This is a genomic window from Pseudomonas sp. CFBP 13602, from assembly GCF_014842725.1.
Classification (GTDB): Bacteria; Pseudomonadota; Gammaproteobacteria; order Pseudomonadales; family Pseudomonadaceae; genus Aquipseudomonas; species Aquipseudomonas baltica.
Window position 1 is genome coordinate 1 of the sequence record NZ_JACYVT010000004.1, and the last position, 57,671, is coordinate 57,671.

Annotated in this window: 41 protein-coding genes and 1 tRNA gene (1 of these 42 running past the window's edge); 21 read left to right on the forward strand and 21 right to left on the reverse strand. The window is 58.9% G+C overall.

The window, feature by feature from the left end; translation table 11 throughout:
* Positions 1-229: 229 nt before the first annotated feature.
* Positions 230-922 (reverse strand): FCD domain-containing protein, encoded by a 693-nt coding sequence (locus IFU31_RS08935; RefSeq protein WP_192056555.1) that lies wholly within the window; start codon positions 920-922, stop codon positions 230-232.
* A gap of 260 nt (positions 923-1,182) precedes the next feature.
* On the opposite strand from IFU31_RS08935, the gene lapG reads away from it, so the two are divergent.
* A complete protein-coding gene (gene lapG, locus IFU31_RS08940; RefSeq protein WP_240998858.1) occupies positions 1,183-1,845 on the forward strand; it encodes a cysteine protease LapG in 663 nt (220 codons plus the stop codon).
* A gap of 11 nt (positions 1,846-1,856) precedes the next feature.
* Positions 1,857-3,809 (forward strand): cyclic di-GMP receptor LapD, encoded by a 1,953-nt coding sequence (gene lapD, locus IFU31_RS08945; protein WP_192102742.1) that lies wholly within the window; start codon positions 1,857-1,859, stop codon positions 3,807-3,809.
* Positions 3,810-3,881: 72 nt separating this feature from the next.
* Here the strand turns inward: lapD and IFU31_RS08950 are convergent, their stop codons facing one another.
* Together IFU31_RS08950 and IFU31_RS08955 are read right to left on the reverse strand one after the other, a co-directional pair.
* Positions 3,882-4,220 carry a tryptophan synthase subunit beta gene (locus IFU31_RS08950; protein ID WP_122480651.1) on the reverse strand — a complete coding sequence of 113 codons (339 nt, stop codon included), beginning with the start codon at positions 4,218-4,220 and terminating at the stop codon, positions 3,882-3,884.
* A 121-nt stretch (positions 4,221-4,341) separates the two neighbouring features.
* Positions 4,342-17,340, reverse strand: coding sequence for a retention module-containing protein (locus IFU31_RS08955; protein WP_192102743.1), 12,999 nt, complete (start codon positions 17,338-17,340; stop codon positions 4,342-4,344).
* 847 nt (positions 17,341-18,187) lie between these two features.
* On the opposite strand from IFU31_RS08955, the gene IFU31_RS08960 reads away from it, so the two are divergent.
* The 7 genes from IFU31_RS08960 to IFU31_RS08990 all read left to right on the forward strand — a co-directional run bounded on the left by IFU31_RS08960 (position 18,188) and on the right by IFU31_RS08990 (position 26,988).
* Positions 18,188-20,341, forward strand: coding sequence for a type I secretion system permease/ATPase (locus IFU31_RS08960; RefSeq protein WP_192102744.1), 2,154 nt, complete (start codon positions 18,188-18,190; stop codon positions 20,339-20,341).
* Complete coding sequence (locus IFU31_RS08965) at positions 20,331-21,707, forward strand: HlyD family type I secretion periplasmic adaptor subunit (RefSeq protein WP_192102745.1); 1,377 nt, start codon at positions 20,331-20,333, stop codon at positions 21,705-21,707. The genes IFU31_RS08960 and IFU31_RS08965 overlap by 11 nt, the downstream gene beginning before the upstream one ends.
* A 212-nt stretch (positions 21,708-21,919) precedes the next feature.
* The gene (locus IFU31_RS08970; RefSeq protein WP_122480647.1) at positions 21,920-22,372 is read left to right on the forward strand and encodes a MarR family winged helix-turn-helix transcriptional regulator; all 453 of its coding nucleotides are present in this window, start codon (positions 21,920-21,922) and stop codon (positions 22,370-22,372) included.
* Positions 22,369-24,459 carry an FUSC family protein gene (locus tag IFU31_RS08975; RefSeq protein ID WP_192058792.1) on the forward strand — a complete coding sequence of 697 codons (2,091 nt, stop codon included), beginning with the start codon at positions 22,369-22,371 and terminating at the stop codon, positions 24,457-24,459. The genes IFU31_RS08970 and IFU31_RS08975 overlap by 4 nt, the downstream gene beginning before the upstream one ends.
* Entirely contained in the window at positions 24,456-24,665 is a 210-nt protein-coding gene (locus IFU31_RS08980; protein ID WP_043191852.1) for a DUF1656 domain-containing protein, read from the forward strand. The genes IFU31_RS08975 and IFU31_RS08980 overlap by 4 nt, the downstream gene beginning before the upstream one ends.
* Positions 24,581-25,552 (forward strand): efflux RND transporter periplasmic adaptor subunit, encoded by a 972-nt coding sequence (locus IFU31_RS08985; protein WP_446731028.1) that lies wholly within the window; start codon positions 24,581-24,583, stop codon positions 25,550-25,552. The genes IFU31_RS08980 and IFU31_RS08985 overlap by 85 nt, the downstream gene beginning before the upstream one ends.
* Positions 25,549-26,988 (forward strand): efflux transporter outer membrane subunit, encoded by a 1,440-nt coding sequence (locus tag IFU31_RS08990; RefSeq protein ID WP_192102746.1) that lies wholly within the window; start codon positions 25,549-25,551, stop codon positions 26,986-26,988. Before IFU31_RS08985 ends, IFU31_RS08990 begins: the two co-directional genes overlap by 4 nt.
* A gap of 46 nt (positions 26,989-27,034) precedes the next feature.
* On the opposite strand, the gene IFU31_RS08995 is transcribed toward IFU31_RS08990, so the two are convergent.
* The 7 genes from IFU31_RS08995 to IFU31_RS09025 form a co-directional block, all read right to left on the reverse strand.
* Positions 27,035-28,030: a zinc-binding alcohol dehydrogenase family protein gene (locus IFU31_RS08995; RefSeq protein ID WP_185794809.1), complete on the reverse strand. Its 996-nt coding sequence runs from the start codon at positions 28,028-28,030 to the stop codon at positions 27,035-27,037.
* Between the two features lie 78 nt (positions 28,031-28,108).
* Positions 28,109-28,996 (reverse strand): bestrophin family protein, encoded by an 888-nt coding sequence (locus tag IFU31_RS09000; RefSeq protein WP_122480642.1) that lies wholly within the window; start codon positions 28,994-28,996, stop codon positions 28,109-28,111.
* A gap of 111 nt (positions 28,997-29,107) precedes the next feature.
* Positions 29,108-29,737, reverse strand: a complete 630-nt coding sequence (locus tag IFU31_RS09005) for a LysE family translocator (protein ID WP_192102747.1) — start codon at positions 29,735-29,737, stop codon at positions 29,108-29,110.
* Between the two features lie 221 nt (positions 29,738-29,958).
* Entirely contained in the window at positions 29,959-31,863 is a 1,905-nt protein-coding gene (locus IFU31_RS09010; RefSeq protein WP_192102748.1) for a HAMP domain-containing methyl-accepting chemotaxis protein, read from the reverse strand.
* Between the two features lie 795 nt (positions 31,864-32,658).
* A complete protein-coding gene (locus IFU31_RS09015; protein WP_192102749.1) occupies positions 32,659-33,684 on the reverse strand; it encodes a hypothetical protein in 1,026 nt (341 codons plus the stop codon).
* Position 33,685: 1 nt separating this feature from the next.
* Complete coding sequence (locus IFU31_RS09020) at positions 33,686-34,843, reverse strand: hypothetical protein (protein WP_192102750.1); 1,158 nt, start codon at positions 34,841-34,843, stop codon at positions 33,686-33,688.
* A 469-nt stretch (positions 34,844-35,312) separates the two neighbouring features.
* The gene (locus tag IFU31_RS09025) at positions 35,313-35,564 is read right to left on the reverse strand and encodes a helix-turn-helix domain-containing protein (protein ID WP_192102751.1); all 252 of its coding nucleotides are present in this window, start codon (positions 35,562-35,564) and stop codon (positions 35,313-35,315) included.
* Between the two features lie 100 nt (positions 35,565-35,664).
* Between IFU31_RS09025 and IFU31_RS09030 the strand changes: the two genes are divergently transcribed.
* The 3 genes from IFU31_RS09030 to IFU31_RS09040 are packed head-to-tail and all read left to right on the forward strand — an operon-like array spanning position 35,665 to position 36,792.
* A complete protein-coding gene (locus IFU31_RS09030; RefSeq protein WP_192102752.1) occupies positions 35,665-36,204 on the forward strand; it encodes a hypothetical protein in 540 nt (179 codons plus the stop codon).
* Positions 36,205-36,245: 41 nt separating this feature from the next.
* Positions 36,246-36,494, forward strand: a complete 249-nt coding sequence (locus tag IFU31_RS09035) for a hypothetical protein (protein ID WP_197979610.1) — start codon at positions 36,246-36,248, stop codon at positions 36,492-36,494.
* Complete coding sequence (locus tag IFU31_RS09040) at positions 36,484-36,792, forward strand: hypothetical protein (RefSeq protein ID WP_192102753.1); 309 nt, start codon at positions 36,484-36,486, stop codon at positions 36,790-36,792. The genes IFU31_RS09035 and IFU31_RS09040 overlap by 11 nt, the downstream gene beginning before the upstream one ends.
* 881 nt (positions 36,793-37,673) lie before the next feature.
* Here IFU31_RS09040 and IFU31_RS09045 read toward each other — a convergent pair.
* Both IFU31_RS09045 and IFU31_RS09050 read right to left on the reverse strand, forming a co-directional pair.
* The gene (locus IFU31_RS09045) at positions 37,674-37,946 is read right to left on the reverse strand and encodes a hypothetical protein (protein ID WP_192102754.1); all 273 of its coding nucleotides are present in this window, start codon (positions 37,944-37,946) and stop codon (positions 37,674-37,676) included.
* Between the two features lie 214 nt (positions 37,947-38,160).
* Positions 38,161-38,781, reverse strand: coding sequence for a helix-turn-helix domain-containing protein (locus IFU31_RS09050; protein ID WP_192102755.1), 621 nt, complete (start codon positions 38,779-38,781; stop codon positions 38,161-38,163).
* A gap of 405 nt (positions 38,782-39,186) precedes the next feature.
* Here IFU31_RS09050 and IFU31_RS09055 point away from each other — a divergent pair, with 405 nt between their 5' ends.
* Positions 39,187-39,759 (forward strand): hypothetical protein, encoded by a 573-nt coding sequence (locus tag IFU31_RS09055; RefSeq protein ID WP_192102756.1) that lies wholly within the window; start codon positions 39,187-39,189, stop codon positions 39,757-39,759.
* A 205-nt stretch (positions 39,760-39,964) separates the two neighbouring features.
* Here the strand turns inward: IFU31_RS09055 and IFU31_RS09060 are convergent, their stop codons facing one another.
* From IFU31_RS09060 to IFU31_RS09085, 6 genes are all read right to left on the reverse strand, one after another.
* Entirely contained in the window at positions 39,965-41,053 is a 1,089-nt protein-coding gene (locus IFU31_RS09060; RefSeq protein ID WP_192102757.1) for a hypothetical protein, read from the reverse strand.
* A gap of 138 nt (positions 41,054-41,191) precedes the next feature.
* Positions 41,192-42,181, reverse strand: a complete 990-nt coding sequence (locus IFU31_RS09065) for a reverse transcriptase family protein (RefSeq protein ID WP_192102758.1) — start codon at positions 42,179-42,181, stop codon at positions 41,192-41,194.
* A complete protein-coding gene (locus IFU31_RS09070; protein ID WP_192102759.1) occupies positions 42,138-42,464 on the reverse strand; it encodes a helix-turn-helix transcriptional regulator in 327 nt (108 codons plus the stop codon). Before IFU31_RS09070 ends, IFU31_RS09065 begins: the two co-directional genes overlap by 44 nt.
* Positions 42,465-42,503: 39 nt before the next feature.
* Positions 42,504-42,671, reverse strand: coding sequence for a hypothetical protein (locus IFU31_RS09075; protein WP_192102760.1), 168 nt, complete (start codon positions 42,669-42,671; stop codon positions 42,504-42,506).
* Between the two features lie 1,164 nt (positions 42,672-43,835).
* On the reverse strand, positions 43,836-44,909 hold the full coding sequence (locus IFU31_RS09080) for a site-specific integrase (protein ID WP_192102761.1): 1,074 nt from the start codon (positions 44,907-44,909) through the stop codon (positions 43,836-43,838).
* Positions 44,910-45,023: 114 nt separating this feature from the next.
* Positions 45,024-45,100: transfer RNA gene (locus IFU31_RS09085), tRNA-Arg, on the reverse strand.
* 308 nt (positions 45,101-45,408) lie between these two features.
* Here IFU31_RS09085 and gabD point away from each other — a divergent pair.
* From gabD to IFU31_RS09100, 3 genes are all read left to right on the forward strand, one after another.
* Positions 45,409-46,851: an NADP-dependent succinate-semialdehyde dehydrogenase gene (gabD, locus tag IFU31_RS09090; RefSeq protein WP_122480676.1), complete on the forward strand. Its 1,443-nt coding sequence runs from the start codon at positions 45,409-45,411 to the stop codon at positions 46,849-46,851.
* Between the two features lie 124 nt (positions 46,852-46,975).
* Positions 46,976-48,256 (forward strand): 4-aminobutyrate--2-oxoglutarate transaminase, encoded by a 1,281-nt coding sequence (gene gabT, locus IFU31_RS09095; protein WP_122714248.1) that lies wholly within the window; start codon positions 46,976-46,978, stop codon positions 48,254-48,256.
* 188 nt (positions 48,257-48,444) lie between these two features.
* On the forward strand, positions 48,445-49,662 hold the full coding sequence (locus tag IFU31_RS09100; RefSeq protein ID WP_192102762.1) for an HDOD domain-containing protein: 1,218 nt from the start codon (positions 48,445-48,447) through the stop codon (positions 49,660-49,662).
* 78 nt (positions 49,663-49,740) lie between these two features.
* On the opposite strand, the gene IFU31_RS09105 is transcribed toward IFU31_RS09100, so the two are convergent.
* The 3 genes from IFU31_RS09105 to desA form a co-directional block, all read right to left on the reverse strand.
* Positions 49,741-50,136 carry a hypothetical protein gene (locus IFU31_RS09105; RefSeq protein WP_192102763.1) on the reverse strand — a complete coding sequence of 132 codons (396 nt, stop codon included), beginning with the start codon at positions 50,134-50,136 and terminating at the stop codon, positions 49,741-49,743.
* Between the two features lie 279 nt (positions 50,137-50,415).
* Positions 50,416-51,405 carry a GGDEF domain-containing protein gene (locus IFU31_RS09110; protein ID WP_244657663.1) on the reverse strand — a complete coding sequence of 330 codons (990 nt, stop codon included), beginning with the start codon at positions 51,403-51,405 and terminating at the stop codon, positions 50,416-50,418.
* Between the two features lie 161 nt (positions 51,406-51,566).
* Positions 51,567-52,751 carry a delta-9 fatty acid desaturase DesA gene (gene desA, locus IFU31_RS09115; protein ID WP_122480636.1) on the reverse strand — a complete coding sequence of 395 codons (1,185 nt, stop codon included), beginning with the start codon at positions 52,749-52,751 and terminating at the stop codon, positions 51,567-51,569.
* 146 nt (positions 52,752-52,897) lie between these two features.
* Here desA and dibA point away from each other — a divergent pair, with 146 nt between their 5' ends.
* The 5 genes from dibA to cysW form a co-directional block, all read left to right on the forward strand.
* Positions 52,898-54,763: a phosphodiesterase DibA gene (gene dibA / locus IFU31_RS09120; protein WP_192102765.1), complete on the forward strand. Its 1,866-nt coding sequence runs from the start codon at positions 52,898-52,900 to the stop codon at positions 54,761-54,763.
* Between the two features lie 117 nt (positions 54,764-54,880).
* A complete protein-coding gene (oscA, locus tag IFU31_RS09125) occupies positions 54,881-55,063 on the forward strand; it encodes a sulfur starvation response protein OscA (RefSeq protein WP_043191814.1) in 183 nt (60 codons plus the stop codon).
* Positions 55,064-55,121: 58 nt separating this feature from the next.
* On the forward strand, positions 55,122-56,132 hold the full coding sequence (locus IFU31_RS09130) for a sulfate ABC transporter substrate-binding protein (RefSeq protein ID WP_185794828.1): 1,011 nt from the start codon (positions 55,122-55,124) through the stop codon (positions 56,130-56,132).
* A 149-nt stretch (positions 56,133-56,281) separates the two neighbouring features.
* Entirely contained in the window at positions 56,282-57,100 is an 819-nt protein-coding gene (cysT, locus tag IFU31_RS09135) for a sulfate ABC transporter permease subunit CysT (RefSeq protein ID WP_192102766.1), read from the forward strand.
* Between the two features lie 14 nt (positions 57,101-57,114).
* Positions 57,115-57,671, forward strand: the 5' portion of a protein-coding gene (gene cysW / locus IFU31_RS09140) for a sulfate ABC transporter permease subunit CysW (RefSeq protein ID WP_122480633.1). 310 nt of this gene lie beyond the right edge of the window; 557 of the gene's 867 nt are visible here — the first part of the coding sequence; it begins with the start codon at positions 57,115-57,117; its stop codon lies off the right edge, out of view.

Below are 57,671 nucleotides of genomic sequence, written 5' to 3' on the forward strand. Positions count from 1 at the left end.
TGCATCGCCGATGGTAGTGTGGGGTTTCCCCATGTGAGAGTAGGTCATCGTCAAGATTCAATTCCGAAACCCCTATCTGCGTGAGCAGGTAGGGGTTTTGTCTATAAGTAGAAGTCCTAATATTTCGCTGAGGTTGGCTAAGCCAACCCGGCACACGGAATTTCTTGACGACCATAGAGCATTGGAACCACCTGATCCCANGCTTCACAACCTTAGTGCAGCCTGTATCTCAAGTTGTCGCGCGTTGGTTCAGGTAGCGCTGGATGGCGTCCACGCCGCGCTGTAGATGCTCTCGCAGCAACTCGACAGCCCGTACTGCATCGCGCTGTCTTGCAGCCTGCAACAGGTTGCGGTGATCGTCCTGAGCCATGTTGCGCAACCCCATGGCTTCCAGATTGAAGCGCAGGAACCGCTCTTCCTCGATCAGCCCTTCATCTATCAGGTTCAACAACCGGCGGTTACCGGCCTGTGCGTATAGCGTCCAGTGGAAGGCCCGGTTGAGACGACTGATCTCGACGTAGTCCGAGGTCCGTTCCAGGCGCTCGATGCAGTCCTGGGCGAAGGCGAAATCAGGCTCTTCCAGCAGGGGCACCGACAAGCGCAAGGCCTCGCACTCCAGAAGCATACGCAGGGCGTAGGTTTCCACGGAATCGTGATTGATCAGTGGGGCTACCACTGCGCCCTTGTGATGCACGACTTTCAGCAGGCCTTGTGCTTCGAGTTGACGCAGGGCTTCGCGCACGGGCATTCGACTGACGCCGAACAATGTAGCGAGTTCTTGCTGCCGGATGGCCATGCCACAGGGCAGGCGCCCGTCGTAGATCGCTGCGCGAATCCTTTCTTCGATCACCGAGCGTGCCAAGTGCGCGGGCACCTGTTCACTGCCCAGGATACTGGCCAGCACAGTGGATTTTTCAGTCACGCCAAACAGCCTCAGTCAATTTGCGCCATCCTGACGTAAGCAGTTACACATTGAAAGATGGCAGGTTTGAATAACGTCCCAGCCAAGCCGATAGCCAGACGAAGTGCAGTGCCGAAGCGACGAACAGGCTGCACAGGGTCATGAGAAAGTGATTTCATCGTGCCATTGTTTTTTGTCATGCGCCCCCGCACCATGGTGGGCTGAATTGCCTCCCTGGCGGATCGAACACGTTGGTTACACGGCTGAAGTACCTACAGACGGTGCGCTGTCTCGCGATCGCCTTTGCCTTGGCAGGCACGTTGCTGGGCGGGCTTCGCGCCGACTGGGACTTCAATCAGATCAGTCGCCGTGCCGAGGCGCTGTATGGGCCTCTAGGTGAAGGTGCGCAGCGCATTGATGCGTGGCAACGGTTGTTGGCAACCCAGAAGCCGCTCAGCGAGGGCGAGCAGCTGGAAGTGGTGAATCAGTTCTTCAATCATCAACTGCGGTATCGAGAAGATCTCGATCTGTGGCGCGAAGTCGACTATTGGGCCACGCCGGTGCAGTCGCTGCTCAAGGGTGCCGGCGACTGCGAGGACTACGCGATCGCCAAGTACTTCAGCCTGCGCCATTTGGGCGTCGCGGCGGACAAGTTGCGCATCACTTACGTCAAGGCGTTGCGACAGAACCGTGCGCACATGGTACTTACCTATTACGCCACACCGACGGCCATGCCCCTGGTGCTGGACAGTCTGATGGACCCAATTCTGCCTGCCAGCCAGCGCCAGGACCTGCTGCCGGTCTACGCCTTCAACGGTGAGGGCTTGTGGCTCACCGGCGCTGGTGGCAACAAGAAGGTAGGGGATACCAAGCGCCTGTCGCGTTGGCAGGACGTACTGAAGAAAATGACCGCAGAAGGCTTTCCGGCGAGTCTGGATAATTAAGTGGAGCAACGATGTCTCTGTTCAAACAACTGTTGATCGCGATATGCCTGTTTCTGGTGGTGGCTTTCACTGGCAGCTTCATGGTCAGCCTGGAAAGTTCGCGCACTCAGTACGTCAACCAGCTGCGCTCCCATGCCCAGGATGCGGCCACGGCGCTGGCGTTGTCGCTCACGCCCAATATCGACGACCCGGCAATGGTCGAACTGATGGTCAGCTCGATCTTCGACAGCGGCTATTACGCCAGTATTCGCGTGGTCAACCTGGCGGACGACAGTGTCATCGTCGAACGTGCGGCCGAGCCGGACGGCAGCGGCGTGCCGGCCTGGTTCGTCAAGATGATCAACCTGGCGCCGGCCGGCGGTGACGCGATCGTCAGCCGCGGTTGGGAGCAGGCAGCCCGGGTCGAGGTGGTCAGCCACCCGATGTTTGCCGTGGCCAAGCTGTGGCAGGGCGCGTTGGGCAGCCTGGGCTGGTTGTTGCTGTGCGGCGCGGTCAGTGCCGCGCTGGGTGCGCTGCTGTTGCGGCGCCAGCTGAAGCCGCTGGACTACATGGTCGAGCAGTCGCACGCCATTGCGCGCAGGGAATTTCTCAGCCTGCCGGATCTGCCGCGCACTCCCGAGCTGCGCCGGGTGGTGCAGGCGATGAACCAGATGGTGGAAAAACTCAAGGCACTGTTCCACGAGCAGACCGTGCGCAGCGAACGGCTGCGTATCGAGTCGTACCAGGACAGTCTGACGGGCCTGGCCAACCGACGCTATTTCGAGATGCAGCTGCACACCCGTGTCAGCAATCTTGAGGAAGCCAGTGCAGGCTATCTGGTGCTGTTGCGCATCAACGACCTTGCGGGCCTCAACCAGCGCCTGGGCGGACAGAGAACCGATCAGTTGCTGCAGGCGGTGGGGCAGCAGTTGCTGCGCACCTGTGCGCGCCACCCTGAGACGCACAACCTGATCACCCGCAGCCGGGGTGGGGAGTTTTCCATACTGGCACCGGGCATGGTGCGCGAAGAGGCGCAGCAGCTCGCTCAGGAGCTCGACACGAACCTGCGCAGTCTGGCGCAGACCGGCGCTACCGATCTGCTGCCGGTGGCTCACCTGGGACTGGCGCCGTACACCCCCGGTGACGACCCGCAGGCATTGCTCAAGCTGGCGGACGAGGCCCTGGCGCAAGCCGAGGGTGCCGGCGAGTGCAATTGGGTGTGTCTGGAGCACATGGCGCTGGCCACCGTGGAGAATGACCACCACGCCTGGCACATGCTGCTCGACGAGGCCTTGGCCAAAGGCCGCTTCCAGCTGTACTTCCAGCCGGTAGTGAGCAGCGTGGATACCACGCATGTGCTGCATCACAAGGTGCTGTCGCGGCTGATCGACGAGCAGGGCCAGGCGGTCGCTGCTGGGCGATTCCTGCCTTGGCTGGAACGCTTCGGCTGGTCGGCGCGACTGGATCGGCTGATGCTGGAGCTGGTCCTGGAGCATCTGCGCAAGCACGATGCCACACTCGCCTTGAACCTGTCGGCGGCCACGTTGAACGATCCCCAGGCGCTGGAGGGTTTGTTCGACAGACTGGCGCAGCATCCTGCCCTGGGCCCGCGCCTTACCCTGGAGATAGGCGAGGAGCAGATTCCCGAGCAGAACGTGCTCGAGCAGCTCACGCGGCGTTTGCGCAGCCTGGGCTACAGCCTGAGCCTGCAGCGTTTTGGCGGGCGTTTCAGCATGATCGGCAACCTGGCCCACCTGGGCCTTGGCTACCTGAAGATCGACGGCAGCTACATTCGCGCGATCAACGAGGAAAGCCACAAGCGTCTGTTCATCGAAGCCATTCAGCGGGCAGCGCACAGTATCGACTTGCCGCTGATTGCCGAGCGGGTCGAGACGGAAGGGGAGTTGCAGGTGATTCGCGAGATGGGCATTGCGGGCGTGCAAGGGCAGCTCGTGGGCGAGCCGCAGCCCTGGAAGCTTGGCTAGGGCTGTTGCGCGTGCCTTCGCCTGCCTTCGGACCGTGCCGTTTCGGGCGCGGTGGTGAAGGGGGCGCAGGCTTCAGATCAAGCCGGTTTCGTCGTCGTTGATCAACTGATTCAGGCCACCAAGCGCTACCCGTGCGCTGGAACGATCCTTGAGCTTGGCCTGGGCCGCTGCCGGTAGATCGGTCACACGGATGATGCCTTTGCTGGTCAGTACCTGGATCAGGTCATCGAGTACCCGAATCATGTCCAGATCGCTCTGCTTGAGCTGTTTCAGGCTGGTTTCGACCACATCGTTGGCGTACCACGCCTGTATCTCATGATGATCGGCAGGCAGGGTTTCTGTGGCCTCGGCAAAGGCTGCCGCTTCCACGCGGACCAATGCACCTTGTCGATCGCGTTGCACGTAGAACATCGAAGCGCTCCCATCGAAAAAAACCTGCCGAGACTGCAGGGCAGCCTCGGCAGAGATTACACGGATTCAGAACCAGTGGATGACATTGGCGGCCAACCCGATGGGCTGACCGCCGACTGCATCAGTCGTGGTGCTTGACCAGCAGGTCGCCACCGGAGATCAGCGACTTGATGGCATCGGTGCCGCTGCCCCAATGCGCATTGTCGACCTTGATGGTGACGTCTGGCGTGACCGTGGCCGAAGCCGAGGTCATACCGCCCTTGGTGCTGATTTGCAGAGTCGAGTTGCCGGCCGTGTCGGTGCTCAGCTTCAGGTAGTTCGCCAGGTTGGTCTCGGCGTCCGATGGCAACAGGTCGGACAGATCAAGCTTGTCGCCCTCGGCATGGCTGAAGTCCTTGATGGTGTCGGTACCTACGTCACCGGTCTTCCACACGAACGTATCTTTGCCGGCACCGCCGAAGAGCACGTCGTTGCCGGCGCCGCCGCGAATGGTGTCATCGCCGCGCTGGCCATAGATGATGTCGTTGCCATCACCACCGTTGAGGAAGTCGTTGCCCCCCTTGGCGACGGTGAACAGGCCGGCCTGGCCGTCTGAGCTGGCAGCGCCGACGTTGAACTCGCTGGCGTGCTTGGTGATGTAGTCATGCACCTGCTCGGAGGTGACGGAGCTGGTGTTGGTGACCGACTTCACGTACTCGCTCAGCGCCGTCGTGCCCTCGGTGGTGACGCCTGCCTTGGTGAAGGAGATGGTGTCGCCGAACAGGATGTCGTGACCCTCGCCGCCGTTGATGGTGTCGCCACCGGCAGTGATGAGGCTGTTTTTCAGTGCCGCAGCGATATTGGTGACGTCGATCTTGCTTTGTACTTCGCCATCGCTGTCGAATTTCTGCAAGGTTGCCACGGTGGCGCTGTTGGCGTTGTTGCCAACACCGATGGCTTCCACGGTCGACACCTTGGCCAAGGCTGCGAAGCCTTCGGCGGAGCCATCGATGACGGCACTGGTGGTGGTAGAGCCGTTGCCCTGGCGATTGCCGGCAGCGTCGAGGTAGTAGTTCGGTTCGCCGTCGGTGATCAGGTAGCTGAGCTTCACCGCGCCAGTGTTGCTGGTGGCCTCGGTACCGTTGAACCAGGTCGCCGCCTTGAAGAACGCCGACTCGTAGTTGGTGCCACCGGTTGCCGTGATCGCATTGAGGCCCAGGCCTGCCTTGATGGCATCCACCGACATGTTCGGCGTCAGCGTCAGCGTGGCGCCTTGCTTGGAGTCGGTGCCAAAGTCGACGATGGTCACCTTGACCGTGCCGCCGCCCAGGTTCTGCGAGAGCTGCTGGATTGCGGTGGCGACCGAGTCCTTCGCACTGGCCAGGGTGTCCTTCATGCTGCCCGAGCGATCCAGGATGTAGGCGATGTTGTAGCTGGCGCCGTTCTGGGTCTGGGTCGGGGTCACGTCGCCGACGATGATGTCGCGGCCGGTGGTGCCGTCCAGCGTTTCGGTGCCGGCGTTGCCGGTGATCACACTGTAGCTCTGCTGGGTCGCCACGACGTGCACGGTCAGCGTTTGCTCGGCCGCCGATGCGGCCTCGGCATTGCCGTCCTTGGCAGTGGCATTGACCTTCAGGTTGATGTCGCCGACCGGGGCGTTGGCTGCGGTGGTAAGCGTCAGGGCAGACAGGTTCCAGGTGCTGACATCCGCCGTCTGGGCAGTGCTGCTGGCCGTGAAGCTGTGCGTACCGTCGCTGAGGGTCGCACCGGCCTGGATGTTGGAGATCGTCGTGGTCAGGGTTTCGGAGCCGTCACGGTCGACCAGTTCCGAAGAGATCGCTGACAGCGCGATTGCCTTGCCGGCCACGCCGGTGTTGCTGGTGGTGGCCAGCGTAATGTTGTCCAGCAGGCCGCCGAACGAGTTCTTGTCCACCGAAGCGAAAGTCAAGGTCTTGCTCGCCGTGCTGTCCACCGGCAATTGCAGGCTGTAATGCACCATGCCCGGTGTGGTGCCGTTGATCACGGCCACAACCTTGTCGCCCCACATGACCTTGATGTCGGAATCGCCTTCATGGCCTTTACGCGGCGAGTAGTCGAAGTCCAGCGTGTACAGGGAACCGGCCTTGGCGTTGGACACGACGGTGTAGAGGTCGCTGGCATCGCTTTCGCGGCCTTCCAGTTCGATGACCTTGGTGGTGCTGGCCGTGCCGTTGTAGACGCTGTAGGGATTGACCTCGATGTAGTTGCCGGCGTTGTCGGTTTTCCATGCCTCGCCCAGTTGGCTGACCTGAGCGCTGGTAACGGTGTTGGCATCGGCTGCCAGCGACCAGGTGGTCGGGCTGGCAACGCTGAGCAGCGGGGTGTCGCTGACGGGCGCCACGGTGACGTTCAAGGTGCTCACGGCACCGGTATCAGTGGTGTAGGTGACCGTCGGCAGGCTGCCGCTCCAGTTTTCGTAGGCCTTGATCGGGGTGTAGGTGTAGCTGCCATCGCTGGCGATGGTCAGGTTGCCGACCGTTACCGACTGGTTGCCGACGGTTGCGGTGACCGGCGCCGAGGCATGGCCGCTGGCGTCCATCGCGTAGTTGGTGCCGCCGATGCTGAACTTGGCCACGGTCAGGCTGTTGTCGCCGTCGCGATCATTGGTCAGCACGTTGCCGTTCAGCGTGGCGCCTTCATCGACCGTGGCGGTATCGACCACCAGGTTGTTGTCGATGATGTTGATGGCGACACTGGCGTGGGCCGGATCTGTGGTCAGGCTCTGGAAGTTGCCACCGGTGACCGAGTCGATGGTCACCACCAGCTGTTCGGTGCCTTCGCGCAGTTGATCGCTCAGGGCGCTGATGGGGAAGGTCGCGGAGGACTTGTCGGCGTCGATGACCACGGTGGTCTGACCCTGGAAGTCGGCGCCGTTGGCGGCCTTGCCCGAGTAGTTCAGGGTGACGGTGACCTGGCTCTTGGTTTCGTTGCTCAGGGTCAGGGTGTAGATCGCCGACTGACCTTCGATGATCCGCTCGGCACCCGTGATACCAATGGTGGTCTGTGGACCGGTCACGGTAGTGGTGGCCGAGACGGCCTGGTACTGCAGGTTTTCGAAGTTGCCGTCGATCAGCTTGCCGTCGGCAGCGCTGGCGATGCCGGCAATGGCAACGGTCAGGATACCGGCGCGCGATGCATCGTTGCCCACCGTGTAGTTGACGAAGCCTTGCTTGGCATTGGCAGCGATATCGATGGTCTGGCCGTTCGACAGTACCAGTTTCAATGCCTTGTCGGCGGCATGGTCGAGCGTGGCGGTGTACGTGATCACGCCGCCGTCGTTGACCGCCGAGGTGGCGTTCAAGGTGACCTTGGTGGCGTCGATGGTGTCGTTTACCAGCACATTGACCGGCGTGGTGCCTGGGACCAGCGTGACGTCGCCGCCACCGGTCACATTTTGGATAGTGCGGCTGACCGAGTCGGCATCCTTGTAGACGTCATCCAGCGGCGCAGCGACCGTGATGGCGCTTGCCGAGGCACCTTTGGCAATGCTGATGCTGTCGCCATTGCCGATGTCGACCCGGACGGTTTCCAAGGCGTTGACGGTATTGCCGTGCAGATCGGTCAGGGTCGCGGTGTATTTGATCACACCGCCTTCGACTGCCTGCGGTTCGGCGGACAGGGTCACGACCACCGCTGGCTTGACTGCCAGCATGCTGTTGGCGACCACCGAAGTTGCGCCGTTCACGCCATTGCTCTGCACGCCAGTATCGGTCACTTCGACCGACACCTGGCGCACGGTGCTTTCCGGATGCTCGCCGGTCGCCTGGAACTTGATCGAGTTGATCAGCTCCTGATACGCGGCACGGCTGGCCATGCCTTCCAGGGTGATGGTCATGGTGCCATCGCTGGCAACGCCACCGACCTTGTAGCCAATGCCTTGGGCAGTGGTGCCATTGCCGGTTTCGAACGCCGAGCTCAGGGTGTCACCGGCCATGGTGTTCTGGATGATGATCTTCGCACCCTGCAGTTGATCGCCGGCGCTGTTGTCCTTGTCGCTGATGCTCAGGCCCGAGACCAGGTTGACCGATTCTGCCGAGCCTTCGTTGAAGACTACCTGCTCGTCCATGACCACCACTGGCGCGGTGTTCACGGCGTCGACGATGACGTTGAGCGGCTGGGTGACCGACGCAGGGTTGGCCAGGTCAGCGTTCTCGGTGGCGATGGCCTTGACTGTCAGGGCCAGAGTGCCGATGAAGTCGGTCGGCGGCGTGATGGTGAGGGTCTTCAGATCCCACTGGGTGATATCGGCCGTGCCGTTGCCACCGGCTTCGGAAACATAGCTATGGTTGGCACCGTCGCGCAGCACCGCGCCCTCCGGGATACCGCTGATCTGCAGCACATGCTGCTCGGATTTATCGGCGGTGTCGCCGAAAGTCACGTTGATGGTGCTCAACTGGATCGCAGTGTTTTCGGCGCCGTGGTTCAGTTCGTAGCCGGCGTAGTAGCCATCACCATTGCCGTCGACGTGCGAGGTGACGTTGATGCCCTGGTTCACCAGGTCAGCAATGTCGGTGTACAGCGGCACGCCGCTCTGACCGATCGAGGTCGCAGGACCCTGGTCGACCGACAGGTTCAGGTCGTAGAAGCCTGGACCGTTCTGGTTGTGATGGTACAGGTCGAGGCTGTAGTAGCCGGTTTCAGCGGGGGTGATGCTGCCGCTGAAATCGCCCGAGGTCGGGTCGACACCGGCACCCCAATGGGCGGTGCCCAGGTCCTTGCCGCCAACGTTGATCAGCAGGCCGTCGTCGGCCTTGCCGCTGAAGGTGTAGGTCTTGCCGGCTTCGAGGAAGATCAGGCCGGTGACCTTGGTCCCGGTGCCCTGCACGATGTTGCTGTCACCGACATCGGCGATGACCACGCCCGGACGGCTGCCCGCTGCTTCGATAGTCGATTTGATCTGTGCAGGATCGGCGCCTTCGCCGGTCGTGCCCAGGCCCTGCAGGTCGGTGTAGGTGTACTTGATCAGACCGGTCGGAACGACGTAGCCCGGGGTCAGGCTGAGGATCGGCGCGTCGGCCACCGGCGCAATGTCGATGGTGACGGTGCCCGGCTGGCCCACCAGGGCATCGACCGTCGGGGTAAAGGTGAAGCTGGCGTAGTCGCTGCGCTGATCACCGGTGCCGGCGTTGTTGTAGGCATCGCTGCCCGACTCGTCGGCTACCGGCACAAAGCGCAGTGCGCCGTTGTCGATCTGGGCCTTGCTGAAGGTGGTGCCCACGTCGGCCTGGGTCAGGTCTCTCCACTCGCCATTGTCGTTTTTGAGTTGCAGCGAACCGTTGACCGGCAGGCTGGTGAACTTGATGCCCAAGTCGAGGCCGGGGTTGGCAGTTGGCTGGATGTTGAACGAGGCCCAGTCCAGTGCCACGGCGGTGTCTTCGGTGCCGCTGAGCTTGTTGCCCGCCACGCCGTTGTTGTCGCCATTGTCGCCGACCACCGGAGCATCGTTGTCGATGATGGCGGTGTTGACGCTGGCAGCCTGCGGGTTGACCACCAGGCTTTCGAAGTTGTCGCCGGTTGGCGTGGCGATGGTCACCACGACGCTCTCGCGACCTTCGACCAGGCTGTCATCGACGATGGGCAGCTGGAACTGGACGCTGGTCTGGCCCTTCGGAATGGTCACGGTGATGCTGTCCTGACCTTGGTAATCGGCACGTGTCGCGCTGCCGCCGTAGGTCAGGTTCAGGGTCACCTGGGTGTCGGTGTTGGTCGGGTTGCTCAGGGTCAGGGTGTAGACGGCCGACTGGCCTTCGGTAGCCGACGCATCGCCAGTCAGCCCGATGGTGGTCACGTCGATGCTGTCGCCGACCGGGGTCACGACCGGGGTGGTGTTCGGGGTCAGTTGCTCGTAGGTGCCGCCGGTGGCGCCAGTGATCGTGGTGGAGATCGAGTCGGCGCCTTTGTACACATCGTTGCCAACCACGTAGGACACCGACCCCGACGTCTGACCGACGGGAATGGTGATGGTCTGGTTGTTCGACAGCGTCACGACGACCGGTGTGCCGGTCACGGTGTCACCTACGGTCGCGGTGTAGACGATGGTGCCGTTTTCCAGCACGCCGCCTGCAGGCGTTTGTGCCGTGAGCACGACATTGGTGACGTCGGTAACCGGGTCGACAATGACGTTCAACGGCTGGCTGACCGACGCTGGATTGGCGACATCGGCGCTTTCGGTGGCAGTGGCCGTAACGGTCAAGGCCAGAGTGCCGTTGTAGTTGGCCGGTGGCGTGATGCTCAGGGTTTTCAGGTCCCAGCCAGTGATGTCGGCTGTACCGGTGCCGCCGTCGTTGGAAAGGTAGCTGTGGTTGGCGCCGTCGCGCAGCACTGCGCCCACCGGGATGCCGCTGATCTGCAGCACGTGCTGTTCAGAGCCGTCACGTGTATCGCCGAATGAGACGTTGATGGTACTCAGCTGGATGGCGGTGTCTTCGGCGCCGTGGTTCAGTTCGTAGCCGGCGTAGTAGCCATCACCATTGCCGTCGACGTGCGAGGTGACGTTGATGCCCTGGTTCACCAGGTCAGCAATGTCGGTGTACAGCGGCACGCCGCTCTGACCGATCGAGGTCGCAGGACCCTGGTCGACCGACAGGTTCAGGTCGTAGAAGCCTGGACCGTTCTGGTTGTGATGGTACAGGTCGAGGCTGTAGTAGCCGGTTTCAGCCGGCGTGATGCTGCCGCTGAAATCGCCCGAGGTTGGGTCGACACCGGCACCCCAATGGGCGGTGCCCAGGTCCTTGCCGCCAACGTTGATCAGCAGGCCGTCGTCGGCCTTGCCGCTGAAGGTGTAGGTCTTGCCGGCTTCGAGGAAGATCAAGCCGGTGACCTTGGTCCCGGTGCCCTGCACGATGTTGCTGTCACCGACATCGGCGATGACCACGCCCGGACGGCTACCTGCCGCTTCGATGGTGGACTTGATCTGCGCGGGATCGGCGCCTTCGCCGGTCGTGCCCAGGCCCTGCAGGTCGGTGTAGGTGTACTTGATCAGCCCGGTTGGAACGACGTAGCCCGGGGTCAGGCTGAGGATCGGTGCGTCGGCCACCGGCGCAATGTCGATGGTGACGGTGCCCGGCTTGCCCACCAGGGCATCGACCGTTGGCGTAAAGGTGAAGCTGGCGTAGTCGCTGCGCTGATCACCGGTGCCGGCGTTGTTGTAGGCATCGCTGCCCGATTCGTCGGCCACCGGGACAAAGCGCAGTGCGCCGGTGTCGATCTGGGCCTTGCTGAAGGTGGTGCCCACGTCGGCCTGGGTCAGGTCTCTCCACTCGCCATTGTCGTTTTTGAGTTGCAGCGAACCGTTGACCGGCAGGCTGGTGAACTTGATGCCCAGGTCGAGGCCGGGGTTGGCGGTTGGCTGGATGTTGAACGAGGCCCAGTCCAGTGCCACGGCGGTGTCTTCGGTGCCGCTGAGCTTGTTGCCCGCCACGCCGTTGTTGTCGCCATTGTCGCCGACCACCGGAGCATCGTTGTCGATGATGGCGGTGTTGACGCTGGCAGCCTGCGGGTTGACCACCAGGCTTTCGAAGTTGTCGCCGGTTGGCGTGGCGATGGTCACCACGACGTTCTCGCGACCCTCGACCAGGCTGTCATCGACGATGGGCAGCTGGAACTGGACGCTGGTCTGGCCCTTAGGAATGGTCACGGTGATGCTGTCCTGGCCTTGGTAATCGGCACGTGTCGCGCTGCCGCCGTAGGTCAGGTTCAGGGTCACCTGGGTGTCGGTGTTGGTCGGGTTGCTCAGGGTCAGGGTGTAGACGGCCGACTGGCCTTCGGTGGCCGACGCATCGCCGGTCAGGCCGATGGTGGTCACGTCGATGCTGTCGCCGACCGGGGTCACGACCGGGGTGGTGTTCGGGGTCAGTTGCTCGTAGGTGCCGCCGCTTACACCGGTGATTGCAGTGCTGACGGTATCAGCGCCCTTGTAGACATCGTTGCCGATGACATAGGACACCGAACCGCTGGTGGCGCCGACGGCAATGGTGATCACCTGGCTGTTGGACAGGGTGACCACCACAGGTGCGCCGGTCACCGGCGAATCGACGGTGGCGGTGTAGACGATGGTGCCGTTCTCGACCGCGCCGCCCGCTGGAACCTCGGCAGTGAGGACCACGTTGGTCACGTCGGTGACCGGGTCCACAATGACGTTCAATTGCTGGCTGACCGACGCCGGGTTCGCCGGGTCGGCGTTTTCGGTGGCGATGGCGGTGACGGTCAGGGCCACGGTGCCGTTGAAATCGGTCGGTGGGGTGAACGTCAGGGTGGTCAGATCCCAGTCGGTGATGTTGGCCGTGCCGTTGCCGCCGGCTTGGGCCGTGTAGCTGTGGCCAGCGGCGTCACGCAGTTCTGCACCGACCGGAATGCCGCTGATCTGCAGAACGTGCTGCTCGGAGCCGTCGCGCACATCGCCGAAGGAAACAACGATGGAGCTCAGCTGGATCGCGGTGTCTTCGGCGCCGTGGTTCAGTTCGTAGCCGGCATAGTAGCCATCGCCATTGGCGTCGACGTGCGGAACCACATCGATACCCTGCTTGATGATGTCGCTGATATCGCTGTAGACCGGCACGCCGCTCTGGCCGATCGAGGTCGCAGGACCTTGGTCGACCGAGAGGTTCAGGCCGTAGAAGCCTGGGCCGTTCTGGTTGTAGTGGTACAGGTCGATGCTGTAGTAGCCGGTTTCGGTCGGCGTGATGCTGCCGCTGTAGTCGCCCGAGGTTGGGTCGATACCTGCGCCCCAGTGAGCGCCGTCCAGGTCTTTGCCGCCGACATTGATCAGCAGGCCGTCGTCGGCCTTGCCGCTGAAGGTGTAGACCTTGCCCGCCTCGAGGAAAATCAGGCCGGTGACCTTGGTCCCGGTGCCCTGCACGATGTTGGCGTCGCCCACATCGGAAATGATCACGCCCGGACGGCTGCCGGCCGCTTCGATGGTGGACTTGATCAGCGCAGGATCAGCGCCTTCGCCGTTGGTGCCCAGGCCCTGCAAGTCGGTGTAGGTGTACTTGATCAGACCCGAGATACCCTGGGCCACGGACAGCACAGGGACGTCAGCCACCGGCTTGATGTCGATGACCATGGTGCCCGGCTTGCCCACCAGGGCATCGACCGTCGGGGTGAAGGTGAAGTTGGCGTAATCGCTGCGCTGGTCGCCTGTGCCACCGTTGTTGTAGGCGTCGCTGCCCGACTCGTCGGCTACCGGGACAAAACGCAGTGCGCCGGTGTCGATCTGGGCCTTGCTGAAGGTGGTGCCCAGATCGGCTTGGGTCAGGTCTCTCCAGCCCGTGCCGTCGTTGAACTGCAGCGAGCCGTTCGCCGGCAGGCTGGTGAACTTGATGCCCAGGTCGAGGCCGGGGTTGGCGGTCGGCTGGATGTTGAACGAGGCCCAGTCCAGTGCCAGTACGGTGTCTTCGGTGCCCGTCAGTTTGTTGCCTGGAACGCCGTCGTTGTCACCCACCACAGGAGCATCGTTGTCGATGATCGTGGTGTCGACGCTGGATGCCTGGGGATCGACCACCAGGCTTTCGAAGTTGTCGCCGGTCGGCGTGGCAATGGTCACCACGACGTTCTCGCGGCCTTCCACCAGGCTGTCATCGAGGATCGGCAGTTGGAATTGCACGCTGGTCTGGCCGCGCGGGATGGTCACGGTGATCGTATCCGGACCTTGGAAGTCGCTGCGCGAAGCAGTGCCGCCGTAGCTCAGGTTCAGGGTGATCTGCGTGTCGACATTGGTCGGGTTGCTCAATGTCAGGGTATAGGTGGCCGACTGGCCTTCGGTGACCGACGCATCGCCGGTGAGGCCGATGGTGGTGACATCGATGATATCGCCGACCGGGGTCACGACTGGCGTGGTGATCGGGGTCAGCTGCTCGTAGTTGCCGCCGGTTACACCGGTGATCGCGGTGCTGACCGTGTCGGCGCCTATGTAGACGTCATTGCCCAGCGCATAGGAAACCGTGCCGCTGGTTTCGCCGACGGCGATGGTGATGGTCTGGTTATTCGACAGGGTAACGACAACCGGCGCACCGGTGACGGGCGCACCGACGGTCGCGGTGTAGAGGATGGTGCCGTTTTCCAGGGCGCCGCCCGCAGGGACGGTTGCGGTCAGTACGACGTTGGTCACATCAATGCTGTCGCCCACTGGCGTCACGACCGGGGTGGTGATCGGCGTCAGTTGTTCGAAGTTGCCGCCAGTCACGCCAGTGATGGCAGTGCTGATGGTGTCCGCACCGTTGTAAACGTCATTGCCCAGAGGGAAAGAAACGGTGCCGCTGGTTTCACCCACACCGATGGTAATGGTCTGGTTATTCGACAGGGTAACGACAACCGGCGCGCCGGTGACAGGCGCGCCGACGGTGGCGGTGTAGAGGATGGTGCCGTTTTCCAGAGCGCCGCCTGTAGGGACGGTAGCGGTCAGTACGACGTTGGTCACGTCGATGCTGTCGCCGACTGGCGTCACGACCGGGGTGGTGATTGGAGTCAGTTGTTCGTAGTCGCCACCGGTGGCGCTGGTGATCGCGGTGCTGATGGTGTCGGCACCGTTGTAGACGTCATTGCCCAGCGGGAAGGACACCGAACCGCTGGTTTCGCCGACGGCGATGGTAATGATCTGGCTGTTCGACAGGGTCACGACGACAGGCGAGCCGGTAACAGGCGCGCCGACGGTGGCGGTATAGAGGATGGTGCCGTTTTCCAGGGCGCCGCCTGCAGGAACGGTAGCGGTCAGCACGACGTTGGTGACGTCGATGCTGTCGCCGACTGGCGTCACCACTGGGGTGGTGATCGGGGTCAGCTGTTCGAAGTTGCCACCGGTTACGCCGGTAATGGCTGTGGAAACAGTGTCCGCACCGTTGTAGACGTCGTTGCCCAGCGGGAAGGACACCGAACCGCTGGTTTCACCGACGGCGATGGTGATGACCTGGCTGTTCGACAGGGTCACGACAACGGGCGAACCGGTAACAGGCGCGCCGACGGTGGCGGTGTAGAGGATGGTGCCGTTTTCCAGAGCGCCGCCAGCAGGGACGGTGGCGGTGAGCACGACGTTGGTGACGTCGACGCTATCGCCAACCGGAGTAACAACCGGAGTGGTGATCGGGGTGAGCTGTTCGAAGTTGCCGCCAGTCACACCGGTGATGGCTGTAGAAACAGTATCAGCGCCGTTATAGACGTCATTGCCCAGGGGGAAAGAAACCGTGCCGCTGGTTTCACCCACACCGATGGTGATGATCTGGCTGTTCGACAAGGTCACGACGACAGGCGAGCCAGTCACTGGCGCGCCGACGGTAGCGGTGTAGAGGATGGTGCCGTTTTCCAAGGCGCCGCCCGCAGGGACGGTAGCGGTCAGCACGACGTTGGTCACGTCGATGCTGTCGCCGACTGGCGTCACCACTGGGGTGGTGATCGGGGTCAGCTGTTCGAAGTTGCCACCGGTTACGCCGGTGATGGCAGTGCTAACGGTGTCAGCGCCGTTGTAGACATCGTTGCCCAGAGGGAAGGAAACGGTGCCGCTGGTTTCGCCCACACCGATGGTGATGGTCTGGCCGTTCGACAGAGTGACGACGACAGGGGAGTTAGTCACTGTCGCGCCAACGGTGGCGGTATAGAGGATGGTGCCGTTTTCCAGAGCACCGCCAGCAGGAACGGTAGCGGTGAGCACGACGTTGGTGACGTCGATGCTGTCGCCCACTGGGGTCACGACCGGAGTGGTGATCGGGGTCAGCTGTTCGAAGTTGCCGCCAGTCACACCGGTGATGGCAGTAGAAACAGTGTCAGCACCGTTATAGACGTCATTGCCCAGAGGAAAGGAAACCGAACCGCTGGTTTCGCCCACACCAATGGTGATGGTCTGGTTGTTCGACAGGGTCACGACAACAGGCGAGCCAGTCACTGGCGCACCGATGGTAGCGGTGTAGACGATAGTGCCGTTTTCCAGGGCGCCGCCCGCAGGGACCGCAGCGGTCAGAACGACGGTCGTCGTGTCGATCGAGTCGACGATGTTGACCACCGCAGGCGTCGTGCTCGGCACCAGGCTTTCGAAGTTGCCGCCGGTAGCACCGGTGATCGTGGTGTTGATGGTCGTCGGGTTGTTGTAGACGTCATTGGCCGGCGCGGCGACATCGACCGACCCCGAAGACTGACCTGCCGGGATGGTGATGGTGGAGCCGTTGGAAAGGGTCACGGTCACCGGCGTCTGCGCCGGGTTGGTGAGCACGGCGGTGTAGGTGATGGTGGTGCCTTCGGTGACCGGGTTGTTGCCCACGGTCAGGGTCACGGTGGTGACGTCGATGGTGTCGTCGACACGGGTAACGGCAGGGGTCGGGTCGGTAGTGACCACCAGATCGCCACCGCCAGTGGTGCCGGTGACCACCACGGAAATCTGCGACGGGTCGATATATGGCGTGTTGGTGTCCGGTACGGTGACGTTGACCGCGCCCGTGGTCTGGCCTGCGGGAATGAGCACCGACTGGCCGTTGGACAAGGTGACGGTCAGGTCGCTGGACGGCGCCTGGGTCAGGGTGGCGGTGTAGGTGATCACGCCGCCGGCTTCGGTGATGGCGGTAGTCGCGGTCACGGTCAGCGTAGCGGTACGCAGGACTGGCCCGTCGGCATCGGTATCAGCGTTGATCGGGTTGGTATCGCCCACGATCTCCCGCGCGTTGGGGCCCGCAGCACCGTTCGGGCCTTCGGTGGGATAGCCCACGGTTGGATCGACTTCACCCGCGGTTTCACTGAGCAATACGAAGCTGTGACTGCCGCCGCCTTCACCGCCGGTGTCATTGGCGCCGGGGCCCGCAGCGGTGGCTTCGAGGTCTTGGGTAGGGTCAGCGCCGGCCGCGATGGCCTGCTGCAATTCCGCTACCGAAGGGGCCGCCTGGGCAGTGGCCGCGCTCAGATCAGTGCTGGAGTCCGGGGTGTTGGCGCTCCATTGCGTCTCGCGCCCCAGATCGATGGTGCGGCCGTCAGCCAGCTCCAGCGTAACGGCACCCGCCGCGCCGGTAACCACCTGCTCCCCGGCGAACAGACGATCCCCTTCGATGAGCACACGGCGAATCCCCTCTGGGGATACTGCGAACACTTGGCCAACAATGCTTTTGACGATGGCAACAACACTGCTCATGTAGGGGACTCTCCGGGGGTGACCATTCGTTGGTACGGTGCCTGAACATCACCAGAGACGGCGACGGGCATTCGGTACATTTTTATGCTGTAATATTGACGCCAACTAATTGTCTAAAAGTCGCAGAAATGAACTTTCTGACAATGTATTGACCTATTTGGCGCCATCCTAAACAATCCATTGTGTAATGTCACATTGATATTTCTTGGCTATGCAAAACGCCTCAACAGGGTGAGTTCATTGACGTCAAGACGGCTGCGACTGACGTTTTTTGCAGATGGATGTGACAAAAAAAGTCGCTTGTGAAATATCGCAGGGACGACACGAGAGATGTCCGCGCTACTTGGCCTGACCACAGGCTGCACGTAGCACGAATCCTGCCAGGCACAGGTTGGGCGCCGCGCAGCCTGTGCATGAGCGCGAGGTCAGCCCTGCGCCAATGATGCAAGTCATGGATGTGAAACGCATGTTGGCAAGTCATCGATGAATGCCGCACTGATAGTGCCGACCGATGGACATATATCGCATTGGAAAGTTCGCAATACTTAGTGTGCAAGTAATAACGGTTAACTCTTTGTGTTTATTGAAGAAAATCGCTGAGTGACACTCGGGGCAGCGAATGGCGACCGACCGTTGCTTGGCGAATGAGGCTGCAGAAGCGGGTGACTTGGCTCAGCGGTGAAACACCCTGGACGGCCATTCATCAAACGAGCCCATGCGCAGCCAGCCACCCCCGTGTACGCTGGCATCCGTTGTGCAAATACAACCCAAACCGCTACAAGACCAGGCGGGATTAAGCGATCCCGATGGGACCAAGGTGTTCAATGAGCGATAAGAGAGTGTCAGCGTGGATTCGGAATTAAGTTCGGTACTACTCAGCCAGGATCCACGCAGCCAGCACGACGACCCGTTGCTCGATGGCCTGCTGACCCTGTGCTCGCTGCATCACAAGCCCGCCAGCCGGGCCATGCTCACCACAGGCCTGCCGCTGCCTTCGCAGCGCCTGACCGCCGATCTGTTGCCGCGCGCCGCCGCGCGTGCCGGTCTGCAGGGCCGCGTGTTGCAGCGCAAGCTGGAGCAGATACCGTCCATCGCACTGCCGGCCATGCTGATGCTCAAGGATGCACGGTGCGCCGTGCTGCTGGGCTGGGAAGGCGATACCGCGCGCTTGCTGCTCAGCGAAAGCGATGGCGGTGAAGTGCGCGTGGCGCGCGAGGTGCTGACTCAAGACTTCACCGGCCGGGTGTTTTTCGCCCAGCCGCAGCACAAGTTCGACGTTACCAACGGCTCGCTGATCCCCCGCGCCCATTCCTGGTTCCGTGACACCCTCAAGCGCTCGCGTTGGCTGTATGCCGATGCCATTGCCGCCAGCCTGGTGATCAACATCATCGCCCTGGCTGCACCCTTGTTCGTGATGAACGTGTACGACCGAGTCGTGCCCAACCAGGCCACCGCGACCTTGTGGGTGCTGGCGGTGGGCATCTGTGGTGCCTACCTGTTCGACCTGTTGCTCAAGGGCCTGCGCAGCCTGTGCCTGGATCTGGCCGGCAAGAAGACCGACCTGATCATCTCGGCCACGCTGTTCGAACGCATCGTCGGCATGTCGTTGAAAAGCCGCCCGGCTCGGGTAGGCAGCTACGCGCAGAACATTCACGAATTCCAGGGCATGCGCGACTTCCTCACGTCGCTGACCCTGACCAGCCTGATCGACCTGCCGTTCACCATTCTGATCTTGCTGGTCATCGCCCTGCTGGGTGGGCACCTGGTATGGATTCCGATCATCGCCTTCCCGCTAGCGCTGGGCATCGGTCATTTCCTGCAGAAACCGCTGACCAAGACTCTGGAGCGGACCATGGCCCTGGCCGCCGAGCGTCAGTCGAGCCTGATCGAGACCCTGGGCGGCCTCGATGCGGTCAAGGTCAACAACGCCGAAAGCGAGCGCCAGTACCAGTGGGAACAGACCATCGGCACGCTCAGCCGCCTGGAGTTGCGGGTCAAGACCCTGTCCAGCCTGGCCATGAACATCACCTTGCTGATCCAGCAACTGGCCGGTGTGGCGATCATCATTTTCGGTGTGTACCAGATCATCGAAGGCAACCTGAGCATGGGCGGCCTGGTGGCCTGCTACATGTTGAGCGGTCGCGCGCTGGCGCCATTGGCACAGTTGTCCGGTCTGTTGACTCGCTACCAGCAGGCCAAGGTCACCATGGTTTCGGTCGACCAGATGATGGAGCTGCCGCAGGAGCGCAACTTCGACGAGCGTCCGCTGAGCCGTCAGGTACTGCAGGGTGCGATGGAATTTCGCAACGTCGACTTCACCTACCCCAACCAGCAGAACCAGGCCTTGCACGGGATCAACCTGACCGTGCGCCCCGGCGAGAAGATCGGCATCATCGGCCGCAGTGGTTCAGGCAAGAGTTCGCTGGCCAAGTTGCTGGTAGGGCTGTACCAGCCTGATGCCGGCTCTTTGCTGGTCGATGGCGTGGACATTCGCCAGATCGACGTCAGCGAGCTGCGCCACAACATCGGCTATGTGCCGCAGGACATTCAGCTGCTGTCCGGCACGCTGCGTGACAACCTGGTGTCCGGGGCCCGCTACGTCGATGATGAAATGGTCCTGCAGGCCGCCGAACTGGCCGGTGTGCACGAATTTGCTCGCCTGCATCCGCAGGGTTATGAACTGCAGGTCGGCGAGCGCGGACAGAACCTGTCCGGCGGCCAGCGGCAGAACGTGGCGCTGGCGCGGGCATTGTTGCTCAACCCACCGATTCTCTTGCTGGACGAACCGACCAGCGCCATGGACAACACCGGCGAGGAGCGCCTCAAGGCGCGTCTGCAAGCCGTCATCGAGAACAAGACCGTGATTCTGGTTACCCACCGTGCTTCGCTGCTGAGCCTGGTCGACCGCCTGTTGGTGATCGACCGTGGGCAGATTCTGGCTGACGGGCCTAAGGCTGCTGTCATGGAAGCGTTGAAGAAGGGGCAGATCAGTGTTGCTTAAATCCTCTTCCGGCGGCTTCAAGAATTCCCTCGTACGTTATTTCAAGGGCTCCGATTCCTTGGAAGGCCAGCCCTTGCCCGAGGTCGAGAAGGCGCTGATCGACGATGCGCCGCGCATCGTGCGCCTGACTATCTGGGGGGTGATTGCATTCTTCGTGTTCCTCCTCACCTGGGCGCACTTCGCGGTGATCGACGAGGTGACCAAGGGCGACGGCAAGGCGATCCCTTCGTCGCGGATCCAGAAGATCCAGAACCTGGAGGGCGGTATCGTCGCCCAGATCTACGTCAGGGAAGGGCAGATCGTGGAGGCGGGCGCACCGCTGATTCGTCTGGACGACACACGTTTCGCTTCCAACGTCGGTGAAACCGAAGCCGATCGTGTGGCCATGGAGCTGCGCGTGGAGCGCCTGAGTGCCGAGGTCGAGAACCGACCGTTGAATATTACCGCCCAGGCACGCAAGTCGGTGCCCAACCAGGCGGCCAACGAAGAGTCGCTGTACATGAGCCGTCGGCAGCAGTTGGCCGATGAAATCGGTGGCTTGCAGCAACAGCTAGTCCAGCGTCAGCAGGAACTGCGTGAGTTCAGCTCCAAGGCCGAACAGTACCGCAGCAGCCTGAACCTGCTGCGCCAGGAGATCAGCATGTCGGAGCCGTTGGTGGCCAGGGGTGCGATTTCGCCGGTCGAAGTGCTGCGTCTGCGGCGCTCGGAAGTGGAGACCCGCGGCATGCTCGACGGTACCACGCTGGCAGTGCCGCGGGCCCAGGCGGCGATTGGCGAGGTGCAGCGCAAGATCGACGAAACGCGCGGCAAGTTCCGCAGCGAGGCGCTGACCCAGTTGAACGAGGCGCGTACCGACCTGGCCAAGACCCAGGCCACGGCCAAGGGCCTGGAAGATCGGGTGAGCCGTACCATGGTGACCTCGCCGGTGCGAGGCATCGTCAAGCAGGTGCTGGTCAACACCGTAGGTGGGGTCATCCAGCCCGGCAGCGACATGGCCGAGATCGTGCCGCTGGATGACAGCTTGCTGGTGGAGGCGCGCATTCGTCCGCAGGACATCGCGTTCCTGCACCCAGGGCAGAAAGCGATGATCAAGTTCACGGCCTATGACTACACCATCTATGGCGGGCTGGAAGGCACCCTCGAACAGATCGGTGCCGACACGGTGCAGGATGAAGAGAAGAAGAACACCTTCTATCTGATCAAGCTGCGGACCAACAAGAGCCACCTGGGCTCCGATGAGAAGCCGTTGCTGATCATCCCGGGGATGGTAGCGTCGGTTGACATCATTACCGGCAAGAAGAGCGTGCTGAGCTATCTGCTCAAGCCCATCATCAAGTCCCGCGCCGAAGCGTTGCACGAGCGGTAAGGATTCACCCGTTCGCGGCCGCTTACGCTCTGCTGTAGGAGCGGTCTGCGGCCGCGAAGGGCTTGTGGGGTATGTCTGACACCGTGCGGTGTGTTCTTCGCGGCCGATGACCGCTCCTGCGAGGGATTGCATTCGGTCGCCAATTCTTGACGAAATGTTTCCGTTCCGCGAATATAGATAGTTAGCAAACTATGAATATTCGCACCCTCCCGATGAATATCGACAAGCTCCAGCTGAACATCAGCAGCGGCATGGTGGTCGCTTCGCGGCACTGGCGCCGTATCTGTCAGGCCACCCTGGCCAATTACGGCGTGTCCGAAGCCTGCGCTGTGCCGCTGTTGCTCATCGTGCGCCTGGGCGACGGCGTCAGGCAGGTTACGGTTGCCCAGGCGGCCGGCCTGGAAAGCCCCTCGCTGGTGCGGCTGCTCGACCAGCTCTGCACGGCCGGCTTCGTGGTCCGCACCGAAGACCCGACCGACCGCCGCGCCAAGGCACTGAGCTTGACCACCAGCGGTCGCGATCTTGCCGAGTCCATCGAAGGTGAGTTGGTGCGCCTGCGCCGCGAAGTGCTCAAGGACATCGCCCCGGCGGATCTGGAAGCGGCATTGCGTGTGGTGCGTGCCTTCGAGGAAGCGGGCCAGGGCACGCCGGGTGGCTATCCGTGAAAGGTTTCTTCAGCGACGTACCACCGGCCCGTGACTGGTTCTACGGCGTGCGAACCTTCGCCGCGTCGATGATCGCGCTGTACATCGCCATGCTCCTGCAGATGCCACGGCCCTACTGGGCGATGGCCACCGTCTACATCGTCTCCAGCCCCTTCGTCGGGCCCACCAGTTCCAAGGCGGTGTACCGTGCGGTAGGCACTTTCACAGGCGCTGCCGCTGCGGTGCTGTTCGTGCCGCTGTTCGTGCAGACGCCCTTCCTGCTGGCCACGGTCATCGCCCTGTGGACCGGCACGCTGCTCTACCTGTCATTGCACCTGCGCACGGCCAACAGCTACGCCTTCATGCTGTCGGGCTACACCTTGCCGCTGATTGCCCTGCCGGTGGTGGACAACCCCACCGCCGTGTTCGACATCGCCAGCTCGCGTTTCCAGGAGATCTGCCTGGGCATCGTCTGCGCCGCTGTGGTGGGCGCAATGTTCTGGCCGCGCCGGCTCACGCCGGTGTTCATCGGCGCCGCCGGCAAATGGTTCGAAGATGCCGCGGGCTACAGCGACCACTTTCTGGCGCGCGACGTGAAAGCCGACGAGGTAGGCCCGCTGCGTTCGGCCATGGTCGGCACGTTCAACTCGCTTGAGATGATGATCGGCCAGCTTCCCCACGAAGGCGCGCGGCCGCAGTTGGTGCGCAACGCCGGAGAGCTGCGCGGGCGCATGATTCACCTGCTGCCGGTCATCGATGCGCTGGACGATGCGCTGTTTGCCATCGAACGCCGCACCCCCGACCTGGTGGCACGCCTGGCGCCGGTCATGGCCCTGGCGCGGCAGTGGCTCAAGGACAGCGTCGACGACCCCAGCCAGGCCCGCTGGCAAGCCCTGCGCGATGAGCTGCAGGCCATCCGCCCGAGCCCTGCGCAACTGGACGATCGTCGCGAGCTGCTGTTTTCCAACGCGGTATACCGACTGGGCGAATGGGTCGACCTGTGGCAGGACCTGCGCAGCCTCGAACGGGCGATCAAGACCGATAGCCGCGTGCCTTGGCGGGCGGTCTACCGGCACTGGCGCCTTGGCCGACTCAAGCCCTTCCTGGATCGCGGCCTGATGTTGTATTCGGTGTTTTCCACGGTCACGGCGATCATCGTCGCTTCGGTACTGTGGATTCTGCTGGGCTGGACCGACGGTGCCAGCGCGGTGATTCTGGCGGCGGTGGCGTGCAGTTTCTTTGCGGCCATGGACGACCCGGCGCCACAGATCTACCGATTCTTCTTCTGGACCGTGATGTCGGTGGTGTTTGCCAGCCTCTATCTGTTTCTGGTGCTGCCCAACCTGCATGACTTCCCGATGCTGGTGCTGGCCTTCTCGGTGCCTTTCATCGTCGTCGGCACGCTTACCGTGCAGCCACGTTTCTTCCTCGGCACCTTGCTGACCATCGTCAACACGTCGTCGTTCATCAGCATCCAGGGCGCCTACGACGCGGACTTCATGAATTTTGCCAACAGCAACCTGGCAGGCCCTGTCGGGCTGCTGTTCGCGTTCATCTGGACCCTGGTGGTGCGCCCCTTCGGCGTGGAACTGGCGGCCAAGCGCCTGACCCGTTTCAGTTGGCGCGACGTGGTGCATATCACCCGTCCGGCAAGCCTGGCCGAACAGCGGGCGATGGGTGTGCAGATGCTCGACCGGTTGATGCAGCACCTGCCGCGCCTGACCATGACCGGCCAGGACACCAGTGCCGCGCTGCGCGATGTGCGCGTGGCGCTGAACCTGCTCGACATGCAGGCCTACAGCCCGCGGGTGCCCGCTGCCGTACGGCCGTTGCTGCATCAGGTGATAGAAGAGGTGGGCGGGTATTTCCAGGCCTGTCGCAAGGCCAGTGAACGCCTGCCTGCCCCCATGGGTCTGCTCATGACCATGGACCGCGCGCGCCGTGGCCTGACCGTGCAAGCCATGGGCGAGGCCGAAGAAGCCCGCGAGCATTTGCTGCACGCGCTGAGCGGCCTGCGCCTGGCGCTGCTGCCAGGTGCCGAAGTGGTCACCGAGGCGGGCGATGCCGCCGAACACCTGCCGCATGGCATTGATGGAGCACCGCTGTGATTGGTGAACTGGATATCAGCGGGATCTTCCTGCCCACCGTGCTGGTGATGATGGTGTTCACCTACGGCCTGTTTCTGTTGCTGCATGGCGTGCTCAACCGCCTGCATTTCTACCGCCTGGTCTGGCACCGGGCTCTTTTCAACGTCGCTCTCTACGCTGTGCTGCTCGGCGCGGTAGACGCCATCTGTCGAAGCCTGATGCTATGAAAAAACCGATCCTCACCTTTGGCCGCCTGGTCCTGACCCTGCTGTTCGTGTGCCTGGCCGCGTTCATCGTCTGGCGCATGGTGATGTACTACATGTACGCGCCCTGGACCCGTGACGGGCACGTGCGCGCCGACATCATCCAGATCGCGCCGGACGTGTCCGGCCTGATCGAACACGTCAACGTGCACGACAACCAATCGATCAAGGCCGGCGACGTGCTGTTCACCATCGACCAGGACCGCTTTCGTCTGGCCCTGCGCCAGGCCCAGGCAAGCATGGCCGAGCGCAAGGAAACCCTGGCCCAGGCCGAACGCGAACTGCGGCGCAACCGCAGCCTCGGCAACCTGGTGGCCCGCGAGCAGCTCGAAGAGAGCCAGTCGCGCCAGCTGCGTGCCCAGGCCGCCTTGTCCGAGGCCCAGGTCGCGGTGGACGCTGCGCAACTGAACCTCGATCGTTCGGTGATCCGCAGCCCGGTGGATGGCTTCATCAATGACCGCGCACCACGGCCGCATGAATTCGTCACCGCAGGCCGCGCCGTGATGGCGGTGGTGGATGGCACCTCGTTCCATATCGATGGCTATTTCGAAGAGACCAAACTGGGCGTGATCCATGTTGGCCAGGCGGTGGACATTCGCATGATGGGCGACAACACCCGTTTGCAGGGCCGGGTGCAGAGCATCTCGGCGGGCATCGAGGACCGCGATCGCAGCAGTGGCAGCAACCTGCTGCCCAACGTCAACCCCGCCTTCAGCTGGGTGCGCCTGGCGCAGCGAATCCCCGTGCGCATCGCCTTCGAAAACCTGCCCGATGGCTATCGCCTGATTGCCGGCCGCACCGCCACGGTGTCCATCATCGAAGACGGTGCGGTGGCGGGAGCGACACCATGAGCAAGGCCCTGCGTCTGTCCAGCCTCGCTGCCGCGCTGTTGCTGTCGGCCTGCCAGATGGTCGGGCCCGACTACCACACCCCGTCGGAGGCCGCGCTCAACCGCAGTGACCTGCAGGGTGCGCTGGCCGAAGGTGACAGCAACGTGGTCTCGGCACCGGTGCCGCAGGACTGGTGGAAGCTGTACCACGACCCGCGCCTGGATGCGCTGGTGCGCCAGGCCATGGCCTCCAACACCGACTTGCGCGTGGCGGCCGCCAACATTGCCCGTTCGCGCGCGCAGATCGAGCAGGCCCAGGCCGAAGGCGGTTTCGACTTCAACGCCAAGGCCGAGGCGCAGCGGTTGCAGGAGTCGGGCGAGGCGTTCCTGATGACGGAAAAGTTGCCTGTGGATAACCTGGGCAGCGCATCCATCAACCTGTCCTATCAGTTCGACCTGTGGGGCACGCTCAAGCGTGGCATCGAAGCGGCGCGCGCCAATGCCGATGCCACCCAGGCGGCTGCCGACACGGCGCGCATCACCGTGGTGGCGGATGTGGTGCGTGCCTATACCCAGGTGTGCGCGGCCAACGAGGAATACGAGATCGCCCGGCACTCGCTGCAGTTGCAGCAAGAAGGCGTGCAGCTGACCCAGCGCCTGCGCGATGCCGGCCGTGGCGACGAGACCCAGGTCACCCGTTCCGAAACCCAGTACAAGTCCCTGGGCGCAGAGCTGCCGCGCTATCAGGCATCACGCCAGGCGGGCCTGTACAAACTGTCGATGCTGCTGGCGACACCGGTGGCACAGCTTCCGGCCGATGTGGTCGGGTGTGCGGAACTGCCCCACATCAACCAGCTGATGCCGGTCGGCGACGGTGCCGCATTGCTCAAGCGCCGTCCCGATATCCGCCAGGCCGAACGCCGGCTGGCGGCAGCCACCGCCAACATCGGTGTGGCGACCGGGCAGTTGTATCCAGACATCAGCATTGGCGCCACGGTTGGCACAGTCGGTATTCTGGACGATCTTGGGCACCCGGCCACCAACCGCTGGGGCATCGGCCCTTTGATCAACTGGAATGTTCCCACCAACGGGGCGCGGGCGCGGATTCGTGAGACCGAAGCCTCGACCCAGGCCGCATTGGCCAATTTCGACGGTGTGGTGCTCAATGCCATTCGCGAAACCCAGACGGGCCTGGCGCAATACGCTGCGTTGCTGCAGCGCCGCGATGCCCTGGCCGACGCCGAGCAGTCAGCGAAGCAGGCAGCGGATCAGACGCATCAGTTCTTCACAGCCGGCCGTGCGTCGTTCCTGGCGGATCTGCAGGCAACGCGCACCTACACCGATGTGCGTGGCCAACTGGCGGCGGCCAACACCCAGGTGGCCATGGAACAGATCAACCTGTTCCTGGCCCTGGGCGGCGGTTGGGAAAGCGCCCGGCAGGCGCCGGGCGCGCGTTGAGTCGGGCCACGTTGGTCGGGCTGGTTAAATGGGCCGGTTGAGGGGCTTAGAAGCCTTCCAGAACGATCTTGCCCTTGGCCTTGCCGCTTTCGATCAGCTCGTGAGCGCGGATCAGGTTGGCGGCATTGATCGCGCCGTAGTGCTCACCCAGAGTGGTGCGCAGCACGCCGCTGTCGATCAGTTCGGCCACACGCTCAAGCAGCTCGTGCTGCTTGATCATGTCCGGAGTCTGGAACAATGAGCGAGTGAACATCAGCTCCCAGTGCAGCGACAGCGCCTTGCGCTTCATCGGCATCACGTCGAGGCTCTTCGGATCGTCGATCAGGGCCAGTTGACCCTGGGGGCGCAAGGCTTCGATCAATTGCGCGAAGTGCGTGTCGGTGTGGGTCAGGCTGGCGACATGGTCCACCTGGCCGACGCCGATGGCTTCCAGCTGCGCCACCAGTGGCTTGCTGTGATCGATGACATGATGGGCGCCCAGGTCGGTCACCCACTGGCGGGTTTCGTCCCGCGAGGCAGTGCCGATCACGGTCAGCCTGGTCAGCTTGCGCGCCAGCTGGGTGAGGATCGAGCCGACGCCACCGGCCGCGCCGATGATCAGCAGGCTCTGGCCTTCGCCACCGCCCTCGGGCACGCCCAGGCGGTCGAACAGCAACTCCCACGCGGTGATCGAAGTCAGCGGCAGGGCGGCGGCATGGGCGTTGTCCAGGCTTTGCGGCTTGTGCCCGACGATGCGCTCGTCCACCAGATGCAGCTCGCTGTTGCTGCCCGGGCGGTCGATGGCGCCGGCGTAGAACACGCTGTCGCCGACCTTGAACAGGCTGACCTGATCACCGACCTGCTGCACCACGCCAACCGCATCCCAGCCCAGCACGCGCGGCTCGGTGACGGCGGCGCCGCTGCGCACCTTGGTGTCGACGGGGTTGACCGAAATGGCCTGGACCTGCACCAGCAGATCACGCGGGCCCGGGGTGGGCGCGGGCAGTTGCAGGTCGGTGAGCACGGACGCCGTGCCGTTCTGGGTATACGCAATGGCTTTCATAAGGGGTTCCCAAGTGGGTGCTATGGGTCGGCGCGCCCTTCGCAAAGGGCGCTCGCGGGTCACGAAAAGGGCAGAGGACTAGGCGGAGCGCATTTCCTGAGTATCTCGCTGCATCGACTGCAGGTTGCGTTCGATGTTCTCACACAGCGAATCCATCTGGATCTGATGTTCGCTGACCTTGAACGGACTCTGCAAGTCGGTGCCGATCCGCTCGATGGCCAGCAGCATGAAACCGACCACGGTAGACGCCAGCGGTGTGAACCATTCCAGCGAATCCACCAGGCCGATCGGTACGATCAGGCAGAACACGGTGATGAACAGGCGCGGAAAATAGACGTACGGGTAGGGCAGCGGGGTGTTGGCGATACGCTCCATGCCGCCCTGGCAGTTGGAGATGTCCACCAGCGTCGACTCCAGGCGCGCCAGGCGGATGCTGTCCAGGCGCCCGGCCTTGTACTCGCGGGCCAGCAAGGTCGCCGAGCCGGTCAGCAGGTCGTTGGAAAAGTTATTGGTGCTGTCGCGTCGTTCGAATTCTTCGGCGCTGATGAAGGCTGCCACTTCCGGTGGGCAGGGTATGTGCCGTACGTGCGCTGCCAGGCAGTTCACATAGGCCACATGGCGCCGCAGCAAGGTGGCCTTGACCGGATTCACGTCATCGCCCACGTCGTCGATCAAGGTCAGCACCTGGCGCGCATAACTGCGCGACGCATTGACCAGCAACCCCCACAGCGTTCGCGCTTCCCACCAACGGTTGTACGCGCTGCTGTTGCGAAAGCTGATCAGCACGATCAGCGCTGAACCCAGCAGCGTCAGCGGCATGATTGGCAAGCTCAGCTTGGTGTTGAGAAACAGCATGAAGTCGACGGTCACCGCGATATCCCACAGCAGCAGCCAGAACAGCGACCAACCGACGTAGCCCATGGTCTTGATGATCAAACGGTATTTCTTGGCGATGGCTTCTTTCATAAGCGGACCCTAGGCGATGAGCGTGCCTAGGTCGGACGCCGGCTTTGCCACAAGGTTCGTTGCACGCTAACGAATGGCCGTTACCAGTTGCTACAGGGTCATGGTGGCGTTTTAGGTATGTCCGCGGCGGGCGAACAGCAGGCCAATGCCTGCCAGCCCCAGCAAGCCACCACAGAAGCGATTGAAGCGACGTTTGGCCTGCACCGTATTCAGCCAGCGCTTGAGGTTTACGCCCAGGTACGCATACAGCCCAACCGCGACCCATTCCAAAACCAGAAACAGCGCGCCGAGCACCGCAAACTGGGCACCAACGGGTTGTTGCGGATCGACGAACTGCGGCAGGAACGCGGTAAATATCAGGATCGCCTTGGGGTTACCCGCGGCGATCAGGAACTCGCGGCGCAGCATCCGCCACAGGTTGGTACCGCCGGCCGTGGAGTCCGCTGCCATGTCGACGGGCTCGCTGGTCCACAGGCTCCACGCCAGCCACAGCAGGTAGAGCGCGCCCACCGTCTTGATGGCCAGAAACAACCATTCGGATGCAAACAACACCGCCGCCAGCCCCATGGCCGCCAGCGCGATCATCGCGCTGAATGCTACCAGCCGCCCGAACCCGGCCAGGCACGCGGCCCTGTAGCCGTGGTGGGCGGCGTTGTTGATGGACAACAGGTTGTTCGGCCCTGGGGCCATGTTCAGGGCAAAGCAGGCGGGGATGAAAAGCAGGAGGGTGGTGAGGTCCATGGGGCTTTCCATTGACAGTGATTGGAACGAATGAGCCGGCCAAGCCGCTCGCATTGGCTTATAGGTAGTCAAAGTAGTCGACGTTCTCTATGAAGTTGCCGAAAAAATAGAAAATGGTCCACCAGTTCTCGACCTGACTCGTTATTTGCCACCCATAAAAAAGCCCCGAGCTTTCACTTGAGGCTTTGATATTGAGTCCGCGGTCCTTGCTGCTGACTTAGTTAAAGCACGAACTTACTCATCAGCCCCTGCAAATGCACACCCAGTCGCGCCAGTTCAACACTGGACGATGCGGTTTCTTCACTCGCCGACGCTGTCTGCTCGGAGATGTCCCGGACATTGATCACGCTGCGGTTGATTTCTTCAGCCACTGCGCTCTGCTCTTCGGCAGAGGCGGCTATCTGCTGGTTCATTGATTCGATGGTTGCAATGGAGCGGCTGATGTTGCCTATCGAAGTGCCTGCATCGCGTGTCAGCGCCACGCTGTCATCGGTCAGCAGGCGGCTGTTCTCCAGGGTGGTCGCCACTTGGGCAGTTCGGCTGTGCAGGCCGTCGATCAGGGTGGCAATTTCTTCGGTGGAAGTCTGAGTACGTTGGGCGAGACTTCGGACTTCATCGGCAACCACGGCAAAACCGCGTCCGGCCTCGCCAGCGCGGGCAGCTTCGATGGCGGCGTTGAGTGCCAGCAAGTTGGTCTGCTCGGCAACTGCCTTGATCACGTCGAGCACGCCACCGATCTTGTTGCTCTCTTGTTTCAACTCATCCATGGCCACTTTGGATCGACCGACTTCAGCCGCAAGCGTTTCGATTTGAAGCACGGCCTTGGACACCACGGCATCGCCTTCGCGCACTTCCCTGGAAGCGCTGACTGCCGCATCCGAAGCCTGCTCTGCATTTTTCGCTACTTCCTGAACGGTCGCCGCCATTTGATTCATGGCCGTCGCTACCTGATCGGTTTCACTGCGCTGGCTATTGACCCCGGCGCTGGTTTGCTCGGTGACCGCTGAGAGCTGTTCGGCCGCGCCTGCGATCTGAGTGACCCCGTCACGCAAGCCGCCTATTAACTGGCGCAGGTTCAGGGTCATCTGGTACATGCTGGTCTGCAGCATGCCGATTTCGTCCTTGCGCGTGCTCGGCTCATTGTGGGTCAGATCACCGCGAGCCACACGGTCAGCCAACTGCAGTGTCTCGCGCAGTGGAACGACTATGAGACGAGTGATGATCCACGCCGCCAGGGCGCTCATGACGAGTGCTGCGGTGAGCCACAAAACCAACATCCGGTTGGCCTGATTGACGTCTGCAAGACGCAGGTCGACCTGGTTCTGCGCCAGTTGGTTGGCCGAACCGAGCAGGACTTCGATGTTCTTCGAGATCCCAGCCTGGCCCTGGTTGATGGTGGCTTGCGAAGACGAGAATCCATTGATGGCGGATCCATAGGCGTTCATCGAGTCCACCAGGCTGGCGACAGCGGAGGTATCCAGGCCGGAACTTGTCAGGCTTTTCATGTAGTCGGAGGCTGCGGCAATCGAGGCGACGGCCAGCTGTTGAGCCTCGGGTTTAAGGGTGTAGGTGTACCCACGAACATCGAAGCGCATCTTTTGAAACAGCATGATTGCCCGGAGCACTGCATCGCGTTGCGCGGCGTCGCCATCCATAGAATTGGCCCGCCCATTCAGCTGTCGCAACTTGGCGTCTGCGGTGTCGGCTGCAGTGCCGAAGACATCTCGGCTGGATTCACGCGTGTGGGTGGCAGCAATGATGCTGTTGTAATGATCCTTGTATTCCTTCATAGCCGCCATGGCCGCTTTCACGTGAGGAATATTAAGCTCGGAATTCAATACGCTGTTGAGGTAGGCGAGATGGTTATCGAGATTTTCGTAGGCTTTCAGCCAAGTCGTGGCATTGGCGTCGTCAGAGGTCTGGCCATAGACCAGCCGTGCTATGCGCATGTCTCGCGTCAGTGTGCTGAGCTTGGCAATGTCCGTGATGCGCTCGCTGCGCTCACTCATGGAGGCGATGCCTCTCCAGCCCGTCAAGGCAATCAATACGGTAAGTATGATAACCAGTGTGAAGCCAAGTATTAACTTCGATCTGACCGTTAAGTTGGTTAAAGCACTTTTCAACATGTGAGCCTCTCGAAATCGCTGTTTTAGTTTCTCCGGTCGGCTCCTCCATGCCAGTGCTGCGTTCATCCAATCGGCAGCGCAGAGGGAACCTTTAGCGAAGATTTTCACGAAAATGAGGTTTTCTTACATGCTGCTCGAAGCATAAAAAGTTCAATTTTTTTAATATTAAATGTAGCGGGTCGAAGCGCCAGGAAGCTACTGCTCGTTCGCAGAATGGCAGCAACAGCGTCACGTTGGGGTGGGCCTGACGCCATAGACACGAACACTGACGTTTGTACCCGACGTGCGTGCGCCATTTCTGGATGCGAAGACGATTTTAAAGGCTGCGAGGGGTTGAAGCGATCAAGCTGAGATCGTGCAGCACAAGGAGGTACTGGACGAAAAGGAGAAGATGGTGCACCAGACGGGATTCGAACCCATGACCCCTGCCTTCGGAGTCCTAAAAGTCGACGTTTAGAATCAATACGTTAGCGGGGATTAGCTGGGAAATCAACGTGTTGTGTTAGCTGGGGTTAGCGGGTTTTCGTCACGGTTAGCTGCGTGAGTGTGGCAAATTTGTGGCATTCGCACGCTATACCGCCGCGTAGCCGACTGCAGTAATCACGGGATTGAATCTATCATCTATTCGTATTGTAATTAGGCATCTGTCCCAAGAATAGGCCTGAGTGATGCAATCATCCATGAGGCCCACGTAAACGGCCGCAATCGGCCAGGAGCGGACGTTTGGCCATCAATGAAAGACTTTGGAATCTGATTCGACACTAAAAGATCTATGTTTTTCAGTAGGTGAGGGTCCTAAGAAAGCTTGTTGTTTAGCAGGTACGACATCAAATGATCCTCCAATGTAGATACCTCTAGAGGTATATGGAATATTTTTTTATAGTCGTGAAATATTACGTTTCGAATCTTATATATCTTTGCTCCAAATGCCCAGCCTGTATAATCAACTCCCAGTTTTTCTAGTATGCTATTTGCAGACTGGATGCTCTCGACGCTGCCAGGTTCCAAAGAATTGTTTATCCTAGGGGCTTCATTGACGATGGAATTAAACTCTTTGAGGAAGCCTTTGAGTTCTGTAATAGATGGGGTAGGGCATTTGTCAAAACGGATACGAATGGTCGCTTGTTGCTCCGCGTAATTTTCAGCCATCAAGGTTTCAACTATTTGGTAAAGGTAGAAAAAACGCAAGTATGGGTCGGTGGCGTATGGAGATAATTTAGTTGCAATAATGGAAACGTAGTCAGGCCAGTCCTTATTTTTATTGAGGGGCATCTTTATATCGTAGGACGCTAAGGTGCGTGTGGTTTTTATATTTTTTTTGAATTCGGTGGTTTGGTATATTCCCATTCTGGCAAAAGAGGTGAAATATCTTTGATGAAATTCTTGTGGTTTTATATCGAGTTTTTTTGTCCATATGACAGCATAAAAAAATCCTGGAGAGAATAACTCTAGAACTGAATTAGTAGCAGGGTGTTGGGAGAGCATGGAGTCTCCATTCTTAGCATTATCGAGAACGGTTAGTGCGGCAATTAGTGAGTAGGTTCCAAATAGCGCATTATCATTCTTTGGATGATTTGGTGAAAGTATTGCTTGCCCCGGGATCAGGAATCCTACGATATCTCCTTTGCTAGACAAGGTTGTAACTTCAGACTCTGCAAGCTCACGTTCGGCAGTCATGATTGATACGATGTATTCGTTTAAATTCACTCGTTTAAGTAGCGATTGATTTAGATCTTCTGGCACAGCTACAGTTAACTGCTGTCCCGTGGCGGTGGTATGCCAAAGCTCTTTTATTCTCTTTACTGAACGCAGTGAGTGCATATTAAATGCCTATCCTGACGGAGCTCTTGTACGCTTCATCCTGCGACTTTTGCAGGTCAAGGTATGTTCCAGATTGTGGCCAGAACAGCATTTTAAAGAATTGTCTGAAAAACAATCTCTGCGCATTACCTATTCTTTTTGCTCTAGAGTTAATGAGGTCAATGCTTTCGTTGAAAGATCGGATGAAGTCTTCTCCGTCAGCCCCTGATTTTATATTGTCTATATTTAATTCAGTAAATGATGTTTCAATGCCGTCGTCACGCAACAGCCCGATTGCAGCGCCGAATCCGGACAATGCTTGTGCTCGTTTAAATGCGTCTGTACCGTTAGTGGCCCACATTCTAGATTTTTCTGAGATTTCCTCATAGTCGTCGTTGTCTAGCTCGATTTCTAGTTTTAGGGATGATACTTTTTGAATGAAAGCATCCCAAGAGGTTACAAATTCTTTGAATAAATCATGGTCTTTATTTTCTTTTGCCAGATTTTCTAGGCTAGATATATTTTCAAGTATGTCACCTCGATCTAGAGGGGACTCACTGCGCTCAATGTATGAGTTGAATCCCTCAATCATGTCTTTGAATTTATATTCGTTTGAGTCTATATTTTTTTTATTGTCACTTTCTTTTATAAGGGTAACGCCGTTGAGATCAGCTTTTAAATAATCAAGATACATTATTTCGATCTGGTGACGTAGCGACATGGCAGTTTGACCGGTGTTTAGGGTCAGCATCCGATAAAGGATTCCCAGCCTGTTTATTCCCTCGTATATCTCGCAGCGAATTGTTCGTTCTAGAAATCTTTCCTGTACTTCCGGATTGTTTGCAGTTTCAAGCTCAATGTCCATCAAGGTATGACTGCGCTGCAGGCCATCCAAGATTATAAAGTAATCACTTTCAGTCTCGATTGCTAATTTTAGGTTTTGCTCTAAGTCACCATCTGGTTTGGTATAAGCTAGTACCAAAGGTGGTATCACGCAGCCGGTAATAATATCGGCTTTAAGTAGTGAGTATACCGTTTTTGAACCCCTTACTCGCTTACGTTGAAACTGATTATTTTTGAATATTTTTTTTGCTAGCTCTAGGTAGTCGCGAACTTTTATTTCTATGGATATGCTACGCGCAGAAACTTTTTCATCCGGGAGTATAGATGTCACCTTCATTTTATTTCCTCGTCTAGTTTTTGTAGACATAACTGATCGCATGCCTAAGCTTACGTCATACGCTCGTAAGGAAGAAGCACGAACGTGCTGGGTTGATCTACAAAAGCTGCCTACGTATCCCGAGACCGCGCCCAGCTTAATGCGCCCCCTGAGCTACGGGAATGGCTGACACCGTTGATGTCGGCGTTCCAATCTGCGGATCTTCACAATGGCCTCTGAGACGCCTCTACAGTGAGGCAATGAAACCGAATTTAGGCGGGAGCCTCTCAACATAAAGAGGCTGACTGTTGGCCAAACCATCTCGTACCCTTTGTCCTCGAATGCAAGTAGGTGGTTGGGGTGCTAAAACTACATTTAAGCTGCCTGTCCGCCGACGAATGATCTCCGTCAGCAGAAGCGCGGCGGTGCCACGCTGACCAGCAAGGCGTTGACGCTTGATAGGGGTATTATTAGGTTCAGTTCCAACGCTTTACGTTTCACGAATAAGGGCCTGCTCGAAAGCGCTGGTAAAGCTGATGAGGTCACTATCCAAAACTTGACACAAATCACGAAGCTGAACCGTATCCAACCGTCTCACCCCTCTCTCGACATCACTCATGAACGATTGCGGCCTTCCCAGCGCCGCAGAGCACTGGGCCTGGGTCATCCCTGACTCAACACGCATGCGCTTTAGCTCCTGCAGAAAGATCACGTGTTCGCGTCGATAAATAGCCTTTGTCATAGCCGTGTCCGGGGAAGGTTCGGACGATCACGCTATATCTGCTTTTGGGATATCTGATTTTCAGTTATTTTGTCTGTGCTCGTTTGGTTTAGGAGGATGCATGAGACAGGTCTGGGAGTTATTTCGCGTGGCGTGGGCCGTCGGGTGTTTGCCTGTGGGTGCGCTTTTGCTAGTCGTGGTGGTTTTTTCTGGTTTCAACCTGCCATTCTTTCTGGGTTTGACCAGTAGCGAAGACCCGGCGATTCGTTGGCTGTTCTGGGTCTTGCTCCTCTACTTCGTCGGGGGCGGATGGCTGTTCTCGCGAGTCAACCAGAGCTATGCCGATAAGCTGAGAACAATGGTTACCAGCTATCAGGCTGAAGGGTTCCATCCGCAGGTAGAGGTGTTCGCGAAGATCAATGACGCCTACGTTGGTGTCGACCTGCAATCGAAAAGGTTGCTGGCCTACCCCGTTGGTCAGGACGGTCATCTCTTCCGTTTGGATGAGATTCGCTCCTGGCGCATCCTTCCTGTCGGCAAGAGCAACCATCGATTGGAGCTGTTGACCAGCGATTTGGCTATTCCGACATTCAGCCTTGCGCTTAAAACGGCGGACGTGACCAATACGGAGGCACGACTGCATTCAATCTTCAGCACTTAGCTGGATGATGGAGCCTTCACTTAGCTATTCGGAGTGGCCCGATGACTGACGTAACTGCAGGCAGTGTTTGGCAGGTAGATATCGCTCAACTGAAGCTAGCTAACGCCACCATGCGTTTGGCCAATCAAGCGCTGGCTTCTGACGATGATGCCGTCCTATCCGCTCTAGGGTTTTCGCTTGCTCATATTCGGGAGCTAAGGCGCAAGGGTGGCTTCAGACCATCTTCCATTTCGCAGAACACACGAATGATCAATTGCTTACAAAAAAGGGAGCCTGCACATGCTCATTGAACACATGCCATTGAGAATCGCGTCCGGCGTCCTGGCGGCTACGACCATCAATTCTGTTCGCCGATCGACTTCGTATCATGCCTGCGGCTGGCAGATTCTTGACCGCTGGGCGTTTAATTCTCCCGAGCAGCTTTGCGCACTCGAAGCGCAGGGAGAGCTGCTGCTTTTAGGGCGGTTGCTTGAACAGCAAGTCGTCGAGCATGAGGCGCTTATTTCGCCCCTCGGATTGGCGCAGCGGAGGCAAGGGCTTGCAGAGCATGAGGTTCTTGCGCTGTCAGGCATCTCTACCGAGTTGTGAGACATCGACGGCAGCGCGTTCTACCAAACCTTTCCGGCCATTGGCCGCAGTGGGGTCTCGGGGCTTGCCCTGAGCAGGGAAGGTAGGCAAAGCAAGGGAGTAAAACGACTGAAGCGTTGCCGGTTGTGTGCACGCCATTCATGGCGGTAGCACAAACCCTACCTTGTCCCAGTTTTTATCCCCCAAATGGTTGCAGCCGTTGTGGACGAGGTTGGTTACTGAAAATTGTCAGTACGTTGGTACTGGATTTCTCAGCCCTCGATGAATAAAAGCATCATTGGGAGGGTGCAGAGGGAATCGTCCAATGACTCGATAAACAGGAGAGTCAGATGCCATGGGCCTAACAAAATTGATCACCAAAATATTTTGCGAAGTGAGCGTGGTAACTTTCAGAAAACGCTGCAACAAGACGCTGTACGAAGCAGGGCGTTGGCTTTGATGGTGTCAGTATTTTGAAGCTTGCGCGTTTGCCGTTGGTAACTGTGCGTGCATCGCTCGGATAAGAAGAGAAAAACATCTGGCAGCACAGAAATAGGTAGATCTGGTGATGCTGAGGGAGGCATGCGGTAGGCAAACCTGAGCACGTCATCCACAACTGGTGTAAACGCTATGAGCGAAAGCTGGCTGAAGAAAATGTGGTCACTTGCACTGCGACGGAGATCTGTAGACGCGAACGGTGGTAAGCCGTTTACCAGGTGCGGAACCCTCATGGTCTACGCGGGGGAGCTCAAGCTGATACCTGAGCTCATTCCCGAGTCAAAACCTGCCAAACGCTCCACGCCGCCCGATTCAGATTGAGTGCAGCATCTCAGGGTGGCTGAACGCCTGTCAGTATAAGTGGAACGCCTTAACTGATACGCACGTTGGGCCGGTACGCAGGGCTAGCTGCTTAGACTACCTTCCTGATCAAACAGAGCTCTGGCTGAGGGGCCATAGGTCGCGATGACATTCTCGATGGTATCCCGGTCGTTACAGTTCAAACTGCGGGTCAGGTCGAAGAGGGTGTTTCGCTCGGCTTTCCACTGGCTGATGATTTCAACATTCGGTTGGGCTTTCTTACGCTCGTAGAAAATCGACTCGGAACGGAGCGCTATCAAGCAACCCAAGACGTCCTTGGCGATTTCCAGTCTATGAGCATCTGATGACTCGATCATTTTTGGGAACTCCTTCTGATCGTTATCGTGGCCTGCCGGACTCCTAGATCCTGTCGAGTTAAGAGCAGCAATGGCGTACCGGCTGATATGGTTTTTTCTCGTATTGTATGGGTGACTATGTGTCACGTGAAATCCGGTTATACATGCCACTCAGTCACCTGAGTTGAGGTCATGCATGCCACCTTGTCACGTGACTGGCTGTCCTGTGTATAACTCATTTTTTGGTCGCCTTACGCTCCCGGATCGAGTTCCGGATAGACAGCAGCTTGGTGTAGATATCCGGATTGCTCTCGGCCAAATGGTCCAAGTCAGCTTGGCTGATCTGGAAGCCAATGTTGGTCTGGTTCTCGATGATCTGTAGGTTTTCGATGTGAATACCTTGGCCGACTGCCTCCCTGTTGAAGAGCATACGTTTCAGCTCCTCAACCGTGCTTTTGATCTGGGCTGGGCGGTACTCCCACTGTGCTTGGCCTCTGGGTCTTCCTTGCGAGTCGCTAATTGCGATTTTTTCCGTGAGCTTGTATTCGTTATGTTTACGCGATCGCGTCCTGCTGATGTAGCCTCGGGTTTCAAGCGTTTTGATCTCGCGCATGGCCTGGCGTGGACTGATCCCTGCTTTGCGAGCGATGGTTGGGATTGAAGGAATCGACAGTCCCGTTCTGAGATCGCAATGGGATTTGATCACGCAGTAAACCGCAAATGCATACGGCCCGAGCTTTGCGAGTTCGTGATCCACCATGGCCTGGAAAATGTGAAACCAATAGGTGTTGGATTTCAATTGATCCTGTGGTTCCTGCCCGGTTGCGACATCAACCGACAATTCCAGCTCACTCATTTCCGAGCCTCCACCTGAGACTTCTTGGTAGGGCGCCCGACTTTATGTGGTCTTTCAGTCGAGGCTTGCTTTAGGAGAGGAGCCGATGTGATTGCCCCGGTACGCATCCATTGTCTGAGATCACCTAGCCGCCATCGCAAGCGTGACAGGCCGGGAACGGGCTCAAGTCCCGGCAATTTGCGCTGACGCACGGTTAGAGCGCTGAAGCCTGTCAATGCAGCGACCTCGGCAACGCCAATCAATACGTCATCTGCTAGCTTCTAAATCTTTTGAATGGTTTCGTAATCGATGCTCATTGTGACTGTCGCTCGGCTGCTATGGAATGCCTCCAGCTTTCGCCATGCGACTGCGGATTTACTAGGACACCTTTTTGACAGATGCGCGAATTAGCCAAAGAATGGCTCCATGCAGCCACACGTTCCCGATGCAGATGTCGACCCAGATGAAGCCTTCCAGCTTGTTTTTCGTGAACTAAAACGTCATGAGGAAACGGGCCGGAGAAACTTCGTTGTTCGCGCTCCTGTGGATCTGCTTGAGTACCTCTTCTCAGCAATTCTGCGCAAGTCTGGGATGTCGCGGGTTTCGCTTGAGCTGCAGCTGACGAAGTTGGGTGTCTACGGATTCAAAGAAGAAGATGGTCGGATTCTGCGGCGGTATTTGAGCGGCCATACACGTATGGGGTGGTCGACCTACCAGCGTCTGATGCTGTGGGCGTTATCAAGCGGCTGGATCTGCACCTGGGTTTTCCGCGACTTGGCTTTCCGGTCGTATGAGCGAGAAGCTGCTCAGCTTTGCGCACGGAAAATAGTGAACACCCTCAAGCGTCGGACGACGCTCCCTGATTTGACCAAGGAGCAGGTTGTTGCGTGCTTCTATGAGGTTTATCAGCTTTGCCAGCGTGAGCGCGATCACGCTACGGCTACTCGCGTGCGAACCGACTCAGACACTAGAGAGCTTGTCCTGTCCCTAGATGAGTAAATGCGTGGAATTGACTGTCCGTTGCATTCGACCTGACCAGCATACGGGGTGTCATCGACCGACTGAATTCGACCCAAAGCTGCCGGTCAGCATCGGCAGAGTTCGGCCAGAAGCGGACGCTAACACCAAAGTTGCCGCCGGCTAGAAGCTGCTGCTTGGCTGCGCTTACAAAACTTAAGGCAATACATACTTAACTTGGATTTATTTAATTATTTTTTTTACGTCTCTCCAAGATAGATCTCGTATGGTTAATCCACTCATTATTTTTCTTTTTTTCAAAAGCAACCCCCTTTTTCCATCCTTGACGATCCTCTTTACTAAGTAAATCAAGTCCAGGCTGCAAGGTATGTAGCCAATTCTGCCACTCATAAACCTCAATTGTGGCTTCGGGAAAGAGCTTCCACTCGTTATGTATGTATTCGGGGGTTACTCGTAACGCATCAGCGCCTAAATAAGTTTTTACCCCGTCACTCGTACTTTCAAATATGGCCCCAACTCCACTTTCAAAATCCATGGAGTGAGATTTAACATACTGCGTATCGAACGTTTCGTTTACGGTGCCTAGTTTTCGACCAAACATTGGCTGGTAAAAAACCTTCGACCCAGCTGGAATGCCCTTTCTGACAATCGGAGTCATTATTCTCTCGAGCCCTTCTGCTAGGTCACAACTAATTCCTCTCCGTTCAGGATCCCACTGCTGATTTATAGGATAAGGAAAACCGCACCGACGAGCTAGCAGATGGTTGTATGATATGTTTGTAAAATACAAATCATTAATTACAAGACCATAAGCACTCGGAGTTGAATAAAACGACAAGCTATTGACTCCTATCATATTTATTCTTTTGTTTTTTGTATCGGACTTTTGAACAATAAGCATTCTGTCATACTGGCCAATTCTGCTGGAGATATGAAATTTAGGCTTCACATCAAAAGCCTTTCTATCAAGCTGATTAAATCCGAGCCATATACCCACCCTGACTTTATCCAGCCAGTCCATAAAGCTTGACAACTCAGCTGCACTGATCAAAGTGCTGAGTTCTATTTTTTCCAGAACTCCTTTCGCTCTAAGCTCTAAAGCCGAAAAATCGCTATTGCACTTTTCACACGCTGGAAAAGTAAATTGATCAAATGCGTAAGATCGCTCTTTGCCCTGAGCTAACACGATGTCAGTACTAAGCTGAATCTTCCTATTAGGGTTTCCAGTTTTTTTTATAAGCCAATGTGAAATAACATGCTCTTTGTTTTTTCCTTCCGGCTTCTTTCCGCAAAATACGCAGTACTTCAAATTCATCACAGCTCATTAGTTTAAGTATTGTTTTCGCAGCAAAAGGCGCACTTGCTCAATTGGCAGTCGAGCTCCTAACGCTGGCGGCGCTTATTGCAGAACGTTGAATACGACTGCGTCTATGAAGTTCAACATGGCGAACTACTATTGATTGAATTGTTCTTCAGCATTTCTACGACTGTAAACAGCCCATTTTTCATATTTCACGGCATCGATCGTGGCAGCTTCGTTAATTGTTCCTGCTAGTTTATTTTTAAGTTGCTCTGCGGTAAAACCATACGCCTTTCCCTTTCCTTCGATAGCGTCTTGAATTTTACGTGCGCCTTTCAATCTCGCATGCGGAACAGAAAGCTTGGCTTTGTGTGAAATGACACCGGTGATATGGGCTGGAACTCCAAACCGAAACATCTTGGTTTTTTCTTTTGCTAATTCATAACCGAAGCGGCTGGCGATAATCTTTAGTTCAGATTTAAATTTTCCAGAGATTTGATCTCCAGAAAAGGTTAGGTCATCTATGTAACATGTGAAGTTTAATCCGTATTTGATTGCTAAGGCCTCGCATTTATCAAATAAGCCCTTAGCTGCCCAAAACGAAAGGAGAGGGCTAAGTGGGCTTCCGGTAGGCATTACACCGTTCCAGGTTGTCAGCGAGGCAAGCCTGCCTGCGATATCTGTTGGGCAGCACATAGAGTTATGAAAGAAATCATGCACAAGGCAGTAGCGGGTAGATCCATAAAAGTTTTTCAGATCGAACGTTACTGTTTGTCGAGCACCAAGATGAATAGCTGCATTCGTTTGGTACGAGCGGTGCTTTACTCCACCTTGAACGTAGGCGGGGTACTGGACACGACGGAGTATGGATAAAACTCTCTCGTGTAGTTTCCGAAGGCGAGACTTAGGCTCCTGAACGGCTCGATGTTTACGGGACTTTCCCGTAAAAGGATTAGGAGCTAAAACCTTATTGAAAAGTTTGTAATTGCTTTCTGATTGCAAAATCACTTCAAGTTCGATAGTGCTAATATTTAGCAAGTCAGCCAAGCGCTTCGGTGAGCCTATTTTATACAAGGCGCACTGATGAACCGGTAGTTCATTATCGGGCTTTCGTTTTTTCCTTATATTTTTCTTTGGCTGCATTTCGATCTTCATTCCATTCAAGTAACGAAATAATTGTTTTCGCCAATCCAAAACGCAGGTTGTCAGTAGGGCGAGGAGAGTCGATACTCTCAGAAAAAAACAAAATCGATGATAGTGGTATTTCGAAGTAATCGCTGTACTTTCTCAGCAACTCAATAGATGGTTGCTTTTTTCCAGACTCAATCTCGGACAGGTGAGAGTTTGATATTCCCAATCGAGAACATAACTCTGTTTGAGATAGGTCGTAGTAAGAGCGAATTAATTTAAGGGCCTTGCCTAACATTTTGCACACCTCTGATGAATGTGACACCAGCGGGGTAGACTACTCATGGAAGAACGCGATGATCTTCATCCAGTGCTTGTCAATTATCGACAGTAACGGCACAAGAATCTTTATCACACCAAAGCAGGTTTTGAGTAATCTCAAGCGCTGCTTTGTCTTCACTTTCGCCAGGTACAGTTCTTCGGCTTTCTCGTCACGTGGTTGCATATTAAATGCTCCTGTAAGGGTTTGCGCCAGCCCACAGAATGTGGAACCGACCTCTCGATGCAACCTTTACAAGCCAAATGACCGATGTTTGAACTGTATTTTTCCCCCTCGCTGAAATCACCAGGCTTCGACGTCTCGACGAAGCCTACAAGACCGCACCACATACGCGCACGGTGACGACCGCACACGCCCGGCCCAAAAGTTAGAGGTCCAAAATCGACCCCCGCAGTGCCGTAGCACCTACAAGCAATCGAGAAATCATCGACCGCAAAATCATCATCGCAGAGCACGACACGCAGGTCACGAATTATTTTCGCTCACAGCGAAAATAATTCGTGACTACTCTTCTGCGCCCACTACGTTGGACGTGGCGTACGCCAGATTGGCGAAATGAGTACTTTTGACTGTTGCAGGTACTGTCACGAGTCTCGCCTGACGCTACCTAAATGCTGCTGGACTTTGGTTTTCGTACTCACAAGATGACCGCTTTTGGCCGACTGCTGCCGTTCGCCACCGGCGGCTTTCAGCCAAAAGCAGACGAATTTCGCTAGGTACTGCTGCCTTATGAAGTTCAGAGGAGTCGCGCAACTAGACGCGATTTTGGATTAGCACGCATGAAAACCGTAAGCTCAGCGTGATCGGGTGGGGTCTAAGCGGATGCGGCTATCGCCGAAGCGGCGGTTGTTGCATTGGATGATGTAAGCATGAATATCCAGGGCGGCTGACTTTGCCCGGGCGTTGAATGTGTCGGTGACAGCATTCCGCCACGTGGTAATGTGCTCTTACAGCTAATGAGGTATCTGGTATGCGGAAATCACTGATTGATTCCATAGGCCGCGAAGACGCCTCGAGGCTGATGGAGGATGCCGTGTTACGAGCCGTTGAGGAAAACCAAAGCTTTGGTCTCGTTTGGAATACGAAATGGCTTCAAGCCGTGGGATGCGTGCAACACGTCATCGAAGGTGGCCGACAGGACCCTCTCATTGTTCGCCAGTTCGAACCATCCGCTCCCCAATCGTTAACCAGACAAGTACCTATCGCATGAATGGAAACGAACCAGTTGGGGTACCTAGCGGTACTGGTCAAATCCGATGCAAACGGCCGGCAAAGTCGAATGCAAAAGGGGCCCCGTCTGAGCAGTAGCGACAGACGGGTTTGGTCCGATCAGGCCAGCTTTGCTGCCAGCTCTTCCGCAGTAATGTTGTAATACCGCTTCAGCATGTTCACCTCTCGATGCCCCGTCACGCTCGCGAGCTCAATCAAATTCGGCAGTTTGGTCGCAAGCCGACAGGTCGCTTCATGCCGCAGGTCGTGAAAGCGAAGATTGATCAGGAAGTCTTCCTGAGGCGTTATCTTCGCCGTCTCACAATCCCCCAAGTATTTCAGCCTGGCTCGCTCCAGACCTCTTACGAAGGCTTTCTTGAGGGCGTCGGTCGTGGTGGGGAAGACTCGCCCGCACAGCGAGCGCGGCAAATCTTTGAGCAACTGAATAGCCTTCGGCGAAAGCGGGACGGTTCTGGGCAGGCCGTTTTTGGTTGCAGGCAGGTGCGCGGTTCTACGATCCAGGTTCACATGCTTCCATCGCAGCTCGAAAATCTCGCCACGGCGCATGGCGGTCTCAATCGCCAGTTGTACGATGGGCCGTATCCAGGGATTGTGTGATACATCGGCGTAGGTCCCATCAGCACGTCGCTCACGAAGCTCTAACGCGCCAAGCATGTATTGCTCTTCAATTGGGTCGAGCCGTCGCGAGCGCTCGTCGTTGTAGCTGGGCCGGCTGACCATCCTGACTGGATTCTCGGCCAGATGAATGCCCCACTCGCGGCGAGCGACCTCAACCACGCATTGAAACAAAGCCAGCTCACGTTTCACCGTATTGCCTTTGCGGATCTTCAAGCGCTCGTCACGGTAGCGGGCAAAATCTGAAGAGGTGAGGGTCGCAACGATGCGTGTCGCCAGCGGATGACGCTTGAGTGCTTCCAGGCGTTTGATTTCCGAATAAGCGCCTTTGTGCTTCGGAGCAATTTCGGAGATGTAGCGATCGATGAGTTGATGAAAGGCGGTGCGTTCAGCCTCGACGCGAGAGACAAAAATCCCACGGTCGATTTCGCTTTCGATCATGCGTGCCCAGGCTTGGGCATCGGATTTGGTTTCGAAGGTTTTGCGCTGGGCTGGATAGCCCTTACGGCGAATTTGCGCTTCCCACTGATACTCGCCGCGATTCCTGATTGTTGCCATTTCGACCATTCCCGCCCCACTTGAGTGTGGCAAATTTGTGGCAAAAACGACTTTCAGGACTAGGACAGGTTTCTGGCAGTGGAGCTAACCCCTTGTAATACAAGGGATAGAAGATGGTGCACCAGGCGGGATTCGAACCCACGACCCCTGCCTTCGGAGGGCAGTACTCTATCCAGCTGAGCTACTGGTGCGACGCGGGCGCCATGATACCCATGTCGGGGGTGGTCGTCCATTGCGATAACCGGCACATCGTTTGTAATCTGCTACGGTGACACTCGCGCAAGCCGGGTGTACCCAGGCTTGCAAGGCGTGTCGTTCTTTTTTTCGAACGGCTATTGTCCTTTACCGCCATAGATCCTAGGATTCGTTTGAGATTTCAAACGCTCTTGTCTGGTTGCTGAGGCGCATGCGTTCATCCATGCGGTATTTCACCTCAGCCCGGGCGCCTTTTCATCCCTCCATTCGTGCCGTCACGTACGGCGCCATCAAGGAAGCCGACATGCAGCTCAAAGACACCTCGTTGTTCCGCCAGCAAGCCTATATAGATGGTGCGTGGCTGGGCGCCGACAGTGGGCAGGCCATCAAGGTCAGCAACCCTGCTACCAACGAAATTCTCGGCACCGTGCCGAAAATGGGCGCCGCGGAAACTCGCCGCGCCATCGAGGCTGCCGACAAGGCACTGCCCGCCTGGCGTGCGCTGACCGCGAAGGAGCGCTCGAACAAGCTGCGCCGCTGGTTCGAATTGATGATCGAAAACCAGGATGACCTCGCGCGCTTGATGACGCTGGAGCAGGGCAAGCCATTGGCCGAATCCAAAGGCGAGATCGTCTATGCCGCTTCGTTCATCGAGTGGTTTGCCGAAGAAGCCAAGCGCGTCTACGGCGACACCATTCCCGGCCACCAGCCAGACAAGCGTCTGATCGTGATCAAGCAGCCAATCGGCGTGACCGCCGCCATCACCCCGTGGAACTTCCCGGCCGCGATGATCACCCGCAAAGCGGGCCCGGCGCTGGCCGCAGGCTGCACCATGGTGCTCAAGCCTGCCTCGCAGACGCCGTTCTCGGCATTGGCGCTGGCTGAGCTGGCCGAACGCGCAGGCATTCCCAAGGGTGTGTTCAGCGTCGTGACCGGCAGCGCCGGCGACATCGGCAGTGAGCTGACCAGCAACCCGATCGTGCGCAAGCTGAGCTTCACTGGCTCGACCGAGATCGGTCGCCAGTTGATGGCCGAGTGCGCCAAGGACATCAAGAAAGTCTCGCTGGAGTTGGGTGGCAACGCTCCTTTCATCGTGTTCGACGATGCCGACCTGGACAAGGCGGTCGAAGGCGCGATCATTTCCAAGTACCGCAACAACGGCCAGACCTGCGTCTGCGCCAACCGTATCTATGTGCAGGACGGCGTTTACGACGCGTTCGCCGAGAAGCTGAAGGTTGCAGTGAGCAAGCTCAAGATCGGCAACGGTCTGGAAGAAGGCACCACTACCGGGCCACTGATCGACGACAAGGCCGTGGCCAAGGTCAAGGAACACATCGCCGACGCGGTCAGCAAGGGCGCAACCGTACTCACCGGTGGCAACGCGCTGCAGGGCAACTTCTTCGAGCCGACCGTGCTGGTCAACGTCTCCAAGGATGCCGCCGTGGCCAAGGAAGAAACGTTTGGCCCGCTGGCGCCACTGTTTCGCTTCCAGGACGAGGCCGAAGTAATTGCCATGTCCAACGACACCGAGTTCGGCCTGGCTTCGTACTTCTATGCCCGCGACATGAGCCGCGTGTTCCGTGTTGCCGAGGCGCTGGAATACGGCATGGTCGGTATCAACACCGGCCTGATCAGCAACGAAGTGGCGCCGTTCGGCGGCATCAAGGCCTCGGGCCTGGGCCGCGAAGGCTCCAAGTACGGCATCGAAGATTACCTGGAAATAAAATACCTCTGCATTTCGGTGTAACCCACCGCGCAGAACCCTTGGCGGCCGGCGGCCGCAGCAGTCGATCATCGTATGCTGCTGCGGTACGTACCGGCCGCTTTATCCTTGAATCACGCCGACCGATGAGCGGCGAATGAGGAATGTCATGAGCAAGACCAACGAATCCCTGATGCAACGCCGCCAGGCTGCCGTGCCACGCGGTGTGGGCCAGATTCACCCGATCTTTGCAGAGTCAGCGCAGAACGCCACGGTTACCGACGTCGAAGGCCGCGAGTTCATCGACTTTGCCGGCGGCATCGCGGTGCTCAACACCGGCCATGTCCACCCCAAAGTGATCGCGGCCGTGCAGGCACAACTGCACAAGCTGACTCACACCTGCTTCCAGGTGCTGGCATACGAGCCGTACGTTGAAGTCTGCGAGAAGATCAACGCCAAGGTGCCCGGTGACTTCGACAAGAAGACCTTGCTGGTCACCACCGGCTCCGAGGCCGTCGAAAACGCCATCAAGATTGCGCGCGCTGCCACCGGTCGCGCCGGGGTGATCGCCTTCACCGGCGCCTACCACGGCCGTACCATGATGACACTGGGCCTGACCGGCAAGGTCGTGCCGTACTCGGCTGGCATGGGCCTGATGCCCGGCGGTGTGTTCCGCGCGCTGTACCCTTGCGAACTGCACGGCGTCAGCGTCGACGATTCGATCGCCAGCATCGAGCGCATCTTCAAGAACGACGCTGAACCGCGTGACATCGCAGCGATCATTCTCGAGCCGGTGCAGGGTGAGGGCGGTTTCTATGTCGCGCCGAAAGCCTTCATGCAGCGTCTGCGCGCCCTGTGCGACCAGCACGGCATCCTGCTGATCGCCGATGAAGTGCAGACCGGCGCAGGCCGTACCGGTACGTTCTTCGCCATGGAGCAGATGGGTGTTGCGCCCGACCTGACCACCTTCGCAAAATCCATCGCTGGCGGTTTCCCTCTGGCCGGCGTGTGCGGCAAAGCCGAGTACATGGACGCCATCGCTCCAGGTGGTCTGGGCGGCACCTACGCCGGCAGCCCGATCGCCTGCGCGGCGGCACTGGCCGTGATGGAAGTGTTCGAGGAAGAGAACCTGCTTGATCGCAGCAAGGCAGTCGGCGAGCACTTGGTAGCGGGCCTGCGCGCCATCCAGGCCAAGTACCCGGTGATCGGTGATGTGCGCGCACTGGGCGCGATGATTGCCATCGAGCTGTTCGAAGGCGGCGACACCCACAAGCCGAACGCCGCAGCAGTGGCCCAAGTCGTAGCCAAGGCGCGCGACAAGGGTTTGATTCTGCTGTCGTGCGGTACTTACGGAAACGTCCTGCGCATCCTGGTTCCACTGACTGCGCCTGACGAGCTGTTGGACCAAGGTTTGGCCATCATCGAAGAGTGCTTCGCTGAGCTGGCGTGAGTGATGTGAGTGCTTGGTAGGAAAAACCCGCTTCGGCGGGTTTTTTTATGGGGTGGTTTTAGTTTGCACCTCGTTTGCAGCCAGGCGGGTGATGCGCTAAAGCCCTCTGCTTAATCCGTTTTTTTGCAGTACCGTTCAGACTCACTACCGAGAGTCATGCTGTCACCCTTGGCCCATGGAGTGCGCCTATGAATACCGCTACCAGCATGCCTCCTCGTGTGTTGATCGCCGAATCCGACCCTTGGATGCGTGATCTGTTGTCGCAGATGCTGCTCGATGTACGTTGCGATGCACGCCTGCAGGCGTGCGCCACGGGACCTGAGGCGCTGGAGCATCTGCGCGAGCCACCGGACTTGGTGATTGCAGCGCGCGAGTTGCTGGGCATCAGCGGTCTGGACTTGCTGCGCGGAGTGCGCAAGAGCCCTCGTCTGTCGGCCTTGCCGTTCATCTTGTTGAGCGAGCGCAGCGACAGCGCGAGCGTGCGCGAAGTGCTACCCCTAGCGCCGACGGCCTATCTGACCAAACCCTTGAATATGACCAGTTTGAAGGCGCGCCTGCAGACGCTGTTGTCTGGCTCCGCAGAGGTGGTGGTTTGCCGGATTCCGCAGATCGCTGCCGGTACCACTTTGGAACAGTATCTGACGCGCCGCCGCCTGGACTGCGACGGTGGGCCGCTGCTGTGCGACGTGCAGGCGGCGGTACAGCGGGCGCTAGGGCCACAAGGCTTGAACCTAAAGGTGCTGGAAGCCAACGTGCGCAGCGACCCGCAAGTCACCGGGGTGCTGGTGAGCGCCGCTAACAGTGCGGCGAAACAGGGCGCGGCGCCGGTGTTGACGCTGATGCAGGCCTTGCAAGCGCTGGGCCCTACGCAGAGCATGAATCTGCTGCTGGGCATGACCACCCGGCCCAGTGCCTACCTGAGTGACCCGCTGCTGTTCGAACAAGCCGAAATCTGCTGGAACCGCTCGACCCACACGGCCGAATTCGCTCGCAACATTGCCCGCCAACAAAATGTGGACGAGTGGCGCTGCTATTGCGCAGGCGTGTTGCACTGCCTGGGCGATCTGGCGCTGCTGCGCGTTTTGCAGGAATGGCGTCTGGCAGGCGGTGAGCTTGACCAGACGAAGCTGACTTACGCGCTACGAACGTTTGGTGCGCCTTATGGCTCGGAATTGCGCCGACGCTGGCGATTGCCGCTTGAGCTGCGCGAGATGATCGCCGCGGCCTACCAGTTGGGCGGCGGGGTGTACTCAAGGGAAAAACTGATCGTGAATATTGCAGCGCAGATGGCATCGCTGGGCGCCGACGAAGACGTCACCCAGATAGCCCAAGGCAAACCAGCACGGTTGCTCAAGATAGGCGTGTCGCAGCTGAACTGGTGGCGGGGCGCGCCAATGATTCGCTGACGCGCTGGACTACGCCGGGACATGAATAAAGGCCTCTATCTGATCACTGGCCTTGGGGGTGATCGAGAGAGGTGGGGATCACCCACCCCAGCAATTGTCGAAAATCTTCTGTGCGATCCACGGCAGGTCACGTTGAAATTCTGGAAATACCTCGAAGCGGCCCAGCATGCGGTCGGTGCAGATGAATACCTTTTGGCCAGAGCCTGCGATGGTGCAGATACCGCCAAAGCTGACATTACCTTCGCGCGATGTGGTAACCGGCAAGGTATAGAGGCTTTCACATGACTGGATTTCAGTAGTGTTTTGATTCCAAAGAGCGTTGTCTCTGAATTCTTTTGTGACAGACTCCCAGTCCTCCAAATCAACTTTGGTTAACCTGGAATAAGCAGGGGGAAAGCTTAGGCAGTTTTCGCTACCACAATTAGCCGTAACCGATAGCGGGATAAGTGTGGCAATTATACATAATTGTTTCATGTGTAACTCCTTGAGTAGTTATTCTCCGTAGCTTCATGGAAAAGTAAACCATGACCTAACATATGGCTCAAGGAAACGAATTTGTCTTTTTGATAGAGAACAATGAAGTTGGCTAGCACAACCTCCACCCAATGGGCTTTGATCTAGGTAGATAATTCTGCAAATTGATACAACATGGTTGAATTCCCTAATGGGCCAGACGCGATCAATTCAGCACGGTTGCATATAATAGGCGTGTCGCAATTGAACGAGTGGCCGGGGACACCAATGGTTCGCTGACTAGGCCGGCACGATCTGGTTCTTGCCTTGGCGCTTGGCCTGGTACATGGCGGCGTCGGAACGCGAGAAGAGGGAGTCAAGCATTTCGTCTTGCGGCTGAATACTGGTCAGGCCCTGGCTTACCGTCACGCCGTAGTTCTTGCCATTGTGGTGGAAGCTCAGGCGCTGGATTTCGCGCTGCAGGCGCTCGGCGATCTGCATGGCCATGTCCGGCGCGCAGCCCGGAAACACGGCGGCGAATTCTTCACCGCCAATACGCCCGAACAAGTCGCCACGGCGCAGTACCGCACGGCCGGTTTCGGCGATGCGTTGCAGCACGTGGTCACCTTCCTGGTGGCCATAGGTATCGTTGATCATCTTGAAATCGTCGATGTCCAGCAGCAGGAAGGCCATGGGCGTGTCGTTGAGGCGGGACTGCTCGAACTCGCGGTGGGCGCATTCGAAGAAGTGTCGACGGTTGCTGCTCTGGGTCAGGACATCGGTGGTGGCGAGGCGTTGGAGCTCGCCTTCAAGGTGCTTCTTTTCGGTAATGTCCTCGGCGATACCCACCACGATCACGCGTTGGCCTGCATCCACCTGATGGCTGACGAAGCACTTGTCGCTGAGCCAGCGGATCTGGCCATCGGCGCTGATGATGCGGTATTCGCGGTCTTCGACGGCGCCCCTGTCGAGCACTTCGGCCAGGCTGCGATCGGCGTAGTCCAGGTCATCCGGGTAGATGCTGTCGCGCCATTCGTTGTAGTCGGCCAGCAGCAAACCCACCGAGCGGCCGAAAATCCGTTCGTAGGCGGGGCTGACGTAGATCATCTGCTGGGTTTCCCAATCGAACGCCCAGAGTACCGCGTTGACGCTGACCAACAGCGAGCTGAACAGCTGCTCGCGCTCCTTGAGCCGCGCGACCTCACCCTGGGCATGCATCAAGGCCAATAGGGTTTCAGCGGCTTCGGGTAGAGGTTTGACGGGTGTAGAAGGTAATTTTTTATTGACCATCATCACGGCATCTCAGAGGCGTTGGGATTACTGCGAACGGATGCGCGAAAAGGCGCGGCCAAGGCATGATCCCAGGCGGTAGCGCTATGAGTCTGAGAGCGGAAAATTGTAACGAAGTTCCGAACGGCGCGCCCTGGGGCCAAGGCGCACCGATAAACGGCTCAGGCTGCAGCAGGCCTCAGCGAGTACGTCTTGAGCTGGGTCGCGAAGTCGCGCAGCGAGTGAATGCCACTGGCTTCGGCCTCTTGGATCCAATCCTTGATGGCGGCGAGCATATCATGACCGTTGGAGCTGGTGCGCGCCCAGATCTGTTGCAGGGCCAGGCGCTTTTCATAGATGACGCGCAATGCGTGGCTGTGTTCGAGCATCGTCTGGATGTGCAGGTGATGCCCTTCGTCCAGCAGGCTGGTTTCACGCGACAGCAGGCGCTTGGCCCGGCGGAACTGGTGACGTACCGATTCGTCGACCCTGCTCAGCTCCTGTTGCACCAGCGGCGCGATCACCAGCTTGCGGTACTGCGCCATGATCTGGAAGCGATTGTTGAGGATCGCCATGGCGGTGTCCATGTCGAGCTGGCCCTTGCCTTCCACGCGGTGGGCAATCGGTGCCACGCGCTGGACCTTGGCCAGGCGCAGCCAGGTAAACAGCTTGATCCAGGCCCACCCCATGTCGAACTCCCATTTCTTGACCGACAGCTTGGCCGAATTGGGGTAGGTGTGGTGGTTGTTGTGCAGTTCTTCGCCGCCGACGATGATGCCCCACGGCACCAGGTTGGTGGCCGCGTCGCGGCATTCGAAGTTGCGGTAGCCCACGGCGTGGCCGAGGCCGTTGATGACACCGGCTGCCCAGAAGGGAATCCACATCATCTGCACGGCCCACACGGTCAGGCCGAGGGCGCCGAACAGCAGCAGGTCGATGACCAGCATCAGGACCACGCCAGTGTGGCGGAAGCGCGAGTACAGGTTGCGCTCGATCCAGTCTTCGGGGCAGTTCTTGCCATAGATGCGCAAGGTGTCGGGGTTTTCCGCCTCTTTGCGATAGAGCTCGGCGCCGGTACGCATCACGGTGCCCAGGCCCTTGATCACGGGGCTGTGCGGATCGTCGACGGTTTCGCATTTGGCGTGGTGCTTGCGGTGGATGGCGGTCCACTCGCGGGTGTTCTGGGCAGTGGTGAGCCAGAGCCAGAAACGGAAGAAGTGCTTGAGCCCGGCGTTGAGTTCCAGCGAGCGGTGGGCGGAATAGCGGTGCAGGTAGACAGTGACGCTGATGATGGTCACATGGGTCAGCAACAACGTGACTGCCACCACTTGCCAGGCGGACAGATCGAGAAAACCGTTGTACCACATAGGCGGGAAGGCCCTCGGTTGGGTGGGTAATGCGTGCAGCGCATTATCGACTAGCTATCAGATAAAGCCAGTCGCTCTTTTAGATAAGAGTCGCTGAATGTTTCTATTCTATAATTGGTACACATTTTGTGTGGCCGATTGACCCTATGTCTGTTTTATCTCGGGTTACAGCGCGCGGCGTTGTGATTTACCTGATTGTCTGTGTGGTGTGGTTTCTGTTGTGCGGTCGTGTGGCAAACGGCCTTTTCGAAGCGTCGTCGGCCGGATGGGGGGTTCATCTGGCCGGTTGCGGTGTGTGGTTGCTGGGCAGTGCGTTCGCCTTTGGCTGGCTGCGCGCGCGGCAGGCCAACCGCGAAAGCCGACGTTTGTCGGCAGCGGTTTTCGACTGCACCGCCGACGGCGTGCTGGTGACCGACACTGCAGGGCGCATCCTGCAGGTCAACCGGGCCTTCATGGCGATCACCGGGTATGCCGAGGACGAAGTGCTCGGGCAGAACCCGAACACGTTCAAATCCGGGCAGCATCCGCCGGCCTTCTATCAACAGATGTTTCGCACGCTGGCCGAGCACGACCAGTGGAGCGGCGAGATCTGGAACCGGCGCAAGGGCGGCGACAGCTACCCGCAGTGGCAGACCATCCGCGCGATCCGCGATGATCGGGGCAAGCTGAGCCACTATGTGGCGGTGTTCTCCGACATCAGCGCGATCAGGCATTCGCAGCGCGAGCTGGCCCATCTGGCACACCATGATCCGCTGACCGGGTTGCCCAATCGCCTGCTGTTCAGCCACCGCACCGAGCACGCCTTGAGTACGGCCCGGCTTGCGCAACGCTGCTGCGCGTTGTTGCTCATCGACCTCGACCACTTCCAGAACGTCAACGACAGCTTCGGTCATGGCGTGGGCGATCGGTTGCTGATGGCTGTGGTCGAGCGTTTGCAGTGCGGGTTGGGCGAGGAGGTGACCCTGGCTCGGCTGGGCGGCGACGAATTTGCCGTGCTGATGGAAGGCGAGTTGCGCACAGGGCAGGCGACGGCGCTGGGGCAGGGGTTGCTCGAAGGCCTGCGCGCGCCCTTCGCCATCGACGGGCACACCCTGTTCATCAGCGCCAGCATGGGCATCAGTCTGTTTCCCGACGACGCGCAGGGTGCCGAGCAGCTGTTGCGCAACGCCGACTCGGCGCTGTTCCAGGCCAAGGCACGGGGCCGTTCGAGCTATGCCCTGTATACCCAAGAGCTGACCACCCGCGCCCAGCAGCAGATCGAAGTGACCGCAGAACTGCGCCAGGCCCTGGCCGACGGGCAGTTGCGGGTGCACTACCAACCGGTGCATGCCCTGCGCGACAAGGCCATGGTCGGGGTGGAGGCGCTGGTGCGCTGGCAGCACCCGGAGCGCGGCCTGGTGCCGCCAGGGCAGTTCATACCGATCGCCGAGCGCAGTGGTTTGATCGCCGAGATCGACACTTGGGTGCTGGCCACCGCGTGCCGCCAGATGCGGCAGTGGCAGGTCGAGGGCAAGGCACTGGATTTCGTCGCGGTGAACATCTCCAGCCGTCTGTTCAGCCACCATGATCTCTACCGGCAGGTCGAAAGGGTCCTGGCCGAGACGGAACTGGCGCCTGCGCATCTGGAACTGGAAGTGACCGAAAGTGCGGTGATGGATGATCCGGACCGCGCACTGGAGCAATTGCATCACCTGCGCGATCTGGGTTTGCAACTGGCGATCGACGACTTCGGCACCGGTTATTCATCCTTGCTTAGGCTCAAGCGCCTGCCGGTCCACAAGCTCAAGATCGACCAGGGTTTCGTCGCCGGCCTGCCCGGCGACGAGGACGATGTGGCGATCACCACGGCGATCATCGCGCTGGCGCACAGCATGGGCATGCAGGTGCACGCCGAGGGCATCGAGCAGGCGAATCAGGCGCAGTTCCTGCTGGAGCACGGTTGCGGACTGGGCCAGGGCTATTGGTTCGGTCGTCCGGTGCAAGCCGCTGCGCTGCAATGGCAGGTCCAGTAGGTGCAGATAAAAACTTCTGGTTATATGAAAATTCTTAAACAGTATTTTTAAGAATAATAAGACCGCTCTACTATCGCGCTCACGCCACCTTGGCACCCCTTACCCAGGAGCATGATCATGAGCGCATCGCTACGCAGCGTCGAAGGACAGGACGAAGCCACCATTCTGCGGGAAATTCAGAGTGCGCTGCGCGACCTGCGTTTCGGTGCGGTGGAGATCACCGTACACAACGCTCAAGTCGTGCAGATCGAACGCAAGGAAAAATTCCGTTTGCAGAACCCGGGCAACAAGCCCAGCTGAGTACGCGTCCTGCGTAGCAGCCATAAGAAAAATACCCGCCATTCCAGGAGCTTCGTCCATGTCTATCCGCCGTTATGCCTTGGCAGCCCTCGCCAGCGCCGTATTTGCCGGCTCCGCCGTCGCCAAGGACTACGAGCTGCTCAACGTGTCCTACGATCCGACCCGCGAGCTGTACCAGGAATACAACGCCGAGTTCGTCAATTTCTGGAAGAAGGAGCACGCGGGCGACACCGTGTCGATCAAGCAATCCCACGGTGGTTCGGGCAAACAGGGCCGCGCGGTGATCGACGGCCTGCCCGCCGATGTGGTGACCCTGGCGCTGGCCGGTGACATCGACGAGATCAGCCGCTTGGGCAAGTCCATCCCGGAGAACTGGCAGACCCGTCTGCCGGACGCCAGCACGCCCTACACCTCGACCATCGTGTTTCTGGTGCGCAAGGGCAACCCCAAGGGCATCAAGGACTGGGGCGACCTGATCAAGAATGATGTCTCGGTGATCACGCCGAATCCGAAGACGTCCGGCGGCGCCCGTTGGAATTTCCTGGCAGCCTGGGCCTACGGCCTGAAAGCCGGCGATGGCGACGAAGGCAAGGCCAAAGAGTACGTGCAGACGCTGTTCAAGCACGTGCCGATCCTGGACACCGGTGCCCGTGGCTCGACCATCACCTTCGTCAACAATGGTCAGGGTGACGTTTTGCTGGCCTGGGAGAACGAGGCGTTCCTGGCATTGAAGGAAGACGGTGGCGCGGACAAGTTCGACATCGTCGTGCCTTCGCTGTCGATTTTGGCTGAGCCGCCGGTGGCTGTGGTCGACAAGAACGTGAAGAAGAAGGGCAACGAGGAAATCGCCGAAGCCTACCTCAAGCACCTGTACAGCCCGGCTGGCCAGGAAATCGCTGCGAAGAACTTCTATCGTCCGCGCGACAAGGATGTGGCAGCCAAGTATGCGAAGCAATTTCCAGCGCTGAATCTGGTTACTATCGACAAGGATTTCGGCGGGTGGAAAACCGCACAGCCCAAATTCTTCAATGATGGTGGGGTGTTCGACCAGATTTATCAGGCTCAATAAGCTATAGACATGCGTTGAGGCGGCGGGCCTCTTCGCGGGCAGAGGGCTCGCCGCCCGCCCCGTTCCCACAGGTCACCGTAAAGCCTGTGGGAATGGGCTCTGCCCGCGAAGAGGCCCGATTGCGTAAACCGTATTCATCAAGGACTTCTATGTCGCGTCGTATCTCCCCCGTCATACCCGGCTTCGGGCTGACGCTGGGCTACACCGTCGTGTACCTCAGCCTGATCGTGCTGATCCCCCTGGCCGCCATGTTCGTGCATGCCGCGCAGCTGACCTGGGAACAGTTCTGGACCATCGTTACCGCACCTCGCGTACTCGCCGCACTGAAACTCAGTTTCGGCACGGCGTTGTGTGCGGCGATCATCAATGGAGTGATCGGCACCCTGTTGGCCTGGGTGCTGGTGCGCTACACCTTTCCCGGACGCAAGATCATCGATGCGATGATCGACCTGCCGTTCGCCCTGCCCACGGCCGTGGCAGGCATTGCCCTGACGGCGCTGTATGCACCCAACGGCCTGGTTGGGCAGTTCGCCGCCGACCTGGGTTTCAAGATCGCCTACACCCCGCTGGGCATCACCCTGGCCCTGACCTTCGTCACCTTGCCGTTCGTGGTGCGCACAGTGCAGCCGGTGCTGGCCGACATTCCGCGCGAGGTCGAGGAAGCCGCGGCCTGCCTGGGTGCCAAGCCGCTGCAGGTGTTCCGCTTCATCCTCGCGCCGGCGCTGTTGCCTGCCTGGCTCACCGGTTTTGCCCTGGCGTTCGCCCGCGGCGTGGGCGAGTACGGATCGGTTATTTTCATTGCCGGCAACATGCCGATGAAGACCGAAATCCTGCCGCTGCTGATCATGGTCAAGCTGGACCAATACGACTACACCGGCGCCACGGCCATCGGCGTGATGATGCTGGTGGTTTCCTTCGTTCTGCTGCTGCTGATCAACTTGTTGCAGCGGCGCATCGAAACCCCTTGAAGGAGGCTCCGCACATGTCTGCATCTTCCATTGCTGCCTCCACCAATGCGGCCCGGCGTGGCAGCGCAACCTCGCGGCGGGTGTTGATCGCCCTTGGCTGGCTGGTCTTCGCCGTGTTTCTGTTGCTGCCGTTGCTGATCGTCGTGTCCCAGGGCTTGAAGCAGGGCCTGGGGACCTTTTTCGCGGCGATCTTCGAGCCCGATGCGCTGTCGGCGCTCAAGCTGACGGTGTTCGCCGTGCTCATTTCGGTGCCGCTGAACCTGGTGTTCGGCGTCAGCGCCGCGTGGTGCGTGAGCAAGTATTCGTTTCGCGGCAAGAGCATTCTGGTCACGTTGATCGACCTGCCGTTCTCGGTGTCGCCGGTCATTGCCGGTCTGGTCTATGTGCTGATGTTCGGCGCTCAGGGCCTGTTCGGGCCGTGGCTGCAGGACCACGACATCCAGATCGTGTTCGCCTTGCCAGGTATCGTGCTGGCCACCATCTTCGTGACCGTGCCGTTCGTGGCCCGCGAGCTGATCCCGCTGATGCAGGAACAAGGCACGCAGGAAGAGGAAGCGGCGCGTCTGCTGGG

Coding starts and splice junctions, on each gene's coding strand:
- IFU31_RS08995 (WP_185794809.1), bottom strand. CDS start 28,030: ATGAAAGCCATTGCGTATACCCAGAACGGCACGGCGTCCGTGCTCACC.
- IFU31_RS09080 (WP_192102761.1), bottom strand. CDS start 44,909: ATGGCAACAATCAGGAATCGCGGCGAGTATCAGTGGGAAGCGCAAATT.
- IFU31_RS09000 (WP_122480642.1), bottom strand. CDS start 28,996: ATGAAAGAAGCCATCGCCAAGAAATACCGTTTGATCATCAAGACCATG.
- IFU31_RS09045 (WP_192102754.1), bottom strand. CDS start 37,946: ATGATCGAGTCATCAGATGCTCATAGACTGGAAATCGCCAAGGACGTC.
- IFU31_RS09100 (WP_192102762.1), top strand. CDS start 48,445: ATGAATACCGCTACCAGCATGCCTCCTCGTGTGTTGATCGCCGAATCC.
- IFU31_RS09110 (WP_244657663.1), bottom strand. CDS start 51,405: ATGGTCAATAAAAAATTACCTTCTACACCCGTCAAACCTCTACCCGAA.
- IFU31_RS09060 (WP_192102757.1), bottom strand. CDS start 41,053: ATGAATTTGAAGTACTGCGTATTTTGCGGAAAGAAGCCGGAAGGAAAA.
- IFU31_RS09030 (WP_192102752.1), top strand. CDS start 35,665: ATGAGACAGGTCTGGGAGTTATTTCGCGTGGCGTGGGCCGTCGGGTGT.
- IFU31_RS09010 (WP_192102748.1), bottom strand. CDS start 31,863: ATGTTGAAAAGTGCTTTAACCAACTTAACGGTCAGATCGAAGTTAATA.
- desA (WP_122480636.1), bottom strand. CDS start 52,751: ATGTGGTACAACGGTTTTCTCGATCTGTCCGCCTGGCAAGTGGTGGCA.
- IFU31_RS09040 (WP_192102753.1), top strand. CDS start 36,484: ATGCTCATTGAACACATGCCATTGAGAATCGCGTCCGGCGTCCTGGCG.
- gabD (WP_122480676.1), top strand. CDS start 45,409: ATGCAGCTCAAAGACACCTCGTTGTTCCGCCAGCAAGCCTATATAGAT.
- IFU31_RS09035 (WP_197979610.1), top strand. CDS start 36,246: ATGACTGACGTAACTGCAGGCAGTGTTTGGCAGGTAGATATCGCTCAA.
- IFU31_RS09105 (WP_192102763.1), bottom strand. CDS start 50,136: ATGAAACAATTATGTATAATTGCCACACTTATCCCGCTATCGGTTACG.
- IFU31_RS09075 (WP_192102760.1), bottom strand. CDS start 42,671: ATGCAACCACGTGACGAGAAAGCCGAAGAACTGTACCTGGCGAAAGTG.
- cysT (WP_192102766.1), top strand. CDS start 56,282: ATGTCGCGTCGTATCTCCCCCGTCATACCCGGCTTCGGGCTGACGCTG.
- IFU31_RS08990 (WP_192102746.1), top strand. CDS start 25,549: ATGAGCAAGGCCCTGCGTCTGTCCAGCCTCGCTGCCGCGCTGTTGCTG.
- IFU31_RS08955 (WP_192102743.1), bottom strand. CDS start 17,340: ATGAGCAGTGTTGTTGCCATCGTCAAAAGCATTGTTGGCCAAGTGTTC.
- oscA (WP_043191814.1), top strand. CDS start 54,881: ATGAGCGCATCGCTACGCAGCGTCGAAGGACAGGACGAAGCCACCATT.
- IFU31_RS09070 (WP_192102759.1), bottom strand. CDS start 42,464: ATGTTAGGCAAGGCCCTTAAATTAATTCGCTCTTACTACGACCTATCT.
- IFU31_RS09050 (WP_192102755.1), bottom strand. CDS start 38,781: ATGAGTGAGCTGGAATTGTCGGTTGATGTCGCAACCGGGCAGGAACCA.
- IFU31_RS09065 (WP_192102758.1), bottom strand. CDS start 42,181: ATGCAGCCAAAGAAAAATATAAGGAAAAAACGAAAGCCCGATAATGAA.
- IFU31_RS09130 (WP_185794828.1), top strand. CDS start 55,122: ATGTCTATCCGCCGTTATGCCTTGGCAGCCCTCGCCAGCGCCGTATTT.
- IFU31_RS09005 (WP_192102747.1), bottom strand. CDS start 29,737: ATGGACCTCACCACCCTCCTGCTTTTCATCCCCGCCTGCTTTGCCCTG.
- gabT (WP_122714248.1), top strand. CDS start 46,976: ATGAGCAAGACCAACGAATCCCTGATGCAACGCCGCCAGGCTGCCGTG.
- IFU31_RS09025 (WP_192102751.1), bottom strand. CDS start 35,564: ATGACAAAGGCTATTTATCGACGCGAACACGTGATCTTTCTGCAGGAG.
- dibA (WP_192102765.1), top strand. CDS start 52,898: ATGTCTGTTTTATCTCGGGTTACAGCGCGCGGCGTTGTGATTTACCTG.
- IFU31_RS08970 (WP_122480647.1), top strand. CDS start 21,920: ATGAATATCGACAAGCTCCAGCTGAACATCAGCAGCGGCATGGTGGTC.
- IFU31_RS09055 (WP_192102756.1), top strand. CDS start 39,187: ATGCAGCCACACGTTCCCGATGCAGATGTCGACCCAGATGAAGCCTTC.
- lapD (WP_192102742.1), top strand. CDS start 1,857: ATGTCTCTGTTCAAACAACTGTTGATCGCGATATGCCTGTTTCTGGTG.
- IFU31_RS09020 (WP_192102750.1), bottom strand. CDS start 34,843: ATGAAGGTGACATCTATACTCCCGGATGAAAAAGTTTCTGCGCGTAGC.
- IFU31_RS08950 (WP_122480651.1), bottom strand. CDS start 4,220: ATGTTCTACGTGCAACGCGATCGACAAGGTGCATTGGTCCGCGTGGAA.
- IFU31_RS09015 (WP_192102749.1), bottom strand. CDS start 33,684: ATGCACTCACTGCGTTCAGTAAAGAGAATAAAAGAGCTTTGGCATACC.